The organism is Arenicella chitinivorans, assembly GCF_014651515.1.
Taxonomy (GTDB): Bacteria; Pseudomonadota; Gammaproteobacteria; order Arenicellales; family Arenicellaceae; genus Arenicella; species Arenicella chitinivorans.
Genome location: NZ_BMXA01000005.1, coordinates 57,672 through 115,342 on the forward strand (window position 1 = coordinate 57,672; position 57,671 = coordinate 115,342).

Sequence of the window (57,671 nt, forward strand, 5' to 3'; positions counted from 1 at the left end):
TCACATTGTTCGTCACGTGGACCATGGCATGCACCCAACGCAAGCCCACGTACAACCAAGCCAGTGCCAAGCTCAATAGCGTGACACCGCCACTGTGCGCCAACATCAAACACAACACGTAGAACACCACCGGGAACTGAAATTGATTATCCAGTGCGTTTGAGGTTAACACCACTGGTAACGGCCAAGCCTTGTTGTCCACTGTACTTTCTGGTCGTTGTAAACCTGCCTTGCGGGCCGCCGCTTTGCGAACACCATTCAAACCAATCACCCATAATGGAATGCTAAGTTGAAGTAAAACTGGCCAATAGATTAACGTGGATTGCATGATTCTCTCCTAGTTCAGCGATTCTTGTGATGGGGCTTGATGCTCACCGCGACTGACTTAAATCCTGGGGTCTTGCTACGCGGATCACGGTCTCGCCCGACTAAAATGTTGGCTTCTGGGTAGTAGGCCATGACATCACCGGCTGGCAGGTCGAACAGGTGTACCGCCACTGCCTCCATGACCCCATTGTCAGACGCAATATCAGCACAGTCACCATGCGCTAGCCCCAATGTTGCAGCATCGTGCTCACTTATCATAACCACCCAACGTTGTTTGGTACCGCGATAGCTGTCGTGTTCTTCATAGATAATGGAATTAAACTGCCCTTCACTCCGAACAGACATCAAGGTGAATGGTCGAGATTGGGCCTCTCTGGCTGAACTCAACTTGACCGGACGAAACTGCGCGCGTTGATCGGAGGTCGAAAACGTCGGTGTATGGCGTAAACGACCCTCAACGTGAAACTCTCGTTTGTGTGTATCAATCTCAGCCAAAGCCTGCATTCCTGGCACGGATTCGGCAATTATCTCGCGCACGCTCGTATGGCTTCGCAGCGTCGAGAACCGCAGATCAGGCAACAATAGCTCTCCGATATCCGCTAACACAGACACTTCGGAGCGGGCATTCGCAATCCGCTGAATGCCACCGTCACTCATCCGCACGAAATTAAACATAGATTCCTGCGTGGTAGGCTCCGGCTCTTCATCCCGGGCGGCCACCGGCAACACCAGCAATTCACTGTCATCACACGCTTGCACATGACTTGCATTAAGTGTGGTTGTCATGCAAATACGAGTGCCGATTTTATTCATTGCACGGGTGACCCATTGGGTATCGGGTGAAGCTGAAAACAAGTTACCACCGAGCAATACTGCCGCGTCCATCTTGCCTTGATCCGCTGCCTCGAGGCAGGCCATTGTGTCTAGCCCAGTCTCACTCTGCCGGCTCGGTAAGCATATATTCAGTGCGGCTTCCACCCGGTCCAGTATTTGGTCATCCAGCGTTGGTTTGACACCAATAGTACCAACTCCCTGAACGTTGCTGTGTCCACGCAAGGGTAGCAACCCAGCGCCTTCGCGCGCGAGCATGCCGCGCAACAAGCAAAGATTTACAATCGCCTCGACATTTTCCACACCGTGCGCGTGATGCGTGATGCCCATACCCCAAGCGAATATGGTGTGTTTGGAGCGCGCATACACATCGGCGATTTTAACAATCTCCACTTTGGCTAGACCGGTCGCAGCTTCGATGTCAGGCCAAGCGAGCTCAGCTAGCTCAGCACGTAGACCGTGAAACCCGCTCGTATGGGTGGCAATAAACTCGGTATCAGTTCGGTCGCTGTCAAGGATCTGCTTTGCGATACCGGCCAACAAACTGGCATCGCTGCCAATCCGCGGTTGCACGTAATGACTCGCGATTTCATCACCGCCGCGCAACAATGATTTGGGACTCTTGGGTAACGCAAACTTAACCAGACCGCTCTCACGCGCAGGATTAATTACCACCACCTCGCCACCTCGATCACGACAGGCTTTGAGCTTGTGAATAAACCGCGGATGATTGGAAGCCGGGTTCGCGCCGATCACAAACACACAGTCTGCGCGATCAAGATCTGCCAGAGTGACCGTGGCCGTACCCGTGCCCAAAGCACCGGACAATCCCTCGCTGGTCGCCTGATGACAGTAGTACGAACAGTTGTTCACATTGTTAGTGCCATACGCCCGTGCCAGCAACTGAAACACAAAGCCGGCCTCGTTCGATGAGCGCCCTGAACTGTAAAAAAACGTGCGATTTGGCGTGGTGCGCTGCAGGCAGTTGACTGCCTTCTCAATCGCCCAAGACCAGGTTACCGGTGTAAAGCTTGTCGCATCGCGAGATTTGAAGATCGGCGTCCCAAGTCGCCCTAAATGTTCCAACTCATGCGCACTAAGAGCACGAAAGTCCGCAAGCGAGTATCGAAACAACGCATCAGGTATGGGAGGTTGGATATCGGTCGACTGCGCCTGAATACTTTTATTACACACCGCAGGGAACTCGCCCAGCTCATTCGTCATACCGCCGGCCTGACCCCCCATACCCAGCCCACAGGCCTTGCAGGCGTTGTTGGCACTTAAGGCCTTTCGCGAATCAAGTAAGCCTATGCGTTGAATGGTGCGCAGCGCATAGAGTATCTTTTTAACACCACCGCCAACCTGCGTATTTGGCGTCATGCTCACTGCTTAAGCTCTGGCCGACAAAGTCAATGCTTGGCTGAGAAGCTTGGCAGTCACGTCGACCACGGAAATAACATCTGAGTACGCCATACGTGTAGGACCAACCACACCCAGTGTACCTAAAACCTTGCCATCGACTTCATACGGGCTGGCAATCACGCTGCATTCGCCCAACGCTGAATAGCCTGACTCCTCACCGATAAACACGCTGACGCCCTCGGCTTTGAGGCTGCGATCCAATAGATCCAGCAAATCGCGTTTGGTTTTGAAAGCATCAAACAAACGCTGAAGCGTTTCGATCTGACAGAGATCTGGCACGTCAAGTAGTTTTTGCTCGCCACTCAATACTACATCCTTGTTCTTCTGACTCGCCTCTTCTTCTGAAATAACACGCGAGGCTGCCTGCATCGCAGTCCGGTTTAAACGATGCATCTGATCGTTGTCATGGTGCATGTCTTCAATTAACAGGCGTCGTACGGCGTCCAACGAATTGCCTTTATATCGACTATTAAAAAAGTTTGCGGCTTCAATCAACTCAGCTTCGGTAAACTTATCCGCCGTCGGCAATACTCGATTTTGGACGCGCCCGTCTTCGGTAACTAAGATTGCCAATACCCGCGTATCGCTCAGACGTAGAAACTCAATTTGATGAAACCGTGCAGTGGCATGATTCGGCAGCACCACAACCCCAGCAAAGCGACTGAGGTCAGACAATAAGTCCGAGGCATGCGCGATCAGAGTTTCAGGATCAGACTCATTATTAAAGCGCTCTCGGAGCTCCGTCACTGTCGCGTTGGTCATGGGTGACGCTTTGATCATACTGTCGACGAATAAGCGATAGCCTTGTGCGGTTGGAATACGACCTGCCGACGTATGCGGTGACTTAATAAGTCCAAGCTCTTCTAGGTCCGCCATCACGTTACGCACCGTCGCTGAACTCACGTCAAGTTGCGGCAGTTTCGACAGAGTACGCGAACCGACCGGTTGACCTTCTTGGATATAGGTCTCTACCAGATTTTTAAGTACGTTTTCAGCACGAGCATCTAAGGTCATGAGGGGTAAATATCCGATATTAATATAGCCAATAAAACCAGTCAGTTTGATCGCAGGCGTTTTAATTTAAACCTCTTACCGTTCTGCCCTCCGGTATGAAGGTGATGAGCTTGACTGGACAAGCTCAAGGGTAATTAGCGACAATGGAACGCTACCAATCATAATTCAAAACCTGCATGTTTAAAACTATCGGCGTATTCGGCAAATTTCAAGACGCCAGCGTAGAAGCTCCGGTGAAAGCCCTGGCGCAACACTTAGAACAAAAGGGTTTGCGCGTTAAGCTTGGTCACACTACGGCTGCTGAGATTACGCGTGAGCTGCCGCAAGAACTACTGCATGATGCCATGCACGTGGATATCGACCTGGCGATCGTGATTGGCGGCGATGGCACGATGCTGCACGTCGCACGTAAAATGGCCGATGTGCAGGTTCCCGTCGTCGGTGTAAACCGCGGTCGTTTAGGTTTTCTGACCGACATTCCACTCAACAACATGCTGAGTGAAATTGATCAAATTCTACGCGGAGAGTACAGTATCGAGCACCGCATGATGCTCGACGTGACGGTCCGGCGCGGTGACGAAGCGCTTTACCATCAATCAGCGTTGAATGACATCGTTATTGGGCGTCATGCGCTGGAAAAACTCATCAGCTGGCAAGTCGAAGTAGATCAACAGTTTGTGACCTCTGCGCGCTCGGATGGTGTCATTATTGCGACACCGACTGGCTCGACGGCGTATGCGCTGTCGGCGGGCGGCGCCATAATGCATCCTGGTACGGACGTCATCTCCATGGTCCCAGTTTCACCGCACACGTTGTCCAACCGTCCGATCACACTGCCTGCGTCGAGCGTACTGAGCTTCACGATTCATAACCGAACAGAGAATTGCGCCCATGTTTCATCCGACGGTTTAATCGGTTACAGCTTGGTCGGCGATGAAACGGTCGAGATCAAGCGTTCCAGTCACTCCGTTAAATTAGTCCACACCCGGAGCTACAACTATTTTGCCATGCTGCGTGCCAAACTCGGCTGGGGAAGTGAGCAAGAAACGCGCTAGCTTCTGCCGAGAAATTGGTATACTCGCGCTATGGCACTACGAGAACTACATATCCGCAACTTTGCGATCATCAAACAGCTCGAAATTGAGTTTGATGACGGCTTAACTGTGGTTACCGGTGAAACCGGCGCCGGCAAATCGATCTTACTCGATGCGCTGGATCTGTTGCTGGGCGCGCGCGCTGAACCGGACCTGGTGCGTCACGGCGAATCTCAGTGTGAGCTGACAGCGTGGTTTGATATTCGTGGTCTCCAGTCCGTGCAGAGTTGGTTGCAGAAGCATGATTTGGTCGGCGAAGAGGATCAATGTTTGATTCGCCGCGTAGTCCGAGTTGATAAACCAACCAAATGTTATCTCAACGATCAACCGACCACCCTAGCAAGCCTAAAAGAACTCGGATACTTGTTGGTGGACATTCACGGCCAACATGAGCATCAATCGCTGTCGCGCTCAGCTGATCAACGCCGTATTTTAGATCAGTATTCCGGTCATGTAGACGCCATCGAGATGATGGCTAAACTCGCGAGCAAGATTCGTCGACTGGAAAAAGAACTGGGTACAACAACCCAAGTTCGTAGCGATAATGCCGACAAAATAGAATTAATTGAATTTCAACTCAGTGAGTTTGAGGAAGTCAGCGTCACAGAAGGCGAATACGCCGAGTTGGAAGTCGAATATGCGCGCCTGAATAATGCACAAGCCTTGATTGATGGCATTGAACAAGCGCTCGACAGGCTATTCCTCAATGAGGATGTAAACCTAACGTCTGAGTTAGGTCGACAAATTCATGCGCTCGGCGATCTGCAAGAGTTTGACCCGACACTCAATACCACGGGTGAGTTGTTGAATTCCGCGTTGGCGCAAATTGAGGAGGCCCGCAGCGAATTGAACAGTGTGCTCAACAAGATCGATCAGGACCCAGAGCGACTTCGAGAAATCGAACAACGCCGAGACACCCTAATCAACTTGGCACGCAAGCACCGCTGCAGTGAAGAAGCCTTGCCCGCCAAACATCAGGCCCTACTTGATGAGCTGGAAACATTGAAAGACAAAAGCTCGCGGCCAGAAAAGCTTGCGCGTGAAATTGCGGATCTCAAGAAGAGTTATACCAAAATTGCCCAAGCGGTGTCTGAAAAACGCCAACTGGTGGCCGAACAATTGTCAGCAGAAATTACGGCGCAAATGCAGGACCTAGGCATGCGCGGCGGCGAACTCTCTATTGCTGTAGAACCACAGATCAGCGATGAAATCGTGGTCACCGACCATGGGATTGATCAGATTGAATTCCTGGTCAGCACCAACCACGGTATGCCGCTTAAGCCATTAAATAAAACCGCGTCCGGAGGCGAGTTGTCACGTATTAGTCTCGCGATTCAGGTTATCACCAGCCAGAAACTCGACACACCGACCTTAATTTTTGATGAAGTTGATGTCGGTGTCGGTGGTCGCGTGGCACAAATTGTTGGTACACGATTGCGTGAATTGGGCAACCATGCTCAGGTACTGTGCATTACGCACCAGCCTCAAGTCGCCGCTCAAGGCCAACAGCATATTTACATCGATAAAGTCAGCGATGAACAGGGAACGTACTCCACATTGGTAAAATTGGACGCAGATGGTCGCACTGTCGAAATTGCACGAATGTTGGGCGGCGAAACCATTACCGATCGAACCCGCGCTCATGCGCAAGAAATGTTGGCAGCCAACCAGTAACCTAACCACCATGTCACACACAACTGTTCCTGTTCGTAAGGCCGTGGCGTCGGATATTCCGGCCATCCAGTCGCTGCTGAATCATTACGCAGCCATGGGTGACTTATTACCACGCACGCGCGCTGATATCGAGAATAACCTGGCTCATTTCCACGTAGTAGAAATAGACGGGGAACTGCTGGCCTGCGGCTCACTCGAGCACTTTACCGAAGAGCTTGCTGAAGTACGCAGCCTAATGGTTCGCACCGACATCAAGCGATCCGGGCTTGGTCGAGCCATTGTGCAGGAATTAATTCATTTGGCACGATCACGCCAGGTGAAACGACTGATGGCACTCACCTATGTGCCGGATTTTTTTCATCGAATGGGCTTCAAAACCGTTAACAAAGAGATATTTCCCGAGAAAATCTGGGGAATTTGTGTAAACTGCTACAAATTTCATAATTGCGATGAAATCGCGGTGTTGATGGAACTTTAAACGTCGCACACAGTTAAGCATCAAAACCGAGATCAAACCAAGCACAGAACCATGATCATCCTGACTAGTAAAAACGCCAAGTTAATCGCTCTTGCTGCAGCATGCGCACTCAGCCTCAGCGCCTGCATTCGGCCCTACCAACCTGACATTCAGCAAGGCAATATCATCAACAACAGCGATCTACGTGAAATTCGCTATGGTATGAGCAAACAGGAAGTCCTGTTTATTCTTGGCACACCCATGGTAATCGACCCATTCAATGAGCAACGCTGGGATTATTTCTATTCCAAGCGTGATCAAGCCAAAAAAGAAACGTCTCAGCGATTGATTACGGTGTTATTTGAAGGCAACAAGCTGGTCAAATTAACGGGCGATGTCGATTTAGCTAACGTTCAGCAACTCGAACCCAGCACTGAAGACAAGCAACATGGCGGCACGGTGATTACCGAGCCGACACAACCAGAGAAAGGTTTGCTAAATCGCTTGGGAATCTTGGATAGCCGTAATTAAGTTGCCGAGTGACGCTCAGCAACATATGTCTGAAACGATCAGGGTCTAAGGCGGTGCTCATCACCGCCTAAATCCATTAACCCGCGGTCTTAAATGCGTCCAAAAATTCAGTGATACGTTTCGCATTGGCGCCCAAGTCACTGACCCCAATGCGTGACACTGAGCGCAAGTCAATCAAGCTTCCTGCCTCGGTGCTCGTGACGCGCACCACGATATCATCTTTGAACCCCCAAAGTTTAGTGGTATCTGTGGCTTCCACGATCCCCGCTTCGGCATTGACGTTCACCACGTCCCAACCCAACTCCACGGCTAAGGCAGCAGCACGCTCGACCGCTGCCGGTTTAGCCAGCGACGACGCCAGTGTTCTTACCGCCGGGTAGGCTTGCGACTGCACAGGACCAAGCACTTCCGCGTTGTAGGCCAGCGGGTTGTGCTCTGCGGCACGGACTTCGGTTATCACATCAAATACCGGCGGATTTTCGATATCCGTCGAAATATTGTGGATTGGCGGAACCCCGTCGGCGCCAAATTTCAATGCGGCCACACCCAGAATCGGCACCATTGCAATCCAGGCAGCCAAACGTGCTGATTTCGCCAAGCCGGGGTTACTGCGTCGTTTCCAAAACGTGACAATCATACTGAGCACGAACAATCCCAGTGCCAGAAACACAGACCATTTAATAATGCTGGCGCTCACACCAAAGCCAAATAGATCCATACGAAAACCGAGCACCGCAAATGGAAATCCCAGCAAGGCGATAACCGCAGAAATTTGTAATAATTTATTCATAACCGATTCTTTTCAAACGTTAATTTCGACGCGCTGAGAGACGCGACAACTTAGCTGAAAGGACCTCATTGGGCTCGAATTTCAGCTCTGCAAGTAGCTGGTCCGCCAGCTGTGGCTGATTACACACTAACACCATATCGCACCCAGCGTAGATTGCACGTTGCGCGCTTTCAAGAATTGATCCGGGATTATCGGTCGCATCAACGGCACCTTGCATACTCAGGTCATCACTGAAGATGACGCCTTCAAACCCGAGCTTTTGACGCAGGATGTCCTGCAACCAAAAACTGGAGTATGTTGGGATATGTTCATCACACGCTGGAAACTCTACATGCGCCGACATAACCCCGTCAATTTCGTCAATCAACGCACGGTAAGGCCGCAGGTCGTGCTCAAAAATCGCCTCAAAAGCTCGACCGTCAGTCGGCAGACAATGATGTGAGTCATTCGCAACCCCGCCATGCCCGGGAAAATGCTTAGCTATCGACACCATACCCGCAGCGTGCATACCATCAATATACGCGCCGAGCAACTCAGCAGCAACCGCAGGGTCTGAGTGAAAGCTGCGGTCTCCAATCACCTCGCTGGCCTGACTGCAAACATCAAACACAGGCGCAAAGCTGATGTCTATACCAAGCTCAATCAACTCGCTGGCCATCGTGAACGCTGATGTGTATGCCGCCATAGGCGCAGTGTGCTTATTCTGCTCCCACAATTCGCCAAAGTATTGCGCAGCAGGCAATCGAGTAAAGCCTTCCTGAAAACGCTGTACCCGTCCACCTTCTTGATCAACTGCCACCAACAAGGCCGGTGAACGCAAGGATTTAATGTGAGTAATCAGTGCCTGCAGTTGTTGTTTGGAGGCAAAGTTACGCGTAAATAAAATCACCGCACCGACGCTCGGGTGCCGTAATCGGTCAATTTCATCAGGCGTCAGAGTTAGACCTGCTACATCGACCATCACGGGTCCAAGAGGCTGATATTCGGGCGTGTTCGGCATAGTCACTCAGTACTCAATAGTTATTCAACAATCTGGACCTGAGTGCCAATCTCCACCAGGTCAAATAAGGTCATGATATCTCGGTTACGCATTTTTACGCAGCCATGTGAACTGGGTTGCCCCATTGGGTGACTGTCCGGACACCCATGCAGATAGATATAGCGTCGCTGTGTGTCGACCAAACCACCACGATTAAAACCTAACTGCGTGCCACATAACCACAAAATACGCGTCAGTATCCAATCTCGTTGGGGAAATGCTGCAGACAAACAAGGCGTGTAAATTTCGCCGGTTGCACGACGACCAACAAATACCGCATTCTCTGGTGCGTCTGCACCAATTTTCGCTCGAATCCGATGCTCACCCAACGGCGTGCATTCACTTCCAAAACGCTGACCAACCCCGTTTCTCGCAGTCGAAACTTGCGCTTCAAAAGCTTTCTGATGTTTGGCATCAAATCCTTCGAGCCTTTGCTCGGCCACGCGTACGGTCAATTTTTTTAAAACGACGCTCATGCGCTCAATATATGCTCAATCAGCGCATCACAACCACGATCCACCAAGCTGAAAACGTGTTCAAAGCCGGCTTCACCTCCGTAGTACGGGTCGGGTACTTCGTGTTCATCTACCGTACCGGCCTGATTGGCGTACGCCAAGAATAACGACACCTTAGCGTGATAGTTTTTTGGCGCGTAGTACTGAATTAGGTCCAGGTTGTCGGCATCCATGGCAAGAATATAGTCATACTCGTCATAATCGAGAATCGAAATCTTGCGAGCTCGAATAAAATCCATATCGATACCTTTACGCGCAGCTGTCGAGCGCGACCGAGGGTCGGACTGCTCTCCGACATGGTAAGCATGCGTACCGGCCGAATCGATTTCGATTCGATTACCCAATGCGCGGGCTTCCACCTTGTGTTGCATGACACCGTGCGCCGTCGGCGATCGACAAATATTCCCCATACACACAAATAACACTTTGGTCTTCATTCGCCCCCCTGTTGCGAGGCTTCCAGCATCGATCGCACACGTTCCAGATCTTGCGGCGTATCCACGCCAATCCCAGTAAAATAATCGACTTGTTCAACCATAATCGCATCGCCATTATCCAAAACACGCAACTGCTCCAACGATTCAGTGGTTTCAATTACGCTCGCAGGTAAATCTGGATACCGCCGCAGATAGCCCGCTCGATACGCATAGATACCGATGTGATGCCAAGCTGACGTGGTGCGCTGATCACGTGCAAACGGAATCGGCGCGCGCGAAAAATACATTGCCTGACCATCACGCGCAAACACTACTTTGACCACATTTGGATTGAAGATATCCGCATCATCCTCGATTGCTTTGGCGGCCGTCGACATCACCGCATGCTCGGCTTGGGTTAGCGAATCGGCTACCTGATCGATTAGTCGACTAGGTATCAACGGCTCATCGCCTTGCACGTTAACCACCACCTCATCGTCTGACAGCCCGAGTAAAGTGACTACTTCGGCCAGACGATCGCTACCACTGACATGGTCGGCTCGAGTCATACAGACTTCACAGTCCGCATCACGCAGCACAGCCGCGATGCGCGAATCATCGGTCGCCACGATAACGCGACTAGCAGCCGACTGGTTCGCGCGGTCGACCACGTGCTGAATCATCGGCTTACCGCCGATATCCGCCAAGGCTTTGCCTGGCAAGCGTGTCGACGCGTATCGCGCCGGAATAACGACCGAAAATGTCATGCTTAGGTCTCGGATTTTAACTCACGAGCTTCTTCTTCAAGCAACACCGGTATGCCGTCTCGAACTGGATACGCCAGTCTGGCTGATTTAGAGATCAGCTCTTGCTTTTCTGCATCATATTCAAGCGGCCCTTTGGTCACTGGGCAACACAACATTTCTAGAAGTTTGGGGTCAATACTCATAATTTTATGAATTGTTAATACATGAAAGCCGGTCCAGCAACGCGTGATCAAAGCCGGAGCTTAGTTGCGCGCTGACCGGCACATACCAATGCCGATGATCCGCTATTTTGTCACATTTAACTGCATCTTTTTCTGTCATCAACACAACAGCATCGGCACCAAAATCGATATCCGCTGCGGTAAATTGGTAATGATCTGGAAATGCATGCGGGATCACGGTAAAACCCAGTTGTTCACAGGTCCTGAAAAAGCGTTGCGGGTTGCCGATACCTGCGACAGCGTGAATCCGCCCTGACGAGGGCGGCACCGCGGTATTTGATGACGCAACGGCCGTGAGCATATCGGGCACCAACTGCATTGTGAATCCGCTTGTTTTTGAATTCGGACCAATGTGATGAATTAAAAAATCCAGATGCGCCTGCCGCGCTGGTGATTCACGATACGGGCCTGCGGGCAATAAATAGGTGTTGTGGCTCGGCCTTGTTTGATCGATCAAACACACGTCAACGTCGCGTGCGAGAGCATGATGTTGTAATCCATCATCGGACACAATGACATCTAAGTCACCGTTCGCCACCAACCGTTCGATATCCGCGCGTCGATTCGGACCTATTACGATAGGTACTCCGGTGCGGCGTGCCAAAAGGCTCGGCTCATCACCGGCCAAGCGCACATCGGTAGTATCATCAACCAACAGCGGAAAATCAGTGGCCCGACTGTGATATCCACGACTGATGATTCCAACGCGCAGACCCTGTGCTTTCAACAGTTGAACAATATGCACGACTAACGGGGTTTTGCCGGTTCCGCCAACGGTTAAATTTCCCACCACGATCAACGGCACCGGTGGACGATACACCGCACGCAAGCCGACTTGATAACTCAGACGGTTCAGCTCATAGGCACCGCGATAAACCTGGGACAATGGCCACAGAGCCTTGGTCAGCCAATTCGGCGTTTCCCAACCAGCAGTTAGTGTCTCTCGGAGTGCCATTATAGGGTTACTTACCAAGCACTAACGATTCCAGAAAAAGAACCCTTTCTTATTCGGGTGACTGGATTGCGCACGATGGAGGTCTGCGTACACACCACCTTGACGCAACAGTCTGCGATGCGGCCCTTGCTCTACGATTTTGCCATGATCCAACACCACAATGTTGTCGGCGCTTTCAATGGTAGAGAGCCTGTGCGCGATCACCAACGATGTACGGTCCTGCATTAAGGTCTCAAGCGCGTCCTGAACGTAACGTTCGGACTTATTATCCAATGCAGACGTAGCCTCATCAAGAATCAGAATCGGGGCGTCTTTATAGATGGCGCGCGCAATGGCAATCCGCTGCCGCTGACCACCTGAGAGCCTCAGTCCACTCTCACCGACCACGGTTTCTAAGCCCAGCGGTAATTCGTGAAGAAACTCATCAACGTGCGCCGCTTTGATCGCGGCTTGTAAACGCGCTTCGTCATACTGATCCAACATCCCATACATGATATTGCGGGCGATCGTATCGTCGAACAAGGATGTTTCCTGACTCACCAGGCTGACGTGATCACGCAGATCATTAAGAACTAAGTCATTCAGATTGTGTCCATCCAGCAGAATTTCACCAGTCTGTGGCTTATAGAAACGCAGAATCAAGGACGTTATGGTGGACTTGCCACTTCCACTAGGCCCAACCAGCGCAATACGATCACCAGGCTTGATCTCGAAGGTCAGACTGTCTAACACGGGTTGTTCATCGTCATCCGTGTAACGAAAAGACACATTATTAAACTGAAGATGACCATGGGTCTCAGTTAATGCGACGGTGCCAGAGTTCTGCTCTGGCTCTGCATCAATAATACTAAACACGCTGTTGGCGGCGGTTACCCCGATCTGGATTTTTTCATTCACCTTGGCCAGACGTTTGAGCGGACTCATCAACATCATGCACGCCATAATGTAAGACACAAAAGAAGCTGCTGACTCAGGACCTTCACGCAAGTGGTTGAGAAATATATACAAAATAAGCGCTAAAATCGGTCCAACCAGCAGCAGTGTGGAGGGCACGATTCCGGCTGACACCTTGGCACGCTTCAGGTTTTGCCGCAGATTAAAGTTATTCGCATTGGTGAAGTTCTCAAATTCCTGCTCTTGACCACCGTACACTTTGATAACCTTGTGCCCAACTGAGGCTTCCTTGACGGTGTCTGCGATCCCGCCCATGGAGTCTTGTATGTCTTTACTGGTACGACGGAAGCGCTTATTGGCGTAGCGAATAATGCCAACCAGGAATGGTATGGTCAGCATAAAAATCAGCGTGAGACGCCAATCCTTATAAAACAGCCAAGCAATTAACCCTAAGGACACAACCGAGTCCTTAAATAAGATAGATAAGGTATCGGTGGTCGCGACTGCGGTCGTCTCAACATCATAGATTAATTTCGATACATTCTTCGACGATGAGTTTTTGTCAAAATAGCGTGTCGGTAAACGCAGCATATTTTGAAAAACATCCTGCCGAATCTCATAGATAACCAAGCGCCCTACCTTGGCCATGGTGTAGTTAGCGATGAAACCAAAAATCGCCCGTGCGAAAACCACGCACATCAGCATAATACCAGACCAGCGAACGAACCATTGATCACCAGAAAGAAACCCGTTTTTCAGGACTTTCTCTATAAAGGCCGCGACGGACGCTTCGATCAATCCGGTCAACACCATAAAACCGATCGCCATCAATAAAAGTCGCGCATGCCGGAATAAGTAGCGAAGCAAGCGCACAAACACGGCGCGTGCGTCGAACGCACTGCCATCAGTCCTGGTCACTGCTGGCGGATTAATCGGTTCGGTCATCAGAACTCGTGCTAACTATCAGTAAACTGCTTGGTTGCAAAGGTTATATTAGTCAAACCCAGTTCTTGGGCTACATCCATCACTTTGATAACAGCTTCGTGTGGTGCTTTTCGATCAGCACGAATAATCAATAATAGTTTCGGCTGATTCTGATACTCACTAAGCGCGCGCTTAAGCGTGTCGCGGTTTGAGTTCAATAGCGGTTTTGACGAGCCATCTGTACCAGTGGCGATAGCGTACTCAGAACTGGCGCCAATCTGAATTTCTACATTTTGTGGCGGCGCAACCGCCTGCTCACCCGATGATTCCGGCAGATTAATTTTGAGTGACGTCTCTTTGGTAAACGTGGTTGAGATCATGAAAAAGATCAACAACAGGAACACGACATCGATCAACGGAGTCAGCTCGATCCCGGTTTCATCTTGTATCTCGTCGGTACCGAAATTCATGAGTGTTTTGAGGCGTCCAACACGGCCAACGCGTTTTCTTCCAGAATAACGCGTAGCTCAACAATCCGACCACGAAAATGGCGATAAAACATCAGACAAGGAATACCAACCGACAAGCCCGCAGCTGTCGTGATCAGAGCTTCTGAAATCCCCCCCGAAAGAATGGTTGGGTCGCCCACGCCGCTAGCCGTAATCGTGGTAAACACTTTAATCATGCCAATAACGGTTCCAAGCAGTCCCAGCAACGGTGTGATGGAGGCAATAGTCCCGAGTGTATTGAGATAGCGACCAAGTCGATGCACGACCATTTTTCCAGCCTCTTCGAAACCTTCACGCATGGAGTCTGAACCATAAGGCAGATTGTCTAGCCCGCCGGCCAATACCGTTCCCAGTGGTGAGTGATTACGGATCACATCGATTTTTTCTGGCGTGACACGTTTAGATCGCATGAGTTCCAATACTTGCTGACGTAGCGTTGCGGGCGCAACCTGCTTAGTACGCAGCGTCAACATACGCTCAAATACAATGGTGAGTGCAACCAGTGAGCAGATTAGGATAATCCACATGAGTGGGCCGCCTGCTCTAAATAATTCAAACATGGATTACCTGTCTCTATCCGTTAATGGCTGGAAAACGAGTGATTATTCACACCGTCGCGATTGAACCAATTACCTTGGTCCGCCGTTACGCACGACGCGCGTTTTATTCACGGAAGTCTACCAAACTATCTGTGTTGATTGGATACTTTTTGGTAATGCCAAAAGCGTTGTTTCACCGTACGAAAAGTGCTAACTCGATATCCATCGAGATCAAAGCGCAATTGAATCGATCCAGAGTCCACCGTTGAACGTACATCGATGTCTCGCGCTCGATAACGGGTGATCACGTCGTCGTGTGGATGCCCGTAGTGATTCAAGTATCCGGCGGCCACCAACGCCATCGATGGCGCAACCGCATCGATAAAATCCGGAATCGATGAGGTTTTACTGCCTTGATGCGGAATCAACATAACATCCGCGGCTAGAGCGTGCGGGTCACGACGAAGCAAATCGCGCTCAACTGCTTTTTCAATATCACCGGTGATCAAAACGCGCTGCCCTAAATGCTTGATGAGCAACACACAAGAATGATTGTTACTGCCCTCGGGCGTCTGCGGATCAGGCCCAAGAAATTCAAACTCCGTCAACCCCATTGCCCAGTGCTGCCCCTTCTGGCACAACTGCGCATCAGATACTCGATCGACGCGACTGGTATAAATTTCATCAACCGGCAATTGATCCAGCACGTCCTGCAGACCGCCAATATGGTCTGCATCAGCGTGACTTATCACCAACGTGTTAATTCGCCGATACCCCTGAGTTCGCAGATACGGCATCAGCACAGCTTTCGCGGTGCTAAACCCTGTACTGTATCGAGGCCCGGTGTCGTACACCAACACACCACCAGCAGTTTCCACCACCATGGCCAGCCCCTGCCCCACATCGAGCAAAGTTAACTGCATTTGCTGCTTGGGTAAGGAAACAGATCTTGCGCTCAACCCAAGCATCAAACAAAGCCCCAAAAGAGGGATTGATTTGCGCTTACCAAACTTGAGAGCCACACCCGTAAGCGCAAACCAACACCATTGCCATAGACTGATTGAGGCTAAGGGTAACGCAGCATAATTGAGTTCGGCGAGCCACAATAAGCCCTGCGCAATGTGGTCGTAGACCACCATTAAGAGATTTAAAATAGGTGTAGCAACCCAGCCCTGACCCAGTGTCAACAGTAATGCTGCCAACAATGTCGCTGGAATCAATAACAAGCAAAACAAGGGGACGGCGACTAAGTTTACGATTGGCGATATCAACGATACTCGACCAAAAAACAACAGAGTGAGCGGAAGCATCCCCAACCAGAGGGCAAGCTGTATACGCACCAACCCCACCTGCCCACGCCCCTTAGCCACCAACGCGATTACCAACACCGCACCGCAAGACAACCAGAACCCCACATCCAGTATCGAATTGACGTCCAACAGTAATAGCATTGCAACTGTTAACAGCAATATCCGCAATAGACTTTGCGGGCGTGCAGCGAGCTGACAAGCGCAATAAATGATCAGCATCACGAGCGCACGCTGAGTTGAGACTGCAAAGCCGGCCAATGCGGCATAACAGATGCTGGCCATCAACGCGGGCAATAACGCGGCAGACTGTCGTGGTATCACCGTGTGCCAGCGAATGAATGGCCAGCTTATGAGTCGATACAAACCCAATGTGGCGGCGAACACCAAGCCAATATGCAGCCCCGATATCGCCATCAGGTGGGCAACACCAGTCACTTGAAACGCATCACGCAACGCAGGTTCGAGCTGTGACTTGTCTCCGATTACCAATGCGAGAATCATGTGTTTGCCAGCCGAATCCGATGCCATGCCTGCTAGCTGTTGACGCAAACGTGCACGCCAGCCTGCGCCCAAGCGCACCTCCTGCGACAGCAAACTGGCCTGGTCTGGTGTGCGAATATATCCCTGCGCAACAATACGATGCCTAAATAGGTAGCGCTCATAATCGAATGCGCCCCAGCTGGCAAACCCGTGCGGGCGTTTCAGGCGAACGGTGAGCTGCCAAACTTGACCGGGTTCCACCACCCAGTCACAGCGATAACAACTAAGGCGCAGGCGTTGACCTGCCAACGCGGGATAATCCAGCGCACTACGCACTTGAAACTCAAATTTGGTCACAGCCTCACGCTGGTCTGGCAAACCAGATACCACACCAACCAGACGCAAATCTTCCCGCTCATACTGGTGCGGAAAAGCAACTGCCAACTGCGTGTTAAAACTCCAACATGCCCAACTCAAACCGATACTAGCGGAACAAACCAGTCGACCGAAAGGTCGATTACGCCACAACACTAAACAGCACCCGGCGACCAAGGCGGGCCAAGTCCAATCGGGGAGCCACGGCAACAACAAAACAATTGATACGCCACACGTAAAAGCGAACAGGCAGGCTGATGACCCATCAGCACGACCGATGAGCGGCAGCCAGTGGCGCTTATACGCGCATACACATCGCTCCCAGCGAAATCGCGCGTAGAGGCACAGAAATATATCTCGCGCACGCCGGGTGCGCTGTAAGTTGAAGTCCACATCCAATCCTTTGCATATCCATTAGTCCGTCGCGCTAACTCGGTGTCGCTAACGCGTTTCAAACTGATTTTTTCGCCATCCTGGCGCCATCCATGATGGCCGATAATACACATTTGTTACATACCGCTAAAGTATAATAACACTTATGCATCGATACACCTATAATACCGCTGCTCAAGAAAACACTCGGGTCTACCACTCCACGCCAACGTGAAACTTTTTACCAGTCTGCGGAAATATTTACCTACTGTTAAGGAAATCCAACAGTACCGTTACCTGCACATATTCGGTGACAGTCTGAAACAACAGGAGGTGTGGAGTTTCAATCGCCAAAGCACGGCAAAAGGGGTAGCGATTGGCCTTTTTTGTGCATTTTTACCGATGCCGTTTGAGATGGTGCCTGCCATTTTTCTAGCGGCACTCATGCGCGGCAACCTGCCGTTTGCGATCGCGGGTATTTGGGTGTCCAACCCGCTGACTTGGATCCCCCTGTACACGCCGTGTTACTTACTCGGTGCCGCGATTATCGGTGTCCAACCAGTGGAACTTCATCAGATAACCATATTCCAGCTGGGTTGGCATTACGTGGCATTATGGCTGGGCTGTTTGATCGTTGGAATTGTTTTGAGTGTCAGCGTTCACTTTTTAATCAGCTTTGTGTGGCGTTCTCAGGTACGTCAACGTTGGCGTCTGCGTCAGCAAGGACGCTTAAAGCGCGCCGAATCCTCAGAAGTCGACACACATTCTTCGCTGTAAATAAGCTGTAACGGAGAATTAACTGATTTTTCCGAGCTCCAAATGCAACACGGTATCCATTTTATTCGCGAGTTTGACATCGTGCGTTACCATTACCAGCGCTGTGCCGACACGCGCATTGAGTTCCATCATCATCTCGAACACATTCATCGCAGTCGCCTCATCCAAATTCCCGGTTGGCTCGTCTGCTAACACAAGAGCAGGTTCGGTGACTAACGCCCGAGCAATCGCAGCACGCTGACGCTCACCACCTGATAGCTCAACGGGGCGATGCTCAAGGCGGTGCCCAAGTCCAATCTCATCCAATAATACCGCCGCCTTTTGTTTTGCTTCGCGTGCATCTACGCCACGAATCAGCAACGGCATCGCGACATTTTCCAACGCAGTGAACTCGGGCAGCAAGTGATGAAACTGGTATACAAACCCGAGATATTGATTACGTATAAGGCCACGCTTTCGATCTGACAAGCCCGACATTTCTTGACCGTCGATCCATACTGAGCCAGTGGTCGGCAGGTCAAGGCCACCCAATAAGTGAAGTAAGGTGCTCTTACCCGATCCAGACTGGCCGACAATAGCGATACGTTCTGACGGCTCGATATGCAGATTGATGGACTTCAACACCTCAACATCATTCGGCCCTTCGGTGTAGGTTTTGCCCAGTTGCTGACAATGTAAGATGGCGGTTTGACTCACATGAGACTCCCTAGCTATTCGTAACGTAATGCTTCGGCCGGCTGCGTACGGGACGCTTTCCAGGCCGGTGGCAAGGTCGCCAACATACTGATCAAAATCGAACCGACCACAGTCATTGTGACGTCGCCCCAGCGTAGCTCAGCCGGAAAATCCGTCACCATATACACACTCTGCGGCAACAGTTCGTAACCAATCATGCTTTCGATAAACACAATAATTTCCGCCAGATTGAGCGACGTCGCAATACCCGCCACCGCGCCAACGGTGGTGCCAACAACTCCGGTCGTCACACCCTGCACAAAGAAAATACCCATGACGCGAGCTGGTGACAAACCCAAAGTGCGCAGAATCGCGATATCGGCGCGTTTCTCATTCACCACCATAATTAAGGTCGACACAATGTTGAATGCGGCGATAATAATCAACATAAACAAGGTGATAAACACCATGCGTCGCTCTACATTCAGAGCACGAAAAAAGCTCTCGTGTTGCGTGGTCCAGTTATCCACAAAGTATTTATAGTTCAAGCCGGTGGCCAACTGCAGCGAGATTTCGCGGGCCATGTAGGGATCGTCCAAAGTGATGCGCACGCCGCTGATCAAATTGCGCGCCTTGTATAAGGTTGCAGCATCCCCCAAATGGATGTATGCCAAGGCACTGTCAAACTCATCTGGTCCGAAGCCGCCAAAAATACCGACCACCTCAAATCGTCGTTGACGCGGCATCAAACCGGCCGGTGTCGATTGGCCACGGGGCGAAATAATCGTGACTTTGTCGCCGATATTCGCATTGAGCTTGTACGCCAAGCCTTCACCGAGCACAATCCGATACTTGCCTTTTTGCAGCGCGTCAAAGCGACCCTCATCCGTATGTTCGGCAACATCTGAGACTTGAGACTCCAGCTCAGGCACCACACCTTTGATCATAACACCGGTGACAGCACTGTTGAGTGTGGCTAGCCCTTGCGAATGGATATACGGTGCGTAACCACGAACTCCTTCCAAGCGCTCAATCGCTGGTGTCACCGACTGCCAGTCCGACAACCAGCCACCCTGCCCGGTGAGCGTGACATGTGGCGCCACATCCAACACCCGACCACGCAACTCTTTGCCGAATCCGTTCATGATCGACATCACAGAAATCAGCGCCCAAACACCCAATGCCACACCTAGAATCGAAATAGCGGAAATAAACGAGATAAAGCCATTTCGCCGTTTCGCACGCGAGTAACGCGAGCCAATCAGCAGCGGGATATTGGTTTTGGCCATGAGGGTATCAGTCTGCTTCAGGACGCATGTGGGGAAACAGCAACACGTCACGAATCGACGGCGTATTGGTAAACAGCATTACCAGCCGATCGATTCCAATGCCTTCCCCGGCGGTTGGCGGCATACCGTATTCGAGTGCTCGAATATAGTCGGCGTCGTAATGCATGGCTTCGTCGTCGCCCGCGTCTTTTTCGCTCACCTGATGCTGGAAGCGCTCGGCTTGATCTTCTGGGTCATTCAATTCAGAGAACCCATTGGCAATTTCACGACCGGCAATGAACAGTTCAAACCGATCCGTCACGAAGTCATCGTCATCATTACGACGAGAGAGTGGCGAGACCTCAACCGGATAATCCGTAATAAAGGTCGGATCAATAAGCTTCTCTTCCACCGTTTTCTCAAAGATTTCGATCTGCACTTTACCTAAGCCATAGGAATCCTTAATTGGCACCTTCAGCTTCTTAGCGTATTGCACCAAAACGGCACGATCCGTCAGATCTTGCTCAGACAGTTCCGGATTAAACTGCAAAATCGATTTGGCCACGCTGATGCGGTTAAACGGCTTGGCAAAATCAATCTCCAAGTCCTGATACTGAATCGTGCCAGACTTGGCCACCTCGGTCGCGATTCCACGAAACATTTCTTCCGTGATATCCATCAGGTCGTGATAATCCGCGTACGCCAAGTAGAATTCAAGCATGGTGAACTCCGGATTGTGGCGTGTGCTCAAGCCTTCATTGCGGAAGTTACGATTGATCTCGAACACGCGCTCGAACCCGCCGACCACTAGGCGTTTCAGGTACAGCTCTGGCGCGATTCGTAGAAACAGCTTCATGTCCAGTGCATTGTGGTGCGTTTCAAACGGACGCGCTGCGGCACCGCCTGGAATGACTTGCATCATCGGTGTTTCAACTTCCATAAACTCTTTATTAATCATAAAGTTACGAATATAACTTATGATTTTGGATCGAGTTTGAAACACATGTCGACTATCGGCATTCATGATCAGGTCGACATAGCGCTGGCGATACGCGGTCTCTTTGTCAGTTAAGCCGTGGAATTTTTCAGGCAGTGGACGCAACGATTTCACCAACAGCTCGATCGATTCGGCTTTAACGCTCAGCTCGCCCTTATTGGTCTTGAACAACACACCCGTAGCCGCGACGATGTCACCAATGTCCCATTTCTTAAACTGATCGTTATAGAAGCCTTCCGGCAACGCATCCCGTGCCACATACACTTGCATCCGCGCAGTCCGATCTTGCAAGTGCGCAAAGCTCGCCTTACCCATAATGCGGCGGCTCATCATGCGCCCAGCGATGGATACCTTAACCGCCTTTGCTTCCAGCGCATCTTTATCCAGTTCACCGTACTGGGCGATGATATCGGCGGCGAGGTGTGTCGGACGAAATGTGTTTGGGTATGCCTGCGCAGACTCACGCCATGCGTGTAATTTTTCGCGACGCTGGTGGATTAGTTCGTTCTCATCAACGTGTGATGGCTCGTTATGGTCTTGATTGCTCACGGCTTCTCTTGTTGTTACCTGGTTATGTAGTCTGCAACGATCGTGTTACAAACCTTGTTTTAAACTTGCTTCAATAAACTGGTTTAAGTCGCCATCCAACACCGCTTGGGTGTTGCCGGTCTCGACGCCAGTACGCAAATCTTTGATGCGGGACTGATCTAACACGTAGGATCGAATTTGGGATCCCCAGCCGATGTCGGACTTCTCGTCTTCCACGGCTTGCTGTTCAGAACGGCGTTTTTGCATCTCGTGCTCGTACAAGCGCGCTTTGAGCATCGACATCGCCGCATCTTTGTTACGATGTTGTGATCGATCACTTTGGCATTGTACGACAATCCCGGTTGGCGTATGGGTAATGCGCACCGCCGAGTCGGTTTTGTTTACATGCTGCCCACCGGCCCCACTGGCGCGGTAAGTATCTATCCGTAAATCGGCTGGGTTAATGTCTACTTCCACGTTGTCATCGATCTCAGGATAGGCAAATACTGACGCAAAGGATGTGTGACGCCGATTACCCGAGTCAAAAGGCGATTTACGTACCAATCGATGCACGCCAGTTTCAGTACGCAGAAAACCAAATGCGTAATCGCCGGTGACCTTGACGGTCGCACTTTTAATGCCCGCGACTTCACCATCGGAAAGTTCAACGATTTCAGCTTTAAAACCCTCGGATTCCGCCCAGCGTAAATACATACGCAGCAGCATATTGGCCCAGTCCTGAGCCTCGGTACCACCTGAACCAGCCTGAATGTCGATAAAGGCATTATTCGGGTCCATGGGACCGGAAAACATACGTTGAAACTCCAATTTGGCCAACGCTTGTTCGATTAACTCAAGATCTGCGGAGACTTCGTCCACCACAGACTGATCGTTCTCTTCCGCTGCTAATTCCAGCATTTCCATGCTCTCTGAGACGCCCGAGCTAACTTGCTCTAACGTGTCTACCAGACGCTCCAAGCTTGATTTTTCCTGACCCAGCTTCTGCGCGTACTCAGGATCCTCCCAGATTGACGGATCCTCCATCAAGCGCAGAATTTCTTCTAACCGCTCACGCTTGGTGTCAAAGTCAAAGATACCCCCTGAGCAGATTACCGCGCTGCTCGAGGTCTTTACCCTTCTCAATAATTGGATTAATTTCCATGTTCATCAAAGACAGTTACTTAGGAAGACGGCTGGTACGCGAAACCCCATTAAATACACTAGCAATGCGCGCTGGTTGGGAGCGAAAGATACCGTAAATCGAAGTGTAATAGAACTAAAAATTAGGCAACGTTCTCGCACTAACCAGCTGTGACCAGCTGATTATTATGTTTTGGGTGTCAGCCGCCGGAAATAAGCGCCGAATTAGAGCGCGTCACTCCCCGTTTCGCCGGTACGAATGCGCACGACGTTATCCAGCTCCGTGACAAAGATTTTGCCATCACCAACCTTGTTGCCTTTGGCCGAGTCGATGATCGCCTCAAGTACCTTGTCGAGAATATCATCACTGACGGCGACTTCGATCTTAGTCTTTGGAATAAAGTCAATCGCATACTCTGCACCGCGGTAGATCTCGGTGTGACCCTTCTGACGACCAAACCCTTTCACTTCGGACACGGTCATGCCCATAACCCCGATAGCGGACAAAGCGTCTTTTACATCATCCAGTTTGAACGGTCTAATAATTGCCGTTACCAATTTCATGTATTACTCCTGAAAGTTATGAAGTGAACTCACCGTGTAGGGAGTCGCTGATGGCGTAGGAACGACCTCGAGCAAGTTAAGTAGACACTGCAGCGAGGCCCTTCACAGTCTAAGAAGCGACCCGCAACTCAAAGTACGCCGACTCGTTGCCCACTGCAGACCAAACAATAACAGTCGATAATTAATCAGAGACTCTCTGTCGTAAATAGTAATAAAACCAAGGGCAAAAAGATAGCGTGACACTTCACCTCAGGCACGGTTTTTTATTGCTATCACAGGGTCAGCCTTTTGCGTGCAGCCGCGTACTCACCAGCCATTTTCGCCACGCGATCTGCGACGGTGTCCACGGCATCAACCGCTCCGATACCCTGCCCACAACCCCAGATATCTTTCCAGGCTTTGGCATCGCTTTTCTGATCTGAGCCGGTTAGGGATTGCATGGCACTGATGTCGCCCTTGGGCAGATTGTCGGGGTCCATACCTGCGGCAGCAATACTGGGTTTCAAGTAGTTACCAGAGACGCCGGTAAAATAGTCTGAGTACACAATATCATCGGCATCGCTGTCGACCACCATTTGCTTATAAGCTGGTGCCGCGTTAGCTTCTTTGGTCGCAATGAAAGCCGATCCGATGTAGCCAAAATCTGCGCCCATGGCCTGTGCGGCCAAAATTGAATCACCCGTGGCGATACAGCCTGACAAGGCCAGCGGGCCATCAAACCACTCACGTGTTTCCTGAATCAACGCAAAGGGGCTTTGTGCACCGGCGTGTCCCCCGGCACCAGTTGCGACCGCAATCAGGCCATCGGCACCCTTCTCTATCGCCTTGCGCGCGAAGCGCTGATTAATCACGTCGTGAAATACGATACCGCCGTAAGAATGCGCTGCCGCGTTAACATCAGGGTTTGCCCCCAGCGAGGTGATGATAATCGGCACCTTGTATTTCACACACAGCTCCATGTCCTCATGCAAGCGAGCATTACTACGAAACACAATCTGATTCACCGCAAATGGCGCGGCCGGATTGTCTGGATTTGCCTGATTGTGACGATCCAGTTCTTCAGTAATCTCTTGCAACCAACGTTCGAATTCACCTTCTCCCCGCGCGTTCAGCGCTGGGAATGAGCCAACAATACCGGCTTTACACTGCTCTAATACCATCTCTTTACCAGACACGATGAACATAGGCGCTGCAATCGCCGGGATTTTTAGATTTTTCAAGATTTCAGGAACGGACATAATGGATTAATTTTTATTCTAGTGGTTATGTGTTTGCCGTGCCCAACTGTCGGCAACTCAAAACTGGGCTGCTCAGCGACAGGACGCGGTGCTTCGTTGTGGTATTAAACCTATTCTAGACCAACTTGCCAAGTAAGCGGATCAGATAGGGACTATTCAGGGCAGCAATTGCGCTCTGTGGCTGCGGGTTTCAGGGTGATGTTGTCGAGACTATGGAAGTCGAACTGAAATTTGCGCGCCGCCCCACCGGCTGTCACCAATTTCAAGCTCACCGCCATAGGCCTGCACTATACCTTTCACAATGTGCATGCCGAGTCCATGTCCAGGTGTCTGAGAGTCCAAGCGCACGCCACGCTGCAAAATGGTGTCACGTAGATCCGGCGCAATACCAGGGCCGTCATCCTCAATCACCATTTGAATCTGAGATCGGGTATGGTCCGCAGAAGATATGGTGTCGATGCGCACTGAAACGCGCTGACGCGCCCATTTGCAAGCATTGTCCGCCAGGTTACCCAGCAACTCCATCCAATCCCCTTTATCACCGTGGAATTGCATAGACTCCGGCATCGAGAACTCGAGCATCAGCGCCTTATCGACATACAATTTTTGCACGCTGCTCATGATGTCTTGCGAGACATCGAACACGGCCAGAGGTTTCGCAAACCGCGTTCGCCCCACGGCGGAAGCACTTTGCAACTGGTAATCAATAATGGTGCGCATCGAGTTAAGTTGTCGTTCAACCTCGGCGTTGTTCTGACGACTGTAATTAAGCCCAGAGAGAATCGCGATAGGCGTCTTCAAACTATGCGCCAGATTCCCCAGCACCTCTTTCTGTTGCTCGATGCGTTGCTCTTCATGCTGCAACAATTGGTTTAGGTTCTGGGTCAAGCGGTTAACCTCTTCAGGATAATCTTCGTCAAACCGACGACGTTTGCCGGTTTCGATCATGCCGACCTGGCGAATCACACGTCCCAGTGGCTTGAGGGCCCAAACGAACAATCCCAGTAGCAACCCCAAAAGCGCCAAACCAAGCACCAACAGCCACAGCATTAATTGCTGTCGATATTCGTCAATGCGCTGCTGATAGATGCCTGCATGCTCGGCCACTCTGACCACCAGTGGTATGTCACCCTGTGCTGTCTCCCAGCTAATTCCCAACGTCATTTGGTATAACCGTGGATGCGACGGCCAGCGCAAATCACGGCGAAATCGAAAATCACCCAACTGACTGCTGGGCACCGGTAGAGTTTCACCTAATAGCGAACGCGATTGCCATAACACCTCACCGTCAACATCACGAATATCGGCAAACAAACTGGACTCAGCCTGCGACAATCGCGGCTCAGGAAGTGGTGTTGGCATCACCACACGCCCGCCCTCGAACTCGAGGTTGCCGATCAATAGCAAGATTTGATTGCGTAGCGCGTCTTGTGCATTGCTAATGACACTTTGTTCAAATGCGCGCGACAAAGCCACACTCATCAGACCCAAGAACACCAGCAGGATAAAACTGGCAGAAATCAGCAATCGATGACGTAAAGAGTACACGCGCGCAGCAGGCTCCGTTTATTTCTCGTCGCGCGGAATACGAAAACGATAACCTCGTCCTCGTTGAGTCTCAATCGGTTCCAGCGTTTGTTCCGGGTCGAGCTTTTTACGCAGGCGTCGCATAAACACTTCGATCGTATTGCTGTCGCGGTCATCATCTTCTTCATAGATGTGATCCACCAACTGGCGCTTGGACAACACTTTACCGGTGTGCATCATCAAGTACGATAACAAACGGTACTCATACGCCGTCAGCGACAATGGTTCATCGTAAAGAAACACTTGCTTAGCTGAGGTGTCGATTTTAATTGGCCCACATACAATAGAATTGTCTGCCATCCCGACCGATCGGCGCAGTAACACCTTAATGCGTGCCGCCATCTCTTCGGGATGAAACGGCTTGGTCAGATAATCATCACCGCCGGCCTCCAGCCCCTCGACTTTCTCCTGCCATCGGTTGCGCGCCGTGAGGATTAATATCGGATAAGCGTAGCCTTCCTGGCGCAATGTCTTAATCAATTGCACGCCATCAAGTTTCGGCAACCCTAAATCAATAATCGCCAAGTCGACCGGGTATTCACGTCCGTAGTAAAGGCCCTCCTCACCATCATTCGCGACATCGACCACGTAATCCAAAGCCCGCAATCGATCCGCTAGCTGTTCCTGCAACTTCAGCTCATCTTCCACAATCAAAATTCGCATCGTGCCCTCCTAGCGTCGTGCATTAATTGAGAGGTTTCGCACCTTACCATCCGGCATCAAAATACGCACACGATACACCGTTTGATCGCGACTCAACTCAATGCGCAAGACTTTGGCGTTGTAACGCCGCTTGACCTCTTGTATGACGTCATTTCGAGAGCGAATTTCCCCATTTTGTGCGACCACCGACGTATTTAACCAAGCCCCCGTTTGGGGGAACACCTGCGCAACCGCGTCGGTACCCGACCAACTCGCTATAATCAGTGCAGAGATCAAAATAGAATGTATTCGCATAACTATGAATTCCGACGTTACGTTGTTTACTGAGCAAACGGCGGTCAGTTTGACCGCCGCTCTATTTTATACCGGATTAACAGACACCTTGACTCTAATTTTACGACCTGGGTGCTGATCCATCTGCGTGTGAAACACCTCCCCTTGGTACTTATAGGCTACATCATAGCCAACGACCTGCTCTCGCGTAGAAACGTTTTGAGTGACTTCACAACGCTGTACGGTTTCATAACGGACCGACTCATAACCGCGTCGTGAGCGATTATTATGTTTAATGTCGCGCCCGATTGAACCACCGAGCACCGCGCCAGCCACTGTGGCAACATCACGGGCTTTACCACCGCCGCGCTTACCGACCTGATTGGCGATCGCACCACCAATGATAGCGCCAAGAATCTCCGGCGTTTTACTGTCTTTACTATGACCGGCAGTTCGATGACGCACAGGGACCCGCTCATCCCAGCAGCGTTCTACCGGATCACTCACCTGATAGCGCTCGACCACCGGGTTGACATCGACAACTTGAGCGTAGTCGTACAGAGCGGCAGGTTGATAATCGCGATACCTGTTTGCATGCTCAGCAGATGCCGGCATGGTGAAAAGCCCGGCCACCGCCGCAGCCAGTACAGTTCGTGTAACAATGGGTTTGTTTAATTTAATCGTAGATACCATCTTAAACTCCTGGTTTTAAGCCTTATGAGTAGTTTTGATGGTGCCACTTTAAAACAGACTGACTGAATGGAAACTGAACTAAACCTGAGCCTAACCTGAACGACCTCACACGGCGCGCTTATTCCGGTAACTTGCGCAGATAATCAACAAGATGCTCGCCAATCACGGTTTTGCGCCAGCCGCGCAGCAACTTTTTGGACTGGCGATGTCGAAACAAGTACTCAATGTCTTTGCGGGTACCCAGCAATGCTTGCGCAATCGACAGGGTCTTGGACTTGTTAGCCACTTCTTTCATCAATTTACTGCACACTGCTTTTTCCGGCTTGCTTAAGGGTTCAACACGCCGCCACAGACGCGCTTCACCAGTTTTCGTTGACTGAATGACCTCCAGTGCCTGCGGAACAAGGTAGTTCGCGGACTTTCGTCCAAACGCTTGCAGGGCGCGAATTTGCTCCTCAGTGGTCGGTCGCTGCATCACTAGGTCATACAATTTATCATCGCGAACCACCCAAGACCGAGGAATGTCTCGCGCCTGCGCACAAGATTCCCGCCAGGCGGCGAGCGCTTTCAACAAGTATTGCTGTTTGAGTGATAAATTTCCTCCCGACAACCGCTTGTATGCCAGCTCTGGGTCAATCTGATACTTGTCCACGTCATAGTACGTAATGATTTCTTCGGTGTACCATGCTGTTTTGTTTTGCGCTTCTAAGCGTTGTTCCAGCTCACAATGGAGGGCAGCAAGATATTCCACATCTTCCCCAGCATACTGCAATTGTTCTTTGCTTAACGGGCGACGAGTCCAGTCAGTCCGCGACTGCGTCTTCGGCAGTTCGACGCCGGTTATGTCCTGCACCAGCGCAGCATAGCCAATTTGCATATCCGAACCGCAAAATGCGGCAGCCAATTGGGTATCAAATATCGGGGTCGGCAGCATGCCGAACGTCTGATACAGCACTTCCAGGTCTTGTCTGGCGGCATGAAATAGCTTCAGCACGCTAGGCTCCATCAACAAGGCTTTAATCGACGAAAGATCCGGGATCGCCAGTACATCTATGCAATACTGGTCTTCACCAATACCAAGTTGAATCAAGCAAAGCTTGGCGTTGTAGGTCTTCTCACGTAGAAACTCCGTATCAACAGCCACTACACCCGAAGTTTGCTTTAATTGGGCAAACAGCGGCTCAATATCCGTGAGCTGTGATTGCGCCTCAATGAGGTAATTCATTAATCTGTTTTTAGTCTGGTTTTTAGTATACTCATGCGCTGATGCTATCACGGCGGCATCGCAAAAACTTAGTTTCTAGTCCTGCCCTGTCCAACAAGCGAATGTCCATAGTTCAACAAATAGTCCAACTTTATATTCTACAACGCGCGCCGAAAGACGTGTCGTACAAACCGCAAGCCCTAGTGTGGATGTTTTTCATCGCCATTGCCTTGTTTACTGTGCTGGCTGCCAATGACCCGATCATTGGTTCGCCCTTCGGTGCTGCCGCCTGCTCAGTAATCGTCAGCCTGGGGATCGACTATGCTGTGCTCGGAATCCACGATAAATCTGCGCGATTTGTGCAAATGTCGACGGCGTCGCTCGGTGTCTCTATCGTTGGCGCCATAATCATGAGTCTGGCAGGGCTCACTGAGGGCTTGGCGGGATTTGTGATCGTGGTGCAATTCTGGGGATTTTATCTAGCGATTTCTATACTGCGCGAAACGCTAGAGTGTTCCTTCTTGAAGGCCACGTTGATCACGCTCGCTTCGTACATGGTCACCGCATACATCATCATAATGCTGTTTGTGGATATGCAAGTAGCGCAACAAATGCAAATGACCCAGATGCAGCCGGGCAACAGCTAGTTATGAATATCCATATTATTGGGATTTGCGGCACGTTTATGGGTGGTGTTGCCCGACTAGCTCGCGACCTTGGCCATACCGTCACCGGTTCCGATGCCAACACCTACCCGCCCATGAGTACACAACTTGAGTCATTGGGCATCGCACTATTCGAAGGCTACCGAGCGAGTAATATTCCCAACGACACGGACCTCGTCATTGTTGGCAACAGTATCTCGCGCGGCAACTCTGAACTTGAAAAAGTACTCGATTCCGGGCTGCGCTACACCTCTGGCGCGCAATGGCTGGGCGAGAATGTGTTGCACGATCGTTGGGTACTCGCCGTGGCTGGCACCCATGGCAAGACCACCACCAGCAGCTTGCTGGCGTGGATACTGGAATATAACCAGCTGGCACCAGGCTACCTGATTGGCGGCGTACCGGAAAATTTTGGTGAATCAGCCCGACTGGGTGGCGAGACGCCGTTTTTCGTTATCGAAGCCGATGAATACGACACGGCGTTCTGTGACAAGCGATCAAAGTTCGTGCACTACCGCCCGCGCACGTTGGTACTTAATAATTTGGAGTTTGACCATGCCGATATTTTTGTAGATTTGTCAGCCATTCAAACCCAGTTTCATCACCTGATCCGCACGGTACCGCAGCACGGCAAAATCATTCATAACGCTCAAACGCCTGCGTTGGATGAAGTGGTGGCAATGGGGCTTTGGAGTGAGCACTGCACTTTCGGCGACAATGACTCAGCTTGGCGTGCGACCAAGCATCGCAGCGATGCCTCGCAGTTCCGCATTCTTTATGGCGAAGACGGCGTCGATGTCAGTTGGGATTTGATTGGCGATCACAATATGTGGAATGCATTGGCGGCGGTGGCGGCCGCACACCATGTTGGCGTTCAAATATCGCATGCCGCAGAAGCCTTAAGCCAGTTTAAGTCAGTCAAACGACGCATGGAAAAACGTTACGATCATGCTGGTATCCGAGTATTTGACGATTTTGCGCACCACCCGACGGCGATCAGTACCACGCTGCAGGCGGCCAAAAACCAGGCACCCGAACACCAACTGATCGCGGTCCTGGAACCAAGGTCGAACACAATGCGTAGCGGTGTGCACAAAGACACTTTAAAATCGGCACTTGCGCTGGCAGATAAGGTCTTGCTGTACGCCGGATCAGGCTTAGCTTGGCCGATTGAAGACTTAAGCGATACCACGACCACAGTGTATACAGATACGAACACATTATTGACTGATTTACTGCGACTGACGGAATCGACACAGACTGCATCGGACATTGTTATCATGAGCAATGGTGGCTTCGAGAATATCCACCAGCGATTGATTACCCAACTACGGGCCCGAGACAACTAGTTCAATAAAAATGTGCCACTTGTTAAGTCAACGTTAATCTAGCTAACGGTATAACCCAAGTAAAATATCTGTACACGTCAAAACAGGTATGGCATTTTGCCAAGCAACTAACATTAAAACCGACTGAGAAATAACATGTTAAAACACACTTCTTCTATGGCTCAAACTTTACGAACCAGTGCGTTTGCCCTTGGCATTGCATTGCTGATGGCCTGCCAGGGTGAAACTATCGCCCAAGAGGTTGATTCCTCAAAATTCAAAACTGTGTCAAAACCAATGAAAGTATCTACCGGCGAGAAAATCGAGGTAGTCGAGCTATTTTGGTTTGGATGTGGTCACTGCTTCGCGCTCGAGCCTTCTGTTAAGCAATGGCTAAAAAACAAGCCTGAGAATGCGGAATTCGTAAAAGTACCCGCGCTGTTTAGCAAACGCTGGGAGTTTCACGGCCAAGCTTTCTATACGATGGAAGCACTCGGCGCTCCCAGTCAGGCATATGACGACTTCTTTGCCGAACTGCACGTAAAACGGAGCAATATCAATACACTTGATCAATTAGTGGCGTTTCTGAGTAACTACGATTTCAGTGAAGACCAAATAACGTCAGCGTTCAACTCGTTTGCAGTCGACAGTAAGATGCGCAATGCGCGCAAAATCACAATGAACTCAGGCGCGACCGGTGTGCCTGCAGTCATCGTCGATGGCAAATACCTCACATCTGAACAGCTTGCTGGTAAAGGCCTGCAGATGTTTCAGGTTGTTGATCAACTGGTATCAAAGGCCGCTGCAGAGCGTTAAGCCGCCGCAACTAATCCCGCAAGGCTGTCCGCTGGACAGCCTTTTTTTTCGGTGCAATAAAATACGAATACGGCGGCGTTATACTCGATTCGTCGTACTTTTAAACCAACTCACCCATCAATCATTATGGTAAATGCAATCATCACGCCCCACGGCCACCTTGACGTGCTTTCCAAAAGCGAAATCGCGGTACTGCAACGATCCAGTAACAGCGCGTATCGCACCTTGTTTCGCAATTGCGCACTCGCAGTACTCAGCACCGGGGTCAACAGCGACGATGGTCATGCACTGCTTGCCGCCCATGCTGATTTCGATATTGAAGTGATCAGCGCACCACGCGGAGTCAAATTAAAGGTCACCAACGCACCAGAAAATGCTTTCGTCGGCGGTAATATTATTGCTGGGATTCGTAATCATCTGTTTGCTGTCCTGCGCGACATTGTGTTCCTCCAAGACCAAGTTGAGATGTGGGAACAACGTGATGAGTCGATCACCGACATGGTATTTAAAACACTGCGTCATGCGCGCGCATTGAAGCCGAGAAAACGACCGAATCTGATCGTGTGCTGGGGCGGCCACTCGATTGATAAGCTCGAGTACGACTACACCAAAGAGGTTGGTTACCGACTGGGGTTGAGAGAACTGGACATCTGCACTGGTTGTGGCATTGGCGCGATGAAGGGACCAATGAAAGGTGCCGCCATTGCGCATGCAAAGCAACGCATCACGGACCCTCGTTATATCGGAATCACAGAACCCGGCATCATTGCGTCTGAAGCGCCAAACGCGGTAGTGAATGAGCTGATCATCATGCCTGACATTGAGAAACGACTCGAAGCGTTTGTCCGTCTCGGACACGGCATTGTTGTGTTTCCTGGTGGCGCAGGCACCGCTGAAGAAATTCTTTATATTCTTGGTGTGCTGTTGCACGAAGACAATCGCAATGTAAACCTGCCGTTGATTTTTACTGGTCCGGCTGAGAGTGCCGCGTACTTTGAGCAGCTGGACGAATTTATCGGAAAAACCATCGGCGAGGAAGCGCAGTCATTGTATAAAATCATCATCGATGACCCCATTGAAGTGGCCAATTCGATGGCCTCAGCAATGCGCAAAGTGTACAAAAATCGTCGTAAACTGGACGACGCATTTTTCTACAACTGGTCTTTAACAATTGATGAACCTTTTCAGCAAGAATTCGACCCCACACACGCGAACATGGCCGCACTCGATCTTAATCGCAACCAACCAGCTGCCCGTCTGGCAGCGGATCTTCGTCGTGCGTTTTCCGGCATCGTGGCTGGTAATGTCAAACCTTATGGGATTGAAGCTATCCAACAACATGGCCCGTACTCTTTAAATGGTGATCCGTCGATCATGCGAGCCCTAGACGCGTTGCTGGATAGTTTTGTACAGCAAAAGCGAATGAAGTTATCGGGTGATTACACACCTTGCTACGTATTGAAAAATCAAGTCGCCGCCTAATGTGTGTGCTGCAGGGTGGCACTAGAGATAAAAAAAGCCTGTCAAATGACAGGCTTTTTTAACAAAGGTACACCACCAATATAGACAACTTAGGTGACTAGGTCGTCAAAAAACGACTTGATTTTGTCGGCCCAAGAGTTTTCCTTCGGACTGTGCTTACTGCCCCCGGCATGAATTGTTTCTTCGAACTCCTGGAGCAATTCTTTTTGACGCTTGGTCAGATTTACCGGCGTCTCAACCACGACCTCGCAGTACAAGTCACCGACAAAGCCGGCATTACGTACGTTTTTAACCCCTTTACCGCGCAGACGGAACAACTTGCCTGACTGAGTGCCGGCAGGCACTTTAAGCTTAGCTCGGCCTTCGAGCGTCGGCACTTCGAGTTCACCACCAAGTGCTAGTGTGGCGTAGCTGATTGGTACCGTGCAGTGCAAGTCCACGCCTTCACGCGTAAAGAGCGCGTGCTTCTTAAGTGACACGGAGACATAGAGGTCGCCGTTGACACCGCCACTGCCGGCGCTTTCACCTTCACCAGATAAGCGAATCTGGTCACCTTCATCCACGCCAGCCGGGATTTTCACCGACAATTTCTTGTTCTCTTTAACGCGTCCTTGACCATGACAATCAACGCAGGGGTCACTCACCACAGTGCCCTTGCCCTGACATTGAGGACAGGCCTGCTGCACCGAGAAAAAGCCCTGCTGAATACGAACTTGGCCTTGGCCGTGACAGGTACCACATTGCTTCGGTGAACTGCCAGGCTTTGCGCCTGAACCAGAACAGGTTTTGCAGTTCGACATTCTTGGTACGGTGATATTAACTTCAGTACCACGTACCGCGTCTTCGAGTGATAGTTCAAGGTTGTAACGCAGGTCCGCACCGCGTCGCTGACGCTGTCGACCACCACCGCCGCCGCCAAAGATATCACCGAACATATCACCGAAGATGTCGCCAAAGCCGCCAGCCCCTGCGCCACCAAATCCACCGCCGGCACCACCGCCCATTCCACCGTCAAAGGCAGCGTGTCCGAACTGGTCGTAGGCCGCACGCTTTTCCGCATCAGAAAGCACTGCATAGGCTTCTTTGACTTCTTTAAAGCGCGATTCCGCTTCGGCGTCATCTGGATTACGGTCAGGGTGATGTTTCATCGCCAGACGACGATAGGCTTTCTTCAAATCCGCTTCATTCACGGATTTGGAAACCCCTAAAACTTCATAGTAATCGCGTTTTGCCATAATCTTCTGTTCTAAACTCTAACTCATCAATCGTTTCGACACGCTGTCAGAGGCCACTTCTCTGAGCATGCTGCCACGGCCAAAAAAGAGGCAATCTTTGAGCGCCACCATGCTGTGCGGTAAAGATTGCCATCTCAAATTTGGCATCGCCCGCAGCATCATTAACTGACACCACAGGCGAGCTGCCTTGGGTTTATGCGTCTTTACGCTCGTCGTCGTTCACTTCTTCAAACTCGGCATCGACCACGTTGTCGTCCTGAGCTGTGTCTGTTTGTGCACCAGCAGCATCAGCACCACCTTGTGACTGAGCGTACATTTGCTCTGCCAACTTGTGACTGGCTTGCATTAATGCCTCTGTTTTGCTCGATATCGCCTCGGCATCATCACCCTTAACGGCCTCTTCTACCTCGGCAATCGCCGCTTCGATCGCGGACTTTTCACTGGCGTCCAATGTCTCACCGGCGTCTTGCATTGTTTTCTTAACACCGTTGACCATGGACTCCGCTTGATTTCGAGCTTCGACCAACGCTTTTACTTTGGCGTCTTCCTCAGCATGTGCCTCAGCATCCGCGATCATTGCTTCAATCTCGTCGTCGCTCAAGCCTGAACTCGACTTAATTACGATTTTGTTTTCTTTGCCGGTGGCTTTGTCTTTTGCAGACACGTGCATAATGCCGTTCGCATCGATATCAAAAGTAACTTCGATTTGTGGCGTGCCACGTGGAGCCGGTGGAATATCCGTCAGATCAAAACGACCCAGAGACTTGTTCCCAGCCGCCATCTCACGTTCACCTTGCAGTACGTGAATAGTGACGGCATTTTGGTTGTCCTCAGCGGTCGAGAACACTTGACTTGCATTGGTTGGAATTGTGGTGTTCTTGTCGATCAATGCCGTGCGCACACCGCCCATGGTCTCAATACCAAGCGTCAATGGCGTTACATCCAACAACAATACATCTTTTACATTCCCGCCCAATACACCGCCTTGAATCGCAGCACCCATCGCCACCGCTTCGTCAGGATTCACATCACGACGCGCTTCTTTACCGAAGAACTCTTGTACAGCGGATTGCACTTTCGGCATACGAGTTTGACCACCGACCAGGATCACATCGTCAATCTCACTCGCAGACACACCGGCATCTTTCAATGCAACCTTACATGGCTCGATCGTGCGCTTGATCAAGTCTTCAACCAAAGACTCAAGCTTCGCGCGTGACAGTTTCAGCACTAGGTGTTTAGGCCCAGTTGCATCCGCTGTGATGTATGGCAAATTGATCTCTGTCTGTGAGCTAGAAGACAATTCAATTTTGGCTTTCTCAGCGGCTTCTTTGAGACGCTGCATCGCCAACGCATCACCTTTCAAGCTAATGCCTTGGTCTTTATTAAACTCATCCGCCAAGTAATCGATTATGCGATTATCAAAGTCTTCACCACCTAAGAAGGTATCGCCATTGGTCGATAACACTTCAAACTGGTGCTCGCCGTCGATGTCTGCAATTTCGATGATTGACACATCGAAGGTACCACCACCCAAATCGTAGACCGCAATCTTACGATCGCCGGCTTTCTGGTCCATACCATAGGCAAGCGCTGCCGCAGTCGGCTCGTTGATAATGCGTTTCACATCCAAACCGGCAATTTTACCGGCGTCTTTGGTTGCTTGGCGCTGTGAGTCGTTAAAGTACGCAGGAACAGTGACAACCGCTTCGGTGACTTCTTCACCTAAGAACTCTTCCGCCGTCTTCTTCATTTTTTGCAGCACGCGTGCTGAAATTTCTGGCGCCGCCATCGCTTTGCCGTTCGCTTCGACCCAAGCGTCACCGTTTTTCGCTTTCACGATCTTGTACGGCATCAGCTCGACATCACGCTGAACCACGTCTTCGTCAAATTTACGGCCTATCAAACGCTTCACCGCGTAGAGAGTGTTGGTCGGATTAGTGACCGACTGGCGCTTGGCTGGTTGCCCAACTAAGACTTCACCATCGTCAGCAAATGCCACGTAAGAGGGAGTCGTACGATCGCCCTCGCTGTTTTCGATAACGCGAGGCTTATCGCCATCCATTACCGCGACGCAAGAGTTAGTGGTACCTAAATCGATTCCAATAATTTTGCCCATTAGTAGTTACCTCGAATAAAAAGTTGTTCTGCCCTGATTTGTAAGGCTTATATTTGTTAATTCAACCGCCAGATGTTGCATATTTAGCGATTTTCATTGATTAATAACGCTTATTTAGCGACCACCACCATTGCCGGCCTTAACAACCGATCATGCAATTGAAAGCCGCTTTGGATGACATTAATCACACTACCGGATTGCACGTCATCAGATTCGATCATGCTCATCGCCTGGTGCAGGTTTGGATCCAATTTGTCACCGACCGCTGGCTGAATCTCACTGATCGAAAACTTGGTCAACGCGGCTTGCAACTGTTTCAGGGTAATATTCACGCCCTCGTGTACACTTTTAATTGCATCGTCTGCGTCTTCCGCAAGCTCAACAGCAATTGCCAGTTTTAAACTGTCGTACACGTTCAACATCTCTTTGGCAAACCCTTCGACCGCAAATTTTCGACTATTTGCGACTTCTTTCTCGGCGCGTCGACGGACATTTTCTTCTTCCGCTTTGGCTCGTAGATAAGCATCTTTAAGCTTCATTACTTCAGCTTGGGCGGCTTCCAGTTCTGTTTGCAGATTAATATCTACGGTCGTTTCCGCCTCAACCCCATCGGCCGACGACTCAGTAGCTTTTTCGCTAGCCGTCGCTTCCAGGGCTTCATCGTTTGTATCTGTTTGCTTTTGTTCAGTATTTTTTGGATCTGTCATGGTTGTTTTCATCAGCATCAAAAAGAATGCGTGAATTATGGGGATTGATTCGGTCAGATCAAGCGGTGAGGGACTTTAAAAGCAGATTTTTACTTTCTGGTGTATTTTCCTTTACCGAACTCGGCGAGCTTGATACGCTGATCTCGGTAGTGCACCACATGGGCGACCAAAAAAAGGAAATGGTGGCTCAACTCACAAACCTGACATGAGGGACACTCGCATGACTTCGTCCAAGAACGCAGTATCAACTCCCTGGCATTTATGGCTAATCGGAATCCTTGCTGTGGCTTGGTTCGCGATGGGCTGCTTCGATTTCATCATGACCCAGACCCAGAACGAAGGGTATATGCAGAACTTTACCGAAGCGCAGCAAAACTATTTTTATAGCTTTCCGTTTTGGGCAGTCGCGGTGTGGGCCATTTCTGTCTGGGGCGGCCTAATCGCCAGCATTCTGTTATTGATGCGAAACAAACTGGCAGCGCCGATTTATCTTGCCTCAATCATCACTTATTTGTTGGCTTGTCTGCATAACTTCCTGCTCACCAATGGCGCGGACTTTATGGGTACGGCAGGTTTGATCATGACGGTAATCATTCTGCTGATAGCCATCGCATTGTACTTCTATTCACGCGCACAAATAGCACGCGGCGTGCTGCGTTAAACTCGTCGTCTGACATTCCGACTCGCCCACTGAACGGCGGCGAGTCGTGCTCGGTAATTGTTGTCAAAGTACAGCGGTGTATGGATTTCACCAGACCCGAATTTCGACGCAAAAAGTTTGTCAAAATTACTTGTGTTTTCGTCCGTAGCGCATAGAATACGCAGACTTTTTTTCCCTTGGGGTTTTTATGTTACGTCGCTAATCGCGCGTTATTGAGTTCGACAGTTGTTGCGCACAGCAACCACGCCAAAGTGCTTCAAGAAACGCGTTAGCTTTTTATCACCGCTGTTTTTACGAGGATTTGTTGATGACGCTCGAAACTGTGAACTGCGCCACAATAAATGCTGGCGCACATGTTGGAACACCCGATGTTGCCTGCCAGCCTGCAGACCAAGCCTGGCCCACCCATAATCAAACCGAAATCGATCCAACGGTCGCGACCGACCACTTTATCGTTCGTAATGGCGTCGAATTCGCCGGCACCCATATCATTCTGGATTTATGGGGCGCGAAACACTTGGACGATTTGCAATTAATGGAGCAAACTCTGCGTAAAGCTGTCGCAACAGCTGGCGCGACTCTGTTGCATATCCACTTACACCACTTTACCCCCAATGGTGGCATTTCGGGTGTTGCCGTATTGGCTGAATCTCATATCAGTGTGCATACCTGGCCTGAGCGCGAATTTGCTGCGTTTGACGTATTTATGTGTGGTGATGCACAGCCTGAAGCCACCATTCCGGTTTTAAGAAGCGCATTTAAGCCAAGCAAAATCAATGTCTCTGAGCATCTGCGTGGCGCGAACATCGACAATATCGAACCAGCGAACGACCGCTAAAATTTGCTTATGAAACACTTTAAAGAGACCTTGTACGATGCAGTCTGTCAGGAATTTCGCATCGACAAAATGTACTTTGAAAGTAAAACCGAGCATCAGCATCTGATGATTTTTCACAACGCTCAGTTGGGGCGTGTTATGACGCTTGATGGCGTCGTGCAAACCACTGAGGCGGATGAGTTCGTTTATCACGAAATGCTGGCCCATGTCCCCATCTTTGCGCATGGCAACGCGAAACGTGTGCTGATCGTTGGCGGCGGCGATGGCGGTATGATCCGCGAAGTACTTAAACACCCTGTCGAACACGTAACCCAAGTTGAAATCGATCAAGCTGTGGTGGACATGGCGATCGAGTATCTGCCAAACCACTCAGATGGTGCTTACGAAGATCCACGCCTAAATCTAGTGATTGCCGACGGATTTGATTTTGTGAAGCAATATGCAGATGGTGATGAAGCTCGGTTTGACGTGATCATTTCCGATAGCACCGACCCCATTGGCCCTGGCGAAGTATTATTCACTGATAGCTTCTACGCCTACGCCAAACGGTGCCTCAACCCGGGCGGTATTATGGTCACGCAAAATGGTGTCCCGTTTTTTCAACAGGATGAAATTCAAACGACCTATCAGAGAATGGGCCAACAGTTTGAGGATATGCATTTTTACTGCGCACCCATACCAACTTACTATGGTGGCTTTATGACCTTTGCCTGGGGCACCGATGATCTGGCAGCGCGCACGCGCAACGTGGAAAGCCTACGCGCACAATTCGACGAGCTTAACTTGGATACGCGCTACTACAATCCAGAAATCCATCTAGCCGCTTTCGCCCTGCCCCAGTACGTTAAACGTAGTTTTAAATCCGAGATTTAACTCGTTGCTGGCCACATGAACAACCCGCACCCAATCGACACACGCCCACTAATTACGGGTGACGATCCGGCAGCACAAACGTATTACCAGGACTTGGTCTCGGAGTACGGCTCTCCTTTGTTGGTCCTCAACGGTCGTGTTCTAAAAACGCGTTTCAAAGCACTGCAAGCGGCGCTACCAGAGGTAGATTTATACTATGCCGTCAAGGCACACCCAGACCCCGAAATCATCAAAATCATTGACCAGCTTGGCGGTGGTTTTGATATCGCCTCGGCTGGTGAAATGAGCTTATTGTTGGATCACAAAGTGTCTGGACGACGAACCATTCACACGCATCCAATTAAGAAAGATCAGGAAATTCGCGATGGCCTGCGTTTTGGTGCCACCACCTTTGTGATCGACAATGTCCACGAGCTGAAAAAACTGGTGCCCTATCGTTCTCGTGTTGGCGTATTACTGAGAGTCAGTTTCCGCAGTGCGTCGGCAATCGTTGATCTGTCCAAAAAATTTGGTTGTGCACCAGATGAGGTTTCAGAGCTAGTACAAGAGGCAAATGCACTGGGCATTCACGTTAAAGGGTTGTCATTCCATGTCGGTTCTCAGTGTCACGATGCCAGTAAACATGTGGAGGCGATTTCGCGCTGCCATAGATTAATGCAGGAAATTAATGAAACCGCAAACAAGCCGCTCAGTGTCCTCGATATTGGCGGCGGATTCCCTGCTGACTACGAGCTCAAGGGGCTCGACATCGAGGCGTTCTGTATGCCAATCCGGGCGGCACTGGCAGAATTGCCGAGAGATTGGCATCTGATCGCAGAGCCGGGGCGCTACTTGGTCGCCCCATCGGTCACCAGCGTGACCACGGTTGCCGGAAAATCAATGCGTAATGGGTTCCGTTGGTATTATCTGGACGATGGTATTTACGGCTCGTACTCGGGCCAGCTGTTCGATCACGCAACCTATCCGTTACAAGTATTCAGAGACGGTGAACGTATGCCAAGCATTGTTGCCGGCCCAACCTGTGACAGTATTGATGTGGTTGCCGAAAATATCGGTCTACCGGAACTGGAAATTGGCGATTTAGTGATCGGCCACCAAATGGGCGCGTACACAGCCGCCACCAAAACACGCTTCAACTCGATACCGGACGCTCGACTGGTGGTCGTTGACCATCCACAGGAGCCACCGGTCTTGGTCAACTAATCCGGTTCCCAACGGCTTAAAAAAATGCCCTGAGTGAGCATGTCACTCAGGGCTAGGTGCCCAACCAAATAGCTTACTCAGGCAATTACCAAGTGAGGCAAATTCAATACTAGCCAGCTTGCCGGTTGCGACGCATGGCCTCAAGTTCAACTCGAGTCAACTCACGAAAATCCATCTCGAACGGAAATTCCATCGCACACGGTGCACCGTTACATTCCGCAGGTTTAAATTTTATCACCAACATCAGATTGGTCGCGATCTCCGTGATCCGTTTGTCAGGACTATTGTAAACAGCGACATTTTCAACCGAGCCTTGCGCGTTGACATTAGCCACTAAAAATAACTTTCCAGGCACGGCCACCAATTTATTGGCTTTAATCAAGGCTCGATATATTTCTTCTGTGCCACTGACAGGGTATGGAGGATGCTCAGTCTCTTTTAGGACACCATACATGCTACGGAATGCCTTTTTCTGCGAAGAATTTAATTCGTCATAAGTCTTGTCAAATGGTACCAACGACTCCACCTCAACCGGCCGCATTCTAGAGCCAGTGACTTTGTCACCGTAGATGCGATACTTCTTGGCGGCATGCGCCTCGTCTGCGACCACGCCCAGCATGACCATACCTGCAATCGCGATGACACCAAATTTTGATTTCCACATAACGTCTCCTAACTCTCCCAAAGTCGATGGTACTTATACAAAGCGAAATAGTGCGGCATGTACGGAGGCACAACCTCAATAACCAAGTCAGCATAATCGCCATTTGTTACTTAGATGCGATGCAGAGGGATTTGGATTCAAAAATTTGAAGAAAAGTGCGTGACCTACGTCACACCGAGATGCGTGTCAGCCTCAGTCGAAAAAGGATGGGGCGAGTTTCATCACATAACCGACCAGCAATGCCAAAATAAGCCCATAGACAAACGACAAGACGCAAACCATCAAAATGGCGTACAAACGCTCAAGTGCACTGACTTCCACGGGCAGATTGAGATAGTTATCGTGGATAAAAAAGATAACGGTGATCGCGAGCACTGCAGACCCAACAGCGCTCCACAACGATAGTTGCCAAAAACTCAATCGAGATTGGCGGGCGTGCAGGTAAATGGCAACGAACAATGACCCTGCGGTGAGCAGGTGTGGTGTGTATTGAGACAAAAACATAAGCACACTTACAATGGGGAAGCATGCAGCATGCCACAGTCCGCCATAGAGCGGCAAGCCCCCATGAGGCCAGCCTTACTGTGCATGCAGAGACAACAAACTTCGGACAAAGTCCGATTTCTGGCTATTTTTATGGAATACGGCATGCGCGGCACGTTGAAACACTGGCGCGTCTGTCACATAGAACACCTCACCAGCTAAGACCGCCCTGCTGACCATCGGAGTAGCTAAATACGCTGCGCCGCCATTCGCTTTAATGCTCTCGAACGCGATTCGAGCAGAGCTGGTGTAAAGCTTCGCCACGGGTGACTGAGGGAATTCGGCTGCATGCTGCACACCGAAGTAACTACCCCAGTCCACATAAACATAGCCGGTTTGAAGCGCGTCGTTACTGGTCAGACCTGGCTCTGACGCCACCAATCGCAACTGAATTGTGTCGAATACTTGGGACTCGACATGATGTGACTGCGGGGCCTCATACATAAAGGCCACATCCAGAGAACGATTTATAACTTTCTCCACCAACAATTCAGCACTGTAAATCTCCGCCGTGATGGCCATTTCAGCATGTTCTGCAAGAACCGCATTAAGCCACTCTTGCAACGCGATATCCCATAAACCCGGTAGACCTCCCACATTCAAACTGGTTTGCATTCCCTCCGGCAGACTCACTTCTTGTCGCGCACGATTCCACATATTGACTATGCTGTTGGCATGAAACAGCAGGGCTTCACCGCTCGGACTCAGGTGAATATTACTGCGCTCGCGTACAAACAATTCGGTACCCATGCTCTCTTCAAGGGCTTTAATACGGGCGCTGACTGCAGACTGAGTGACACAGAGATTGCCGGCGGCGCGACCAAAATGGCGTGTCTTGGCAACCTCTAAAAAGGTCCTAAATGCGTTGATGTCCATATGGCTGAAAGTTTTTGTAGGAGTGACAACTTACGTTCATGTTTACAAACAATTTTTTTGATCGTCACGACAAATATAATTCTTTTTACAAGCTCGTGCCATAGCCCAATAATTAATCACTAGTTAGGCCTCTCGCTAAGGTTTAACTAACTGATACCAACATTTTATGGGACCAACACCATGCGAAAGCACAGCTCAAAATCTGATCAGCACAACGACAATGACGAAATCTTGTTTGGCGATTTTGAAGATATGTCTGAAGACGAATTCTTCGAGCAGTTTGAGAAACGAGACAGTCGGAAACGAAGCCGACGCAAACGCGAAGCTCGGCGTCAAATCGAGCGCTACAACGAGGACCGAGAACTCGCTCGTTGGATCAACGATTATCATCTAGATTCCTATGAATAATCGAAAAAAGTAGATTGATAAATCCTTTTTTTCAGCCTCTGTACCGCAAGGGTACAGAGGTGTTTTTACGTGCGATCCACAGCAATACGGCCTACGTCGAATGCGCCACTCCCAACCCTGACCCTTAGCCTTCCGGGTTCAACTGCGCTTTAAACCAGCGCGCACTGGCCTTCGGAATCCGCTCCATGGTTTCAAAATTCACATAGTGCAAACCAAATCGCTGCCCGTAACCGGAAGCCCATTCGAAATTATCCAGCATTGACCATGCAAAATACCCTCGCAGATCGACGCCCTGCTCAATCGCGTGAGCGCACTCCTCAAGATAGGCAGCATAATAGTCTATCCGCGCCTGATCATGCACTTCGCCGTCCACCGGATGATCATCATAAGCACAACCGTTTTCAGTAATATAAATTGGCGGATTTTTGTATCGATCAGCGATCCAGTGCAGCAGTTTACGGCAACCCCAAGGGACCACGGCCCACTGCATGGTGGTCTTCTTCCATTGAGGGTCCACACTGAGATCGATCTGCTGGTCTTCGCTCAAACCACCATTGCCGTACACGGCGGACTCCTGCACCTGGTCGCCTGATTGCGATGCATACATGGTTGTGTAGTGATTCAAGCCAAAAAAGTCAGACGAACCCAAGACTAGGTCGCGCTCCGCTTCGGTAAACACAGGCAAACGCTCGGCAACATACTCACGCATACTGTCTGGGTAGTTGCCAAGGTAGATCGGATCAGCAAACCAAGCGAGGAAGAATTCCAGCGCGCGCTGAGCGGCCTCGCGATCGGCTTGACTATCTGTTTTCGGTTCCCGCCAGTCACAATTATTGGTGATTCCGATCAGACCACTTTGCGCCGGCTTAAACTGACGTCGGTAAATATCGACCGCCTTGGCATGCGCCAGAAGCAAGTGATGAGCGACTTGGTACGGCTCAACATTGGATGTTCGACCCGGCGCAAAGACGCCTTGCCCGTAGCCCAGAATGGCCACAACCCAGGCTTCATTAATTGTGATCCAATGTTTCACTCGGTCACCGAAGTGCTCGAAACAGACAGCAGCATAATCGGCAAAACGGTCTGCCATAGCGGGGTTTAACCACCCATCCTCATGCTCTTGCAAAGCTTGGGGTAAATCCCAGTGATATAGAGTAGCCCAAGGCTGAATGCCATGTTCCAAACAGCAATCAATCAGCGCGTTATAAAAGTCGATCCCCGCCTGATTGAGCGTCGAGTTGGTTCCATCAGGCAAAATTCGAGGCCAAGAGATAGAAAAACGGTAAGCAGTTACCCCCATGTCCGCCATCAACGCGATATCTTCACGAAAACGGTGATAGTGGTCACAGGCCTGGTCTCCAGAATCACCATTAGCCACACGTCCCGCCTCGTCACAGAAAGCGTCCCAAATAGAGGGACCGCGGCCATCAAGCGCGGCGGCCCCCTCAATCTGGTACGCTGAGGTCGCCGTTCCCCAGACAAAATCCGTTGGAAACTTAGTCTTCAAACTCATGAGTTCACACCTGATTGAGTGTCGCGAGGCAGTCGATCAAACCAAGTTCGCTTCAAAATAACACTGGTAATAATCGCCACCGCCGCGGTAATGAGAATCGGCACACTTTCCTGTAACACGAGATAGATCGGCAATATCACCAACGACGTTTGCCAAACCACACCAACCAACACATTGAAAGCATCGCGTTTGAATCCAGTATTGGGTTCAAAATCAGGGTAAGCGGCTTGAACTTTGGCACGGATGGGGCCCCAAAAACCCCATGGACGGACGTTTTTATAGAACGTCATGAGTACTTTTTCATCAACTGGCTTGGTAAGTAAGGTACCGAGAACACAACCAGTGACCGCTAATATCAGCATCAGAGGGAAGGTGTACAAATCAAACACGCCTGCAAAAATGTATCGAAAGGTGAGCGCGGGAATCAATCCGCCAACCATGCCCCAAAAGAAACCCCAGCCGTTAAATCGCCACCAATACCACTTCAAGACGTTGGCAGCGACGTAACTGCCGTAGAGCCCGGAGACGATCCATTGCAAAATGTTGTTAACGTTCCCCGCAAAGAAGCCCATGACGATACTGACCGAGACCATCGCCAACCCAGCTATCAGATTAACTCGGAACACAGTTTTCGCTTCTGCATCCGGATTGATGTGCTTTAAATATATATCGTTGACTAGGTAAGCCTGTGTGGCATTCAACGTTCCGGCAAATGTCGACATAAATGCCGCCAGTAAGCCAGCTAACAACAAGCCCAGTACCCCGCTGGGGACAAACTCATTGATGGCAGATGGCAGGATCTGTTCAAAGTCGATCTCACCACTGACCAGCAAATCCAGTTGATCAAAGTTCAGCACCGCCAAAACGGCAAAACCTGCGATCATAAAGTAACGCAATGGCATCAAAATCAGACTGACCGAACCACTCATCAGCGCCGCCTCACGTGGTGATTTGGCAGATAAGATTTTCTGCATGTCGTAAGTTGGCGCTGGACCCGCCATACTCACCAGAACACCTTTAAAAATCATCATCATGAAGAAAATATGGAATAAACCGAAGTTGTCACTAGTGATGCGGTTATTCACTTCTGGGATGATCGATGACCAGTCCAACCCATCGCCAAAACCGAAGAATGGCGTCATCCAACCGTCTGGCACGTTTAACGATGACGCGCTCAGCGCATTCATCGCAATGACACCGATGACGATGGCAGCGATCGCCATCAATATAAACTGAATGACATCCGCCCAGACAATGCTCATCATGCCGCCCAGAACTGAATAAAAAACAGCGAAGGCGGTTAACACAATGCCGTAAAAATGTGGAACGTACTGTGGTGCAATTTCGAATGGGATGTACGGTGAGATGACCTCCCAAGGCAGAAAAATTTCTACAAATTTGCCCACACCAATAAAGCCGTAAGCCAAATACCCAAGGCCGAGCAGAATCGCGAACACCACGATAATCGTGTGCGAAAGCTGGGCCCCAGTGCCAAAACCAAATCGCGTCCCGATCCATTCAGCCCCAGTGGATACGTTTGAACGGCGCAACCAGATAGACAGAAACACCATCAGAAAAATCTGATTGAAAACCGGCCACAGCCATGGAACCCAGACGCTCTGTAGACCGTAAACGAACAACAAGGTTACCAGCCACATGGTACCTGAAATATCGAACATACCAGACGCATTGGAAAGCCCCAGCATGTACCATGGAAGGCGATTGCCGCCAAGCATGTAATCGTTTTTTGAACGCTCAGCTTGCTTGCGCAAAACTAAGCCGATGACCACCGTGACAACCAGGTAGCTGATAATAATCAATGCATCTAATAAGGTCAGTTGCATACTCTACTCCGATCCAAGATGGTTAACACGTTGCCCGTGCGACGCTGAAAAAGCGTGCACGAAAAAGAATAAATTGCTCATAATGTATGGTCGATGCGGCCGTGGCATCGCACTGCTATTTGGTTGATCTGGGGCTATCCAGCTTTTTGTTTTTCTATTTTATTATCAATCACATAGCGCTGAATAAACGCTTCATGGGTCGGCGCAGCGTCGGTCATCTTGCCAAGCGCCGCGTCCAGTTGTTGCAGAATTTTTGCCACTTCTTCAGGGGCCACAGAATTGATGCGCGGACTGGTATTCTGAGCACGTACTCCCATGCCCTCTAGTACCGCTAACCAATTATTGTATTCGAATAAATCGTGTGAATCAGGCTTCAAGTATCCACTGGCTTTAAACAACTCCAGCTTGTGTGCCAACGAGTCGGGGATTGAAATCTCGCCACAATGGCGCCAGAATGATGTGTCGTCACGCTGCGTAGTTGCATAATGCAAGACCAAAAAATCACGAATTGAGGTGTATTCGGCGATCAAGCTTTGGTTGTACTCCCGCGCCTGGCATAAACAGTCTCGCGTCGCAGGTAACAGCTCAATTAATCGCCGTACGCCCCGCATAATCAAATGGATGCCGGTTGATTCCAATGGTTCTAGGAAACCCGCAGAAAGACCAATCGCCACGCAGTTCCGCCGCCACATTTCACGTCGATGACCCGTAACAAACCGCAAATGCTTTGGCTCAGTGACGGATTTACCATCGATCTGGCTCAACAAGTGCGCCTGTGCATCGTCCTGATCGAGATACTGGCTGCAGTACACATACCCATTTCCAACCCGTGATTGCAACGGAATACGCCAGCGCCAACCTGCGGGTTCAGCGATCGCACGCGTGTACGGCGAAATTTCACCGGTCGACTCACTTTGAACTGCGACGGCCCGATCACATGGCAGGTAGTCAGTCCAGTCCTCATACCCTGCCCCAAGAGCCTGTTCAATTAGAAGGCCTTGGAAACCAGTGCAATCGATAAATAAATCACCCTGAAGCGTAGCAACACCGCTGGCACCATCCACGGTCAAGGTCGCGATATCGCCGTCATCACCTAATGTCGTGTCCAGCACATTGGCCTCAACACGCATGACACCCTTTTGTTGCGCAAAGTCAGAAAAATACTGAGCCACTAGACTGGCATCAAAGTGCCACGCATGACTGGATCCTGCCAGCAAAGACTCCTTGGTACCAAACGAAGCCGGCACAAACTTATTCTGCGCAGCCATTCGAGCGGCTGGCGAGAACTGTGAGAGAACCGTTTGATCGCCTTGCTGTTTAGCACGCAACCAAAACTGGTAAAACGGTAAGCCGTCGATAGCGCATCCCAGCGCGCCGAACTGATGAAAGTAGCGAGAATCAGTGGTTTTCCAGCCTTCAAACTGAATACCCAATTTGAACGTGGCGTTTGTTGCGCGAACAAACTCTTGTTCGTTGATTCCTAAAAAACGTATGAAGTCCACAATTGGCGGTATGGTTGCCTCACCAACGCCAATGGTTGGGATATCGGCCGATTCGACCAGTGTGATCCGATAATCCAGCCCATGAAGCACGTGCGCCAAACAAGCCGCTGACATCCAACCAGCGGTACCGCCACCGACAATAACAATGTTGCGAATTGCAGGCTTACTCATAAAACGTTATCTCCTCGGACATGGCAGCACTCTGCTCTCGAAAGAACAAAATGCTGCCACACTTACGACAAAAGTTAGAAGCGGAAGTTCACTCCAAGGATATAACGCGTCTCTTGCGAATCATAGGTAAAGAAATTTTCTGACCACTCAAGATAGCGCTCTTGTTCTTCACCAGTGATGTTGATGACCTCAGCCGATAACGCCAGCGTATCGCTGAAATTATAGGTGAATGACGCATCCCATTGACCGTAGTCACGGAACCAAGAGGACAACGGCAGATCCAAACCGGCTACACCAATTGTGGTGTTGGTTGGTGCCAAGTATTCATCACGCCAGGTATATGCCAACCGCGCTTGGATCACATCGTTCTCATAAAATCCAATTAGGTTGTATGAAGTTTCTGAGACACCAGGCAGCGGCAAATCGGTGCGCGTCAATGACTCTAAGCCGGTTTCTGAATCTGAGTACGTAAAGTTCGCAGCCAAACCAAAACCATTATCAAATCCAGTTTGGAATGACAACTCCAGACCTTGAACGGTGCCACCGTCGCCGTTAAACGGACGCGTCACGCCAGCGGTGCTTGCACCACCCGGGGTTTGGTCCGGTTGCGTTTCCTGTACGGTACGGCTCGCGATGAACGACTCGACATCTTTGTAGAAGAATGTCGCTGACGCCAAACCGATGTCACCAAAATACCACTCGTAAGACAAATCAAACTGATCTGCTCGGAACGGATCCAAGTCCGGGTTACCCGCCTCACCACCGTTAAACCGGAAGCAGTTACAGCCAATGTCACGCGTCAGATCTTGTGTGAAACCACGACCTAGCAATTGTAAGTCAGGGCGCGCGATCACGCTGGCCGCGTTTATACGAATTTTGCGTTGATCATCCAGGTCATACGAAAAGTTCATACTCGGTAGGACATCGGTATACGATACTTTCTTAGTCTCCAGATTGGCATCACGGAAAGCGCCATTCCATGTATCCGTACTCCACAGACGCTCTGTCGCCGGGCTGGCTTTTGAGAATGTGATCTCAGTTTCAGTGCGAATGACTCGAACACCGATATTCAAATCCCAGTTGGCTTCCGCGCCGCCGAAATCTGCTTCAAAATAGGCTGCTGAGGTTTGCTCGGAAGCTACCCAAGACTCCAGCGGGTCTTCAATGAAGTCGACTGGCGCACCAGCTGCAATGCCTTGAAACCATTCGCCTGGATTGCCCATGCGCGCCGCATCGTCAAATAACAGACCGTTTTGATAGTTACCGGATGGGAAGTAGTCATTGATGCGCACAGCGCGGTTTGGATTGCTGCTGTAGGTCTCCCAAGGAATGACACCCGGCGACGTACCACCGAATCGTGCAAAGTCAACACCGTATAGTGCCTCACACAAAGGGTCACCGGAGCTCGTTGTTGCATCCGGACATTTGTCGCCAATCGCTGCGTCAAGGTAGCGATAATATGGCCCAAATAACTGGGCATCACTGATCCCGTCACCATCCACATCACCGAGATCGTAGCCTGCAGTTGCACGCAGACCAACACCACCACGACCTGGGTCAAAACTCGGGTCAAAGGTAGCAGGTGCGCCATTACGACTTAAATCAGCCAGGTAATGACCTTCAACAAAATCCACCTCTTCATCTGCAACTCGTGCACCAAAACGTAAGGTTTCTAAGCGACCGACGTCCATATCCAGTTCAATATCGGCACGCAACGCGGTTTCTTCATTGCTGACTCTGTCACCGAACGCCCAGTGCGATTTGAAGTTCAAATAACGCGAATCTGTCAACCATCCCTCATCGGCATAGCGAACGTCTGGTAAACCACCGTTAGTTGAATAAGTCCAAACGCGCAAATCATCGGTATTGTCTGCACCAGTATTCGGTGTTGGATCGTTGTTAGCAACGACTTGCCACCCTGTGTCTCCCTGCCCGGTGAACGTGGTTACGCCGTAAGGTGAGAAGCGGCTATCACTAAACGCGTACTCACTTTCATAATCGGCCTTAGAGTGCGACAGATCAAACGACGCAGTGAGTCGACCACCGCTATCAAATTCAGCGCCAAGTCGAATATTGTCTGTGGTGACATCTGACATCTCACGACCGGTGTTGACTTCTGACCCGCCGGCAATGAACGTGCCTTGCTGGATATGCGCGATTGAGCCGCCCGCGAAGTTATGGTTAACCAAACCTGGCGCTAGGTATTCTTCTGGCGTTAAAATCGATGCGCCACGAGAGCCACTGACAAAGGGATAAGCGGCTTCCAAACCGGCAGAACCATCCACACCCATGTCGTGTTTTACTGAATAAGAACTACGGTCTAAATCCAATCCTGCATGCGTCCAGTCAGCGGATAATTCCCAATTATCATTCGGACGCCAACCGAGTGTAAGGCTTGCACCCAGACGCTCTCGCTCGGTTTCCGCATCGGTGAAATACAACATGCCTGGACGGATATAATCTTGTCCGTTCGCCAGCGTATTGACTTGAAAACTTTGACGAGAGAAGGTTTGAGCCTGATCAGAATGTACTGTCTTATTGTTGGTCGTGATCGATAGAATCGCGCCAAAGGTATCATCCCAGTTTTTACCTAAAACCACCGCGCCACTGGGTTGCGCGTCACTTGAGTCGGAACCTTGGTCCAACTTAGCATTACCGGCAAGCAATAACTCATCGGTGCCAATCGAGAATGGTGAACGCGTCTTCAGGTTAATGGTGCCACCAAGGCCGCCTTCGACCAAGGACGCACGCGGACTTTTGAAAACATCCACACCACCGAGAAGTTCGGAAGGAATACCTTCCAAAGAGTTGGTGAACTCAACCCGGGCTTCGCCGAGCTGGAAGTATTCCAAGCCGGTTAGAAACGTTTCGCCGTTGAGTAGGGTAACGTTTTGATCCAAGCCGCGGATACGGACTTTGGTACCTTCGCCGCCTTCACGATCGATTTGAATGCCCGTCAACCGTTGCAGTGATTCGGTCACATTCTGATCTGGCATCTTACCAATGTCATCCGCAGTGATACTTTCCATCACTTGCTGCGATTGGCGTTTGATGTCGAGCGATCGATTCAATGCATTGCGCTGACCACGTACGATGATCTCTTCAAGCACTTCATTGGACGCACTGTTTTCTGCCTGATCGGCGGTGGATTGCGCATGGCTAAGACTGCTTCCCAACAAGCAGGATGACACAACCAGTGCAATTTTGGTTTTGGTGAATTGATTGGCCTTCGCCTGTCGTTCCGGCGATTGGCCGTAACGATTTTTGGCCACGAACTGACTTCGGGTCATGGTGGTTCTCCTCTGACTAATGTAATTGTTCTGTAATACCTCTCCTCCAATTGCCTACCGATCAGATTCTTCGAACAGCCTTACTCTCCCTAATTTGAGTCGCTGATCGCGCTTATCTCCAGGCTTGCGCCGACGCGGTCATCACTTGGCTATTCTCACTGACACTTTAAGTAAGCAACAGAATCAAACTCGACCGATCGCACGACAACAAAACTGAGGACGCACGCTGCCCGATGTTTGATAGGCGAACCTTACACTAATGGTAAACGTTTTCCAATATGGAAAACGAACAAAAATTACACTTGACTATATACGCTGACATAAAATTATTTTTTTAATTTTATATTCATACACTTATCCGTTACTCTTTACATAAAGATTGACTTAAAAAAATAAAGCCAATCATCCAAAATGGTAAACGTTTACTGTAATTTCTCATAGGTTCGGTACAATCGAACCAAAAATAGGCAATCGTTTCCCAAGAAAAAGAATCCTGTTAGAGTGCCGTATTAACACTAGATCGTAGAGACAGACACCAATGTCCGATATTGGAATTAAAGAACTCGCACGCATTGCAGGCGTCTCCACCGCCTCGGTTTCCCGTGCACTGAGCAACCCAGAACGGGTCTCCAAGAAAATGCGGGATCGGGTTCAGGCCGCCGCCAAACGCGTGGGCTACCAACCCAACCGCCTGGGTGCCAGCCTACGCACTTCTCGTTCAGGTAATATCGTTGCCATCATTCCCGACATTAGCGATACTTTCAATTCCGGCGTAATTCAATCTTTAGAGCGCGCCGCAGCAGAGCGCGGTTACTCTGTACTATTTGGCGACACACAGGGAATTCGCGAGCGCGAATTGGTTTATGGTGCCATGGTCCGCTCACGGCAAGCTGATGGCATTATTGTGTTCTCGCATCGCCTGCCTTTTACGGCAGAAGAACTGCAATCCGAAAATTTCAAATTACCGCCGCTGGTGAACTCTTGCGAACTCGCGGACTCACCACACATCGACACATCCAATTTGCCCTGGGTATCGATTGATAATGTCCAGGCTGGACGCGATGCGGTCACACACCTGATCGAATTAGGACATCAGAACATTGCGGTTATCACGGGCGACATTGAATCCCCCAGCACGGTACAACGACTAGAAGGATATCGATTGGCGCTCAGTGCGGCAGGGATCGCCTACCGCGAAGAGAACGTTTATCAGGGTGCGTACACACTCGAAGCTGGTGTGCGTATCACCAAGCAAGTCTTGTTAGCCAAACATCGACCCTCAGCAATTTTTTGCATGTCTGACGAAATGGCAATGGGCTGTGTCGCCACGTTGAAAGAACACGGTTTCGGAGTACCTGAGGATATGTCCGTCGTAGGCTTCGACGACATTCGCTTTGCGCAGTATTTATCCCCGCCCCTCACCACCATCGCGCAGCCGGTGGAAGCCATTGGCCGGACCTGCGCCAACATCCTGATCGATTTAATCGAGGACATTGCGGAACCAGAATCTAAGCACATTTTACCGCACAAACTGGTCGTGCGATCCAGCGCGACTACCCCAAGATAATAAGGCGACCGACCAACGTGATAAGGTGCTGGCCGATGACCTTTCGTAAACCCTTTTTAGCTACAACGCGCTTTTAAGACTCATCGGCAAACCGATACTCTGCGAATTGCTCACGTAATTTCATTTTGTGGATCTTACCGGTCGCCGTATGCGGCAGCTCGTCCACGAAGGCAACCTCATTCGGCATCCACCACTTGGCAACTTTACCATCCATAAATTGCAAGATGTCGTCACCAGAAGCCGACGAACCGGCGGTTCGTACAATGACCAGCAAGGGGCGCTCATCCCACTTCGGGTGCGCAATACCGATTACCGCAGCCTCGGCCACCTCTGGGTGCGCCACAGCACAGTTCTCCAAGTCGATCGACGAAATCCACTCGCCGCCAGACTTGATCACGTCCTTGGTGCGGTCAGTAATCATCATGTTGCCATCTGGATTAATACTGGCAACATCACCCGTGTCAAACCACCCGTCGTCATCCATCGCGGTTTCGGAATGCTTGTAATAGCGCTCGACTACCCAAGGCCCCTTCACCTTTAACGCACCAAATGCAACGCCGTCCCAGGGCAACTCGTTATTCTTGTCATCGACAATCTTCATCGAGACGCCGAACACCGGTCGGCCCGCACGGACCCTCAGCTTGTCATACTCTTCATCGCTGTAGTAGTCGCGCGGATGCTTAGGGGCATTAAATGTACCTAGCGGCGCCATTTCAGTCATTCCCCAACCAGTCACGGTGGTTACACCATGATTTTTTTCAAAGTCATGCATAATGCTCAATGGACATGCAGAGCCACCAACACCTACACGCTCTAATGACGGCACGGTCTTACCGGACTCTTTAAGGTAGTTCAGCAATGCCAACCACACAGTCGGCACACCGACTGCATACTTTACGCCTTCCTCTTCAATCAAGCGCTGCAAGGTTTCACCGTCACCCATCTTGGACCCTGGAAAGACCAGCGTAAAACCAGCCAACGCGGCTGAGTAAGGCATATTCCACGCATTTACATGGAACATCGGAACGATAGGTAAAGCCACGTCATGGGCAGTAAGCCCCATACCGTCGCCTAAACAACAAGCGTAAGACTGCAAGACCAACGATCGGTGTGAGTAAAGCACTCCCTTGGGGTTACCCGTCGTACCCGAGGTATAACACAATGAACATGCCGTATTTTCATCCAGATCAGGCCAGCGGTAGTCTGAGCCCTCTTGGGCTAACAGGGTTTCATAGCAATACACATTCTCCAGCTTGGTGTCTGGCATGGTCTCTTCGCTGGCCATCACCACGACGCCTTTGACGTGCGGGATGGAATCCGCAATTGCTTCGATCAGCGGTACGAACATGGGGTCAACCATTAACAATTGGTCTTCAGCGTGATTAATGATGTACACCAGTTGTTCGGGAAACAAGCGTGGATTAATGGTGTGGCAAACTGAACCACAACAAGCCACACCATAGTAGATCTCCATATGGCGGTAATCGTTCCATGCCAGAGTCCCTACCGTTTGGCCTTGCTCGACGCCGAGTCTCTTCAATGCGTTTGCTAGCTGTGCAGCGCGATCATAACACTCTGACTGGGTGTATTCATGGCGCGGGTTATCGTGCGTAATTGAGACGATTTTACTGTCGCCATTAATGGCACGGCCATGTTTCATTAGTGCAGTAATGGTCAACTGATCGCCCATCATTAAGCCTTGCATACATACCTCCTAAACCGGTTTGGGGATTTTGGGACTGTTAATCTCAGCCCACTGTTTTTTATAATCTAGGCATGTTAGCACGGGAAACAAAAGTCTGTGTAGCATCCCCCTGTACGCAAAAATTCGGCGTATTTCTACCCGGTATTGACGCAACAAATAGTCCTATATTCAACGCATAGATTTTTGATTGTCCGAAACCAACAGAAACATCAAACTCAAGGCTTTGCAAACGCGGCGATTTGCGCTACCTTCCTCCCTTTGATCAGGAAGTCCACGATAATCACCATGCCAATAGAAAAATCGCACACACCTGCTGCAGCACCCAAGCCGCTCGAGAACCGTACTTTCGGACTCATATTTGCCGGGATTTTTTTGGTGATTACCTTGTTTCCGTTGCTGAGCGGCAACGCGCCGCGTATGTGGTCGCTCTATGTTTCGGGCGGATTTTCCGCCCTCGCAATCCTGTTGCCTGTCGCATTGACACCACTGAATTTTGCCTTTCAAAAATTTGGCATGCTGATGCATAAAATCACCAACCCGATCCTTATGGGGCTGGTGTTTTTTCTCACTGTCTTACCAACCGGGTTGGTACTCAAGGTTTTAGGTAAAGACCCCATGCGTCGCAAACTGGACGCCAATGCAGAAACTTACTGGATCAAGCGTGAGCAGCACTTGATCAATAAAGAGTCGTTTGACAACCAGTTTTAAACCGGGCGTCGGACAGCGCACTACCACCGACTATTGATTAGCGCGCATGTCATGCGCCAAGAACATTTACCGTCACGGAGTACACTTTGGAATTACTCAGAGAATTATGGAAGTTTATGAAGGTCAGAAAAAAGTTCTGGCTGCTCCCTATTCTGGTCTTTGCGTTGCTATTAGGCGGCTTGGTGATTTTTGCCCAAGGCTCCTCGCTCGCACCGTTCATTTACACGTTATTCTAATTTTAAAGCATGATCATTCTGGGAATCTCCGCGTTCTATCACGACAGCGCGGCTGCCATCATTGATGACGAAAAGATCATCGCCGCTGCACAAGAGGAGCGCTTCACGCGAATTAAGCATGACAGCGCATTCCCGATTAATGCGGTGGAATACTGTTTGGAAGAAGCGGGAATTACGCTAAACGACGTCGGCAATGTGGTTTTTTTCGAGAAGCCATTCGTTAAATTCGAGCGCCTTCTCGAAACCTACGTTGCCTTCGCGCCACGTGGCTTTCAATCATTCCGCTCCGCACTTCCCCTGTGGATCAAAGAAAAGCTGTTTCAGAAGAAAATCATTCGCGAAGCCATGACACATCTTGGCACGGACTACGATTGGGAGCAGCGGCTAAAATTCTCAGAGCACCATTTGAGTCATGCCGCCAGCGCCTTTTACCCTTCCCCTTTCGAGGAAGCGATCGTGCTCACATTGGACGGCGTTGGTGAATGGGTGACCACCTCAATGGCAATCGGGCGCGGTAAACAATTGGAGGTGGTCAAAGAGATTCACTTTCCACACTCACTCGGACTGCTTTATTCGGCTGTCACATACTACACTGGATTTCGTGTCAATTCAGGCGAATACAAAGTCATGGGGCTTGCACCTTACGGCGACCCTAAATACAAAGACCTTATCCTTGAGCACATTATCGACGTCAAGGAAGATGGCTCGTACCGGCTAGATCAGAGTTACTTTAACTACTGTACCGGTCTGACTATGACCAACAACAAGTTCGCCAAACTTTTTGGCCGGCCAGCACGTGTCCCGGAAGACGAACTTGAACAGTTTCATATGGATGTCGCCGCTTCGGTTCAAGCGGTCACAGAAGAAATTGTGCTCAAACTTGCCAAGTCGCTGGCCGCTGAAACCGGAATCAGAAATATATGCTTGGCCGGAGGCGTTGCCCTAAACTGCGTGGCCAACGGAAAACTGCAACGTTCGGGGCTGTTTGACGGCGTTTGGATTCAACCTGCCGCCGGCGATGCTGGTGGCGCATTGGGCGCGGCCCAAGCGTTGGCTCACATCTACCATGATGTACCTCGCACAGCGCATAAAAATGACAATATGCAAGGCAGCTACCTTGGTAAAGAATTTAGCAATGATGAAATCCGCCAACGCCTGACTGCGTCCGGCGCTCATTTTACCGAGTTCCCTGACGCAGAAGCCATGATCGATGCAGCAGCGAACGCCTTGGCTAATGAGCAGGTTCTAGGTTGGTTTCAAGGTCGCATGGAGTTTGGGCCACGTGCGCTTGGCGGGCGTTCTATTCTGGGCGACCCTCGCTCACCAGCGATGCAAAAGAACCTCAACCTAAAAATCAAATATCGCGAATCGTTCCGCCCTTTCGCTCCATCGATTCTGGCTGAAAAAGTCCATGATTTCTTTGAATTAAACGGTCCCAGCCCGTATATGCTGTTGGTTGATGCGGTACAGAAGAATAAGCGGCTGACGATGACGGACGCACAACAAAAGCTATTCGGTATCGACAAACTGAACGTTCCGCGATCTGAGATCCCTGCCGTCACACACGTGGACTACTCAGCACGCATTCAAACCGTTCACAAAGCAACTAACCCAAAATACCATCAACTGATCAGCGCATTTGAAGCCAAAACCG

The 57,671-nt window shown here is 50.4% G+C and carries 54 protein-coding genes (2 of these 54 cut by a window edge); 18 read left to right on the forward strand and 36 right to left on the reverse strand.

Features of this window, described 5'->3' with window-relative positions; translation table 11 throughout:
* The 3 genes in view from IE055_RS13295 to hrcA are tightly spaced (at most 14 nt apart) and all read right to left on the reverse strand, a layout consistent with a single transcriptional unit that may run on beyond the window.
* Positions 1–328, reverse strand: the 5' portion of a protein-coding gene (locus IE055_RS13295) for an MAPEG family protein (protein WP_189402033.1). 86 nt of this gene lie to the left of the window's left edge; 328 of the gene's 414 nt are visible here — the first part of the coding sequence; its start codon is at positions 326–328; its stop codon lies beyond the left edge, outside the window.
* A 14-nt stretch (positions 329–342) separates the two neighbouring features.
* Positions 343–2,538, reverse strand: coding sequence for an FdhF/YdeP family oxidoreductase (locus tag IE055_RS13300; RefSeq protein ID WP_189402035.1), 2,196 nt, complete (start codon positions 2,536–2,538; stop codon positions 343–345).
* A gap of 9 nt (positions 2,539–2,547) precedes the next feature.
* Entirely contained in the window at positions 2,548–3,594 is a 1,047-nt protein-coding gene (gene hrcA / locus IE055_RS13305) for a heat-inducible transcriptional repressor HrcA (RefSeq protein WP_189402036.1), read from the reverse strand.
* Between the two features lie 176 nt (positions 3,595–3,770).
* Here hrcA and IE055_RS13310 point away from each other — a divergent pair, with 176 nt between their 5' ends.
* Genes IE055_RS13310 through IE055_RS13325 form a run of 4 tightly spaced genes read left to right on the forward strand, consistent with a single transcriptional unit; the run spans position 3,771 to position 7,350 of the window.
* The gene (locus IE055_RS13310; protein WP_189402038.1) at positions 3,771–4,649 is read left to right on the forward strand and encodes an NAD(+) kinase; all 879 of its coding nucleotides are present in this window, start codon (positions 3,771–3,773) and stop codon (positions 4,647–4,649) included.
* A gap of 30 nt (positions 4,650–4,679) precedes the next feature.
* Positions 4,680–6,362, forward strand: coding sequence for a DNA repair protein RecN (gene recN, locus IE055_RS13315; protein WP_189402040.1), 1,683 nt, complete (start codon positions 4,680–4,682; stop codon positions 6,360–6,362).
* A gap of 10 nt (positions 6,363–6,372) precedes the next feature.
* Positions 6,373–6,840, forward strand: coding sequence for an N-acetyltransferase (locus IE055_RS13320; RefSeq protein WP_189402042.1), 468 nt, complete (start codon positions 6,373–6,375; stop codon positions 6,838–6,840).
* 51 nt (positions 6,841–6,891) lie between these two features.
* On the forward strand, positions 6,892–7,350 hold the full coding sequence (locus tag IE055_RS13325; protein ID WP_189402044.1) for an outer membrane protein assembly factor BamE: 459 nt from the start codon (positions 6,892–6,894) through the stop codon (positions 7,348–7,350).
* A gap of 76 nt (positions 7,351–7,426) precedes the next feature.
* Here IE055_RS13325 and IE055_RS13330 read toward each other — a convergent pair whose 3' ends face one another.
* The 11 genes from IE055_RS13330 to IE055_RS13380 all read right to left on the reverse strand — a co-directional run bounded on the left by IE055_RS13330 (position 7,427) and on the right by IE055_RS13380 (position 17,477).
* On the reverse strand, positions 7,427–8,140 hold the full coding sequence (locus IE055_RS13330) for a DUF1499 domain-containing protein (RefSeq protein ID WP_189402046.1): 714 nt from the start codon (positions 8,138–8,140) through the stop codon (positions 7,427–7,429).
* A 19-nt stretch (positions 8,141–8,159) separates the two neighbouring features.
* Positions 8,160–9,140, reverse strand: a complete 981-nt coding sequence (gene nagZ, locus IE055_RS13335) for a beta-N-acetylhexosaminidase (protein ID WP_189402048.1) — start codon at positions 9,138–9,140, stop codon at positions 8,160–8,162.
* A 20-nt stretch (positions 9,141–9,160) separates the two neighbouring features.
* The gene (locus tag IE055_RS13340) at positions 9,161–9,655 is read right to left on the reverse strand and encodes a L,D-transpeptidase (RefSeq protein WP_189402050.1); all 495 of its coding nucleotides are present in this window, start codon (positions 9,653–9,655) and stop codon (positions 9,161–9,163) included.
* The gene (locus IE055_RS13345; RefSeq protein ID WP_189402052.1) at positions 9,652–10,131 is read right to left on the reverse strand and encodes a low molecular weight protein-tyrosine-phosphatase; all 480 of its coding nucleotides are present in this window, start codon (positions 10,129–10,131) and stop codon (positions 9,652–9,654) included. The genes IE055_RS13340 and IE055_RS13345 overlap by 4 nt, the downstream gene beginning before the upstream one ends.
* On the reverse strand, positions 10,128–10,877 hold the full coding sequence (gene kdsB, locus IE055_RS13350) for a 3-deoxy-manno-octulosonate cytidylyltransferase (protein ID WP_189402054.1): 750 nt from the start codon (positions 10,875–10,877) through the stop codon (positions 10,128–10,130). Before kdsB ends, IE055_RS13345 begins: the two co-directional genes overlap by 4 nt.
* A 2-nt stretch (positions 10,878–10,879) precedes the next feature.
* Positions 10,880–11,053 carry a Trm112 family protein gene (locus IE055_RS13355; protein ID WP_189402310.1) on the reverse strand — a complete coding sequence of 58 codons (174 nt, stop codon included), beginning with the start codon at positions 11,051–11,053 and terminating at the stop codon, positions 10,880–10,882.
* 10 nt (positions 11,054–11,063) lie between these two features.
* A complete protein-coding gene (gene lpxK / locus IE055_RS13360) occupies positions 11,064–12,053 on the reverse strand; it encodes a tetraacyldisaccharide 4'-kinase (RefSeq protein WP_189402056.1) in 990 nt (329 codons plus the stop codon).
* 21 nt (positions 12,054–12,074) lie between these two features.
* Complete coding sequence (msbA, locus tag IE055_RS13365) at positions 12,075–13,892, reverse strand: lipid A export permease/ATP-binding protein MsbA (protein ID WP_189402057.1); 1,818 nt, start codon at positions 13,890–13,892, stop codon at positions 12,075–12,077.
* Positions 13,893–13,903: 11 nt separating this feature from the next.
* Positions 13,904–14,341: an ExbD/TolR family protein gene (locus tag IE055_RS13370; protein ID WP_189402059.1), complete on the reverse strand. Its 438-nt coding sequence runs from the start codon at positions 14,339–14,341 to the stop codon at positions 13,904–13,906.
* A complete protein-coding gene (locus IE055_RS13375) occupies positions 14,338–14,940 on the reverse strand; it encodes a MotA/TolQ/ExbB proton channel family protein (protein ID WP_189402061.1) in 603 nt (200 codons plus the stop codon). The genes IE055_RS13370 and IE055_RS13375 overlap by 4 nt, the downstream gene beginning before the upstream one ends.
* A 125-nt stretch (positions 14,941–15,065) precedes the next feature.
* Positions 15,066–17,477: a DNA internalization-related competence protein ComEC/Rec2 gene (locus tag IE055_RS13380; RefSeq protein ID WP_268244547.1), complete on the reverse strand. Its 2,412-nt coding sequence runs from the start codon at positions 17,475–17,477 to the stop codon at positions 15,066–15,068.
* 210 nt (positions 17,478–17,687) lie between these two features.
* Here IE055_RS13380 and IE055_RS13385 point away from each other — a divergent pair, with 210 nt between their 5' ends.
* Positions 17,688–18,233: a DUF2062 domain-containing protein gene (locus IE055_RS13385; RefSeq protein ID WP_189402065.1), complete on the forward strand. Its 546-nt coding sequence runs from the start codon at positions 17,688–17,690 to the stop codon at positions 18,231–18,233.
* Positions 18,234–18,251: 18 nt separating this feature from the next.
* Here IE055_RS13385 and lolD read toward each other — a convergent pair whose 3' ends face one another.
* The 11 genes from lolD to rnd all read right to left on the reverse strand — a co-directional run bounded on the left by lolD (position 18,252) and on the right by rnd (position 29,084).
* Positions 18,252–18,929 carry a lipoprotein-releasing ABC transporter ATP-binding protein LolD gene (gene lolD, locus IE055_RS13390; RefSeq protein WP_189402066.1) on the reverse strand — a complete coding sequence of 226 codons (678 nt, stop codon included), beginning with the start codon at positions 18,927–18,929 and terminating at the stop codon, positions 18,252–18,254.
* A gap of 14 nt (positions 18,930–18,943) precedes the next feature.
* Entirely contained in the window at positions 18,944–20,197 is a 1,254-nt protein-coding gene (locus IE055_RS13395) for a lipoprotein-releasing ABC transporter permease subunit (RefSeq protein WP_189402067.1), read from the reverse strand.
* Between the two features lie 7 nt (positions 20,198–20,204).
* Positions 20,205–21,722 (reverse strand): lysine--tRNA ligase, encoded by a 1,518-nt coding sequence (lysS, locus tag IE055_RS13400; protein WP_189402068.1) that lies wholly within the window; start codon positions 21,720–21,722, stop codon positions 20,205–20,207.
* Positions 21,723–21,767: 45 nt separating this feature from the next.
* Positions 21,768–22,863, reverse strand: a protein-coding gene (gene prfB / locus IE055_RS13405) for a peptide chain release factor 2 (RefSeq protein ID WP_189402069.1) whose coding sequence is annotated in 2 segments (ribosomal slippage) — positions 21,768–22,790 and positions 22,792–22,863 — 1,095 coding nt in all. Because the reading frame shifts where the segments join, the coding sequence is not laid out codon by codon here.
* Positions 22,864–23,066: 203 nt separating this feature from the next.
* A complete protein-coding gene (locus IE055_RS13410; protein WP_189402070.1) occupies positions 23,067–23,405 on the reverse strand; it encodes a P-II family nitrogen regulator in 339 nt (112 codons plus the stop codon).
* A gap of 272 nt (positions 23,406–23,677) precedes the next feature.
* Positions 23,678–24,643 carry an NAD(P)H-dependent flavin oxidoreductase gene (locus IE055_RS13415; protein WP_189402072.1) on the reverse strand — a complete coding sequence of 322 codons (966 nt, stop codon included), beginning with the start codon at positions 24,641–24,643 and terminating at the stop codon, positions 23,678–23,680.
* A gap of 210 nt (positions 24,644–24,853) precedes the next feature.
* On the reverse strand, positions 24,854–26,191 hold the full coding sequence (locus IE055_RS13420) for an ATP-binding protein (RefSeq protein ID WP_189402074.1): 1,338 nt from the start codon (positions 26,189–26,191) through the stop codon (positions 24,854–24,856).
* 18 nt (positions 26,192–26,209) lie between these two features.
* Positions 26,210–26,893 (reverse strand): response regulator transcription factor, encoded by a 684-nt coding sequence (locus IE055_RS13425; protein ID WP_189402076.1) that lies wholly within the window; start codon positions 26,891–26,893, stop codon positions 26,210–26,212.
* A 9-nt stretch (positions 26,894–26,902) separates the two neighbouring features.
* Positions 26,903–27,187: a PepSY domain-containing protein gene (locus IE055_RS13430; protein ID WP_189402078.1), complete on the reverse strand. Its 285-nt coding sequence runs from the start codon at positions 27,185–27,187 to the stop codon at positions 26,903–26,905.
* 66 nt (positions 27,188–27,253) lie between these two features.
* Positions 27,254–27,859, reverse strand: coding sequence for a glycine zipper 2TM domain-containing protein (locus IE055_RS13435; protein ID WP_189402080.1), 606 nt, complete (start codon positions 27,857–27,859; stop codon positions 27,254–27,256).
* A gap of 118 nt (positions 27,860–27,977) precedes the next feature.
* Entirely contained in the window at positions 27,978–29,084 is a 1,107-nt protein-coding gene (gene rnd, locus IE055_RS13440) for a ribonuclease D (RefSeq protein ID WP_189402082.1), read from the reverse strand.
* Between the two features lie 101 nt (positions 29,085–29,185).
* Here rnd and IE055_RS13445 point away from each other — a divergent pair, with 101 nt between their 5' ends.
* The 4 genes from IE055_RS13445 (at position 29,186) to ppnN (ending at position 33,354) form a co-directional block, all read left to right on the forward strand.
* Positions 29,186–29,710 carry a hypothetical protein gene (locus IE055_RS13445; protein WP_189402084.1) on the forward strand — a complete coding sequence of 175 codons (525 nt, stop codon included), beginning with the start codon at positions 29,186–29,188 and terminating at the stop codon, positions 29,708–29,710.
* A 2-nt stretch (positions 29,711–29,712) separates the two neighbouring features.
* Positions 29,713–31,077 carry a UDP-N-acetylmuramate:L-alanyl-gamma-D-glutamyl-meso-diaminopimelate ligase gene (gene mpl, locus IE055_RS13450; RefSeq protein WP_189402085.1) on the forward strand — a complete coding sequence of 455 codons (1,365 nt, stop codon included), beginning with the start codon at positions 29,713–29,715 and terminating at the stop codon, positions 31,075–31,077.
* Positions 31,078–31,233: 156 nt separating this feature from the next.
* On the forward strand, positions 31,234–31,872 hold the full coding sequence (locus IE055_RS13455; protein WP_189402087.1) for a thiol:disulfide interchange protein DsbA/DsbL: 639 nt from the start codon (positions 31,234–31,236) through the stop codon (positions 31,870–31,872).
* A gap of 126 nt (positions 31,873–31,998) precedes the next feature.
* Entirely contained in the window at positions 31,999–33,354 is a 1,356-nt protein-coding gene (gene ppnN, locus IE055_RS13460; protein WP_189402089.1) for a nucleotide 5'-monophosphate nucleosidase PpnN, read from the forward strand.
* A gap of 89 nt (positions 33,355–33,443) precedes the next feature.
* On the opposite strand, the gene dnaJ is transcribed toward ppnN, so the two are convergent.
* The 3 genes from dnaJ to grpE all read right to left on the reverse strand — a co-directional run bounded on the left by dnaJ (position 33,444) and on the right by grpE (position 37,415).
* Positions 33,444–34,589: a molecular chaperone DnaJ gene (gene dnaJ, locus IE055_RS13465; RefSeq protein WP_189402092.1), complete on the reverse strand. Its 1,146-nt coding sequence runs from the start codon at positions 34,587–34,589 to the stop codon at positions 33,444–33,446.
* A 193-nt stretch (positions 34,590–34,782) separates the two neighbouring features.
* A complete protein-coding gene (dnaK, locus tag IE055_RS13470) occupies positions 34,783–36,708 on the reverse strand; it encodes a molecular chaperone DnaK (RefSeq protein ID WP_189402094.1) in 1,926 nt (641 codons plus the stop codon).
* Positions 36,709–36,818: 110 nt separating this feature from the next.
* Positions 36,819–37,415, reverse strand: a complete 597-nt coding sequence (grpE, locus tag IE055_RS13475; protein ID WP_189402096.1) for a nucleotide exchange factor GrpE — start codon at positions 37,413–37,415, stop codon at positions 36,819–36,821.
* Between the two features lie 220 nt (positions 37,416–37,635).
* Here grpE and IE055_RS13480 point away from each other — a divergent pair, with 220 nt between their 5' ends.
* The 4 genes from IE055_RS13480 (at position 37,636) to IE055_RS13495 (ending at position 40,990) form a co-directional block, all read left to right on the forward strand.
* Positions 37,636–38,076: a hypothetical protein gene (locus tag IE055_RS13480; protein ID WP_189402098.1), complete on the forward strand. Its 441-nt coding sequence runs from the start codon at positions 37,636–37,638 to the stop codon at positions 38,074–38,076.
* A 307-nt stretch (positions 38,077–38,383) separates the two neighbouring features.
* Positions 38,384–38,914 (forward strand): adenosylmethionine decarboxylase, encoded by a 531-nt coding sequence (speD, locus tag IE055_RS13485; protein ID WP_189402100.1) that lies wholly within the window; start codon positions 38,384–38,386, stop codon positions 38,912–38,914.
* A gap of 9 nt (positions 38,915–38,923) precedes the next feature.
* Entirely contained in the window at positions 38,924–39,787 is an 864-nt protein-coding gene (gene speE, locus IE055_RS13490; RefSeq protein ID WP_189402102.1) for a polyamine aminopropyltransferase, read from the forward strand.
* A 15-nt stretch (positions 39,788–39,802) separates the two neighbouring features.
* The gene (locus tag IE055_RS13495; protein ID WP_189402103.1) at positions 39,803–40,990 is read left to right on the forward strand and encodes a type III PLP-dependent enzyme; all 1,188 of its coding nucleotides are present in this window, start codon (positions 39,803–39,805) and stop codon (positions 40,988–40,990) included.
* Positions 40,991–41,099: 109 nt separating this feature from the next.
* On the opposite strand, the gene IE055_RS13500 is transcribed toward IE055_RS13495, so the two are convergent.
* The 3 genes from IE055_RS13500 to IE055_RS13510 all read right to left on the reverse strand — a co-directional run bounded on the left by IE055_RS13500 (position 41,100) and on the right by IE055_RS13510 (position 43,073).
* The gene (locus IE055_RS13500; RefSeq protein ID WP_189402105.1) at positions 41,100–41,654 is read right to left on the reverse strand and encodes a hypothetical protein; all 555 of its coding nucleotides are present in this window, start codon (positions 41,652–41,654) and stop codon (positions 41,100–41,102) included.
* Positions 41,655–41,846: 192 nt separating this feature from the next.
* Positions 41,847–42,158, reverse strand: a complete 312-nt coding sequence (locus IE055_RS13505; protein ID WP_189402107.1) for a hypothetical protein — start codon at positions 42,156–42,158, stop codon at positions 41,847–41,849.
* A 75-nt stretch (positions 42,159–42,233) separates the two neighbouring features.
* Entirely contained in the window at positions 42,234–43,073 is an 840-nt protein-coding gene (locus IE055_RS13510; protein WP_189402109.1) for a LysR family transcriptional regulator, read from the reverse strand.
* A 180-nt stretch (positions 43,074–43,253) separates the two neighbouring features.
* On the opposite strand from IE055_RS13510, the gene IE055_RS13515 reads away from it, so the two are divergent.
* Entirely contained in the window at positions 43,254–43,481 is a 228-nt protein-coding gene (locus IE055_RS13515; RefSeq protein ID WP_189402111.1) for a PA3496 family putative envelope integrity protein, read from the forward strand.
* A 124-nt stretch (positions 43,482–43,605) separates the two neighbouring features.
* Here IE055_RS13515 and IE055_RS13520 read toward each other — a convergent pair whose 3' ends face one another.
* From IE055_RS13520 to IE055_RS13535, 4 genes are all read right to left on the reverse strand, one after another.
* Positions 43,606–44,994 (reverse strand): GH1 family beta-glucosidase, encoded by a 1,389-nt coding sequence (locus IE055_RS13520; RefSeq protein ID WP_189402113.1) that lies wholly within the window; start codon positions 44,992–44,994, stop codon positions 43,606–43,608.
* The gene (locus IE055_RS13525; RefSeq protein WP_189402115.1) at positions 44,991–46,838 is read right to left on the reverse strand and encodes a sodium:solute symporter family protein; all 1,848 of its coding nucleotides are present in this window, start codon (positions 46,836–46,838) and stop codon (positions 44,991–44,993) included. The genes IE055_RS13520 and IE055_RS13525 overlap by 4 nt, the downstream gene beginning before the upstream one ends.
* Positions 46,839–46,972: 134 nt before the next feature.
* Positions 46,973–48,511: a tryptophan halogenase family protein gene (locus tag IE055_RS13530; protein WP_189402117.1), complete on the reverse strand. Its 1,539-nt coding sequence runs from the start codon at positions 48,509–48,511 to the stop codon at positions 46,973–46,975.
* A gap of 74 nt (positions 48,512–48,585) precedes the next feature.
* Positions 48,586–51,801, reverse strand: coding sequence for a TonB-dependent receptor (locus IE055_RS13535; protein WP_189402119.1), 3,216 nt, complete (start codon positions 51,799–51,801; stop codon positions 48,586–48,588).
* A gap of 538 nt (positions 51,802–52,339) precedes the next feature.
* Between IE055_RS13535 and IE055_RS13540 the strand changes: the two genes are divergently transcribed.
* Entirely contained in the window at positions 52,340–53,368 is a 1,029-nt protein-coding gene (locus IE055_RS13540) for a LacI family DNA-binding transcriptional regulator (RefSeq protein WP_189402121.1), read from the forward strand.
* Between the two features lie 73 nt (positions 53,369–53,441).
* On the opposite strand, the gene IE055_RS13545 is transcribed toward IE055_RS13540, so the two are convergent.
* Positions 53,442–55,073 carry a long-chain-fatty-acid--CoA ligase gene (locus IE055_RS13545; protein ID WP_189402123.1) on the reverse strand — a complete coding sequence of 544 codons (1,632 nt, stop codon included), beginning with the start codon at positions 55,071–55,073 and terminating at the stop codon, positions 53,442–53,444.
* 285 nt (positions 55,074–55,358) lie between these two features.
* Between IE055_RS13545 and IE055_RS13550 the strand changes: the two genes are divergently transcribed.
* The 3 genes from IE055_RS13550 to IE055_RS13555 form a co-directional block, all read left to right on the forward strand.
* Positions 55,359–55,781 carry an SxtJ family membrane protein gene (locus IE055_RS13550; RefSeq protein WP_189402125.1) on the forward strand — a complete coding sequence of 141 codons (423 nt, stop codon included), beginning with the start codon at positions 55,359–55,361 and terminating at the stop codon, positions 55,779–55,781.
* Between the two features lie 86 nt (positions 55,782–55,867).
* The gene (locus IE055_RS17890; protein WP_268244548.1) at positions 55,868–56,017 is read left to right on the forward strand and encodes a DUF5989 family protein; all 150 of its coding nucleotides are present in this window, start codon (positions 55,868–55,870) and stop codon (positions 56,015–56,017) included.
* Between the two features lie 9 nt (positions 56,018–56,026).
* Positions 56,027–57,671 carry the 5' portion of a carbamoyltransferase family protein gene (locus IE055_RS13555; protein WP_189402127.1) on the forward strand. Its footprint extends 191 nt past the window's final position, so only the first 1,645 of its 1,836 coding nucleotides appear in the window; the start codon lies at positions 56,027–56,029; its stop codon lies off the right edge, out of view.

Bases quoted from the DNA above. Each gene is read 5' to 3' on its own strand.
- IE055_RS13300 (WP_189402035.1), bottom strand. From the start codon at position 2,538: ATGACGCCAAATACGCAGGTTGGCGGTGGTGTTAAAAAGATACTCTAT.
- hrcA (WP_189402036.1), bottom strand. From the start codon at position 3,594: ATGACCTTAGATGCTCGTGCTGAAAACGTACTTAAAAATCTGGTAGAG.
- IE055_RS13310 (WP_189402038.1), top strand. From the start codon at position 3,771: ATGTTTAAAACTATCGGCGTATTCGGCAAATTTCAAGACGCCAGCGTA.
- recN (WP_189402040.1), top strand. From the start codon at position 4,680: ATGGCACTACGAGAACTACATATCCGCAACTTTGCGATCATCAAACAG.
- IE055_RS13320 (WP_189402042.1), top strand. From the start codon at position 6,373: ATGTCACACACAACTGTTCCTGTTCGTAAGGCCGTGGCGTCGGATATT.
- IE055_RS13325 (WP_189402044.1), top strand. From the start codon at position 6,892: ATGATCATCCTGACTAGTAAAAACGCCAAGTTAATCGCTCTTGCTGCA.
- IE055_RS13330 (WP_189402046.1), bottom strand. From the start codon at position 8,140: ATGAATAAATTATTACAAATTTCTGCGGTTATCGCCTTGCTGGGATTT.
- nagZ (WP_189402048.1), bottom strand. From the start codon at position 9,140: ATGCCGAACACGCCCGAATATCAGCCTCTTGGACCCGTGATGGTCGAT.
- IE055_RS13340 (WP_189402050.1), bottom strand. From the start codon at position 9,655: ATGAGCGTCGTTTTAAAAAAATTGACCGTACGCGTGGCCGAGCAAAGG.
- IE055_RS13345 (WP_189402052.1), bottom strand. From the start codon at position 10,131: ATGAAGACCAAAGTGTTATTTGTGTGTATGGGGAATATTTGTCGATCG.
- kdsB (WP_189402054.1), bottom strand. From the start codon at position 10,877: ATGACATTTTCGGTCGTTATTCCGGCGCGATACGCGTCGACACGCTTG.
- lpxK (WP_189402056.1), bottom strand. From the start codon at position 12,053: ATGGCACTCCGAGAGACACTAACTGCTGGTTGGGAAACGCCGAATTGG.
- msbA (WP_189402057.1), bottom strand. From the start codon at position 13,892: ATGACCGAACCGATTAATCCGCCAGCAGTGACCAGGACTGATGGCAGT.
- IE055_RS13370 (WP_189402059.1), bottom strand. From the start codon at position 14,341: ATGAATTTCGGTACCGACGAGATACAAGATGAAACCGGGATCGAGCTG.
- IE055_RS13375 (WP_189402061.1), bottom strand. From the start codon at position 14,940: ATGTTTGAATTATTTAGAGCAGGCGGCCCACTCATGTGGATTATCCTA.
- IE055_RS13395 (WP_189402067.1), bottom strand. From the start codon at position 20,197: ATGGCCAAAACCAATATCCCGCTGCTGATTGGCTCGCGTTACTCGCGT.
- IE055_RS13410 (WP_189402070.1), bottom strand. From the start codon at position 23,405: ATGAAATTGGTAACGGCAATTATTAGACCGTTCAAACTGGATGATGTA.
- IE055_RS13415 (WP_189402072.1), bottom strand. From the start codon at position 24,643: ATGTCCGTTCCTGAAATCTTGAAAAATCTAAAAATCCCGGCGATTGCA.
- IE055_RS13425 (WP_189402076.1), bottom strand. From the start codon at position 26,893: ATGCGAATTTTGATTGTGGAAGATGAGCTGAAGTTGCAGGAACAGCTA.
- IE055_RS13430 (WP_189402078.1), bottom strand. From the start codon at position 27,187: ATGCGAATACATTCTATTTTGATCTCTGCACTGATTATAGCGAGTTGG.
- IE055_RS13435 (WP_189402080.1), bottom strand. From the start codon at position 27,859: ATGGTATCTACGATTAAATTAAACAAACCCATTGTTACACGAACTGTA.
- rnd (WP_189402082.1), bottom strand. From the start codon at position 29,084: ATGAATTACCTCATTGAGGCGCAATCACAGCTCACGGATATTGAGCCG.
- IE055_RS13445 (WP_189402084.1), top strand. From the start codon at position 29,186: ATGTCCATAGTTCAACAAATAGTCCAACTTTATATTCTACAACGCGCG.
- mpl (WP_189402085.1), top strand. From the start codon at position 29,713: ATGAATATCCATATTATTGGGATTTGCGGCACGTTTATGGGTGGTGTT.
- IE055_RS13455 (WP_189402087.1), top strand. From the start codon at position 31,234: ATGGCTCAAACTTTACGAACCAGTGCGTTTGCCCTTGGCATTGCATTG.
- ppnN (WP_189402089.1), top strand. From the start codon at position 31,999: ATGGTAAATGCAATCATCACGCCCCACGGCCACCTTGACGTGCTTTCC.
- dnaJ (WP_189402092.1), bottom strand. From the start codon at position 34,589: ATGGCAAAACGCGATTACTATGAAGTTTTAGGGGTTTCCAAATCCGTG.
- dnaK (WP_189402094.1), bottom strand. From the start codon at position 36,708: ATGGGCAAAATTATTGGAATCGATTTAGGTACCACTAACTCTTGCGTC.
- grpE (WP_189402096.1), bottom strand. From the start codon at position 37,415: ATGACAGATCCAAAAAATACTGAACAAAAGCAAACAGATACAAACGAT.
- IE055_RS13480 (WP_189402098.1), top strand. From the start codon at position 37,636: ATGACTTCGTCCAAGAACGCAGTATCAACTCCCTGGCATTTATGGCTA.
- speD (WP_189402100.1), top strand. From the start codon at position 38,384: ATGACGCTCGAAACTGTGAACTGCGCCACAATAAATGCTGGCGCACAT.
- speE (WP_189402102.1), top strand. From the start codon at position 38,924: ATGAAACACTTTAAAGAGACCTTGTACGATGCAGTCTGTCAGGAATTT.
- IE055_RS13495 (WP_189402103.1), top strand. From the start codon at position 39,803: ATGAACAACCCGCACCCAATCGACACACGCCCACTAATTACGGGTGAC.
- IE055_RS13500 (WP_189402105.1), bottom strand. From the start codon at position 41,654: ATGTGGAAATCAAAATTTGGTGTCATCGCGATTGCAGGTATGGTCATG.
- IE055_RS13505 (WP_189402107.1), bottom strand. From the start codon at position 42,158: ATGTTTTTGTCTCAATACACACCACACCTGCTCACCGCAGGGTCATTG.
- IE055_RS13510 (WP_189402109.1), bottom strand. From the start codon at position 43,073: ATGGACATCAACGCATTTAGGACCTTTTTAGAGGTTGCCAAGACACGC.
- IE055_RS13515 (WP_189402111.1), top strand. From the start codon at position 43,254: ATGCGAAAGCACAGCTCAAAATCTGATCAGCACAACGACAATGACGAA.
- IE055_RS13520 (WP_189402113.1), bottom strand. From the start codon at position 44,994: ATGAGTTTGAAGACTAAGTTTCCAACGGATTTTGTCTGGGGAACGGCG.
- IE055_RS13525 (WP_189402115.1), bottom strand. From the start codon at position 46,838: ATGCAACTGACCTTATTAGATGCATTGATTATTATCAGCTACCTGGTT.
- IE055_RS13530 (WP_189402117.1), bottom strand. From the start codon at position 48,511: ATGAGTAAGCCTGCAATTCGCAACATTGTTATTGTCGGTGGCGGTACC.
- IE055_RS13535 (WP_189402119.1), bottom strand. From the start codon at position 51,801: ATGACCCGAAGTCAGTTCGTGGCCAAAAATCGTTACGGCCAATCGCCG.
- IE055_RS13540 (WP_189402121.1), top strand. From the start codon at position 52,340: ATGTCCGATATTGGAATTAAAGAACTCGCACGCATTGCAGGCGTCTCC.
- IE055_RS13545 (WP_189402123.1), bottom strand. From the start codon at position 55,073: ATGCAAGGCTTAATGATGGGCGATCAGTTGACCATTACTGCACTAATG.
- IE055_RS13550 (WP_189402125.1), top strand. From the start codon at position 55,359: ATGCCAATAGAAAAATCGCACACACCTGCTGCAGCACCCAAGCCGCTC.